Source organism: Mycobacterium asiaticum DSM 44297 (assembly GCF_000613245.1).
Taxonomy (GTDB): domain Bacteria; phylum Actinomycetota; class Actinomycetes; order Mycobacteriales; family Mycobacteriaceae; genus Mycobacterium; species Mycobacterium asiaticum.
Genome location: NZ_HG964939.1, coordinates 1 through 56994, shown reverse-complemented (window position 1 = coordinate 56994; position 56994 = coordinate 1). Strand labels below are relative to the sequence as shown.

General features: G+C 65.8%; 56 protein-coding genes and 1 tRNA gene. 30 read left to right on the top strand and 27 right to left on the bottom strand.

All coding sequences use genetic code 11. The features are described 5' to 3' along the window. Window positions 1–269: 269 nt before the first annotated feature. From BN972_RS24300 to BN972_RS24250, 12 genes are all read right to left on the bottom strand, one after another. Window positions 270–950: a response regulator gene (locus BN972_RS24300; protein ID WP_036364097.1), complete on the bottom strand. Its 681-nt coding sequence runs from the start codon at window positions 948–950 to the stop codon at window positions 270–272. Beyond that, window positions 947–3505, bottom strand: coding sequence for a sensor histidine kinase (locus tag BN972_RS24295; protein ID WP_036364095.1), 2559 nt, complete (start codon window positions 3503–3505; stop codon window positions 947–949). Before BN972_RS24295 ends, BN972_RS24300 begins: the two co-directional genes overlap by 4 nt. An 11-nt stretch (window positions 3506–3516) precedes the next feature. After that, window positions 3517–4440: a potassium-transporting ATPase subunit C gene (locus BN972_RS24290; protein WP_036364092.1), complete on the bottom strand. Its 924-nt coding sequence runs from the start codon at window positions 4438–4440 to the stop codon at window positions 3517–3519. A 1-nt stretch (window position 4441) separates the two neighbouring features. Beyond that, window positions 4442–6580: a potassium-transporting ATPase subunit KdpB gene (gene kdpB / locus BN972_RS24285; RefSeq protein ID WP_280531802.1), complete on the bottom strand. Its 2139-nt coding sequence runs from the start codon at window positions 6578–6580 to the stop codon at window positions 4442–4444. Between the two features lie 18 nt (window positions 6581–6598). Continuing rightward, window positions 6599–8269, bottom strand: coding sequence for a potassium-transporting ATPase subunit KdpA (gene kdpA / locus BN972_RS24280; protein ID WP_036364089.1), 1671 nt, complete (start codon window positions 8267–8269; stop codon window positions 6599–6601). Next, window positions 8269–8358, bottom strand: a complete 90-nt coding sequence (locus tag BN972_RS30630; RefSeq protein WP_142277131.1) for a potassium-transporting ATPase subunit F — start codon at window positions 8356–8358, stop codon at window positions 8269–8271. The genes kdpA and BN972_RS30630 overlap by 1 nt, the downstream gene beginning before the upstream one ends. Window positions 8359–8615: 257 nt before the next feature. Then, entirely contained in the window at window positions 8616–10127 is a 1512-nt protein-coding gene (locus BN972_RS24275) for a sensor histidine kinase (RefSeq protein ID WP_036364085.1), read from the bottom strand. An 8-nt stretch (window positions 10128–10135) separates the two neighbouring features. Further along, window positions 10136–10909 (bottom strand): response regulator transcription factor, encoded by a 774-nt coding sequence (locus BN972_RS24270; protein WP_036364084.1) that lies wholly within the window; start codon window positions 10907–10909, stop codon window positions 10136–10138. Between the two features lie 563 nt (window positions 10910–11472). Further along, window positions 11473–11757: a WXG100 family type VII secretion target gene (locus BN972_RS24265; protein WP_036360337.1), complete on the bottom strand. Its 285-nt coding sequence runs from the start codon at window positions 11755–11757 to the stop codon at window positions 11473–11475. A gap of 20 nt (window positions 11758–11777) precedes the next feature. Then, window positions 11778–12074 carry a WXG100 family type VII secretion target gene (locus BN972_RS24260; RefSeq protein WP_036364082.1) on the bottom strand — a complete coding sequence of 99 codons (297 nt, stop codon included), beginning with the start codon at window positions 12072–12074 and terminating at the stop codon, window positions 11778–11780. A gap of 44 nt (window positions 12075–12118) precedes the next feature. Beyond that, window positions 12119–13303 carry a PPE family protein gene (locus BN972_RS24255; RefSeq protein ID WP_036364079.1) on the bottom strand — a complete coding sequence of 395 codons (1185 nt, stop codon included), beginning with the start codon at window positions 13301–13303 and terminating at the stop codon, window positions 12119–12121. A gap of 63 nt (window positions 13304–13366) precedes the next feature. Then, a complete protein-coding gene (locus tag BN972_RS24250) occupies window positions 13367–14218 on the bottom strand; it encodes a PPE family protein, SVP subgroup (protein ID WP_036364078.1) in 852 nt (283 codons plus the stop codon). A gap of 347 nt (window positions 14219–14565) precedes the next feature. Between BN972_RS24250 and BN972_RS24245 the strand changes: the two genes are divergently transcribed. Further along, window positions 14566–14639: transfer RNA gene (locus BN972_RS24245), tRNA-Leu, on the top strand. Window positions 14640–14745: 106 nt separating this feature from the next. Here BN972_RS24245 and BN972_RS24240 read toward each other — a convergent pair. After that, complete coding sequence (locus BN972_RS24240; RefSeq protein ID WP_036364075.1) at window positions 14746–15186, bottom strand: hypothetical protein; 441 nt, start codon at window positions 15184–15186, stop codon at window positions 14746–14748. 228 nt (window positions 15187–15414) lie between these two features. On the opposite strand from BN972_RS24240, the gene BN972_RS24235 reads away from it, so the two are divergent. Next, on the top strand, window positions 15415–16140 hold the full coding sequence (locus BN972_RS24235; RefSeq protein WP_142277130.1) for a hypothetical protein: 726 nt from the start codon (window positions 15415–15417) through the stop codon (window positions 16138–16140). Between the two features lie 8 nt (window positions 16141–16148). On the opposite strand, the gene BN972_RS30905 is transcribed toward BN972_RS24235, so the two are convergent. Next, window positions 16149–16274 carry a hypothetical protein gene (locus BN972_RS30905; RefSeq protein WP_261785927.1) on the bottom strand — a complete coding sequence of 42 codons (126 nt, stop codon included), beginning with the start codon at window positions 16272–16274 and terminating at the stop codon, window positions 16149–16151. Between the two features lie 429 nt (window positions 16275–16703). Beyond that, complete coding sequence (locus BN972_RS24230) at window positions 16704–17444, bottom strand: hypothetical protein (protein WP_200869763.1); 741 nt, start codon at window positions 17442–17444, stop codon at window positions 16704–16706. 597 nt (window positions 17445–18041) lie between these two features. Between BN972_RS24230 and BN972_RS30620 the strand changes: the two genes are divergently transcribed. The 6 genes from BN972_RS30620 (at window position 18042) to BN972_RS24200 (ending at window position 23116) form a co-directional block, all read left to right on the top strand. Beyond that, window positions 18042–18434: a YchJ family protein gene (locus BN972_RS30620; protein ID WP_036364069.1), complete on the top strand. Its 393-nt coding sequence runs from the start codon at window positions 18042–18044 to the stop codon at window positions 18432–18434. Between the two features lie 26 nt (window positions 18435–18460). Beyond that, entirely contained in the window at window positions 18461–19606 is a 1146-nt protein-coding gene (locus tag BN972_RS24220) for a zinc-binding dehydrogenase (protein WP_036364065.1), read from the top strand. Between the two features lie 130 nt (window positions 19607–19736). Further along, complete coding sequence (locus BN972_RS24215) at window positions 19737–20081, top strand: MmpS family transport accessory protein (protein ID WP_051545786.1); 345 nt, start codon at window positions 19737–19739, stop codon at window positions 20079–20081. Between the two features lie 82 nt (window positions 20082–20163). After that, window positions 20164–20661 carry an MmpS family transport accessory protein gene (locus BN972_RS24210; protein WP_036364062.1) on the top strand — a complete coding sequence of 166 codons (498 nt, stop codon included), beginning with the start codon at window positions 20164–20166 and terminating at the stop codon, window positions 20659–20661. 22 nt (window positions 20662–20683) lie between these two features. Next, entirely contained in the window at window positions 20684–21466 is a 783-nt protein-coding gene (locus tag BN972_RS24205; protein ID WP_036364060.1) for a DUF3159 domain-containing protein, read from the top strand. Window positions 21467–21520: 54 nt separating this feature from the next. Further along, complete coding sequence (locus BN972_RS24200) at window positions 21521–23116, top strand: esterase-like activity of phytase family protein (RefSeq protein WP_099051230.1); 1596 nt, start codon at window positions 21521–21523, stop codon at window positions 23114–23116. A gap of 43 nt (window positions 23117–23159) precedes the next feature. On the opposite strand, the gene BN972_RS24195 is transcribed toward BN972_RS24200, so the two are convergent. Further along, entirely contained in the window at window positions 23160–23630 is a 471-nt protein-coding gene (locus tag BN972_RS24195) for a nitroreductase family deazaflavin-dependent oxidoreductase (protein WP_235192577.1), read from the bottom strand. A gap of 52 nt (window positions 23631–23682) precedes the next feature. On the opposite strand from BN972_RS24195, the gene BN972_RS24190 reads away from it, so the two are divergent. Continuing rightward, complete coding sequence (locus BN972_RS24190) at window positions 23683–24453, top strand: DUF427 domain-containing protein (RefSeq protein WP_036364055.1); 771 nt, start codon at window positions 23683–23685, stop codon at window positions 24451–24453. Window positions 24454–24462: 9 nt separating this feature from the next. Here BN972_RS24190 and BN972_RS24185 read toward each other — a convergent pair whose 3' ends face one another. Further along, window positions 24463–26397: a heavy metal translocating P-type ATPase gene (locus BN972_RS24185; RefSeq protein WP_036364052.1), complete on the bottom strand. Its 1935-nt coding sequence runs from the start codon at window positions 26395–26397 to the stop codon at window positions 24463–24465. A 90-nt stretch (window positions 26398–26487) separates the two neighbouring features. Between BN972_RS24185 and BN972_RS24180 the strand changes: the two genes are divergently transcribed. From BN972_RS24180 to BN972_RS24150, 7 genes are all read left to right on the top strand, one after another. Continuing rightward, entirely contained in the window at window positions 26488–26829 is a 342-nt protein-coding gene (locus BN972_RS24180; RefSeq protein WP_036365712.1) for an ArsR/SmtB family transcription factor, read from the top strand. 394 nt (window positions 26830–27223) lie between these two features. Continuing rightward, complete coding sequence (locus tag BN972_RS24175) at window positions 27224–28363, top strand: YncE family protein (RefSeq protein WP_036364049.1); 1140 nt, start codon at window positions 27224–27226, stop codon at window positions 28361–28363. 111 nt (window positions 28364–28474) lie between these two features. Beyond that, on the top strand, window positions 28475–30106 hold the full coding sequence (locus BN972_RS24170; protein ID WP_036364047.1) for a long-chain fatty acid--CoA ligase: 1632 nt from the start codon (window positions 28475–28477) through the stop codon (window positions 30104–30106). A 95-nt stretch (window positions 30107–30201) separates the two neighbouring features. Then, window positions 30202–31266: an NAD(P)H-dependent amine dehydrogenase family protein gene (locus tag BN972_RS24165; protein ID WP_099051215.1), complete on the top strand. Its 1065-nt coding sequence runs from the start codon at window positions 30202–30204 to the stop codon at window positions 31264–31266. Between the two features lie 38 nt (window positions 31267–31304). Then, window positions 31305–31778 (top strand): SRPBCC family protein, encoded by a 474-nt coding sequence (locus tag BN972_RS24160; RefSeq protein ID WP_036364044.1) that lies wholly within the window; start codon window positions 31305–31307, stop codon window positions 31776–31778. A 4-nt stretch (window positions 31779–31782) separates the two neighbouring features. Beyond that, window positions 31783–32664, top strand: coding sequence for a class II glutamine amidotransferase (locus BN972_RS24155; protein WP_036364042.1), 882 nt, complete (start codon window positions 31783–31785; stop codon window positions 32662–32664). A gap of 11 nt (window positions 32665–32675) precedes the next feature. After that, complete coding sequence (locus BN972_RS24150; protein ID WP_036364039.1) at window positions 32676–33542, top strand: patatin-like phospholipase family protein; 867 nt, start codon at window positions 32676–32678, stop codon at window positions 33540–33542. Between the two features lie 10 nt (window positions 33543–33552). Here the strand turns inward: BN972_RS24150 and BN972_RS24145 are convergent, their stop codons facing one another. Further along, a complete protein-coding gene (locus BN972_RS24145; RefSeq protein WP_036364036.1) occupies window positions 33553–34608 on the bottom strand; it encodes a patatin-like phospholipase family protein in 1056 nt (351 codons plus the stop codon). Window positions 34609–34701: 93 nt separating this feature from the next. Next, window positions 34702–35073: a lipoprotein LpqV gene (gene lpqV, locus BN972_RS24140; protein ID WP_036365707.1), complete on the bottom strand. Its 372-nt coding sequence runs from the start codon at window positions 35071–35073 to the stop codon at window positions 34702–34704. Between the two features lie 191 nt (window positions 35074–35264). On the opposite strand from lpqV, the gene BN972_RS24135 reads away from it, so the two are divergent. Together BN972_RS24135 and BN972_RS24130 are read left to right on the top strand one after the other, a co-directional pair. Next, on the top strand, window positions 35265–35843 hold the full coding sequence (locus BN972_RS24135) for a cysteine dioxygenase (protein WP_080697164.1): 579 nt from the start codon (window positions 35265–35267) through the stop codon (window positions 35841–35843). Continuing rightward, a complete protein-coding gene (locus tag BN972_RS24130; RefSeq protein ID WP_036364033.1) occupies window positions 35843–36235 on the top strand; it encodes a rhodanese-like domain-containing protein in 393 nt (130 codons plus the stop codon). The genes BN972_RS24135 and BN972_RS24130 overlap by 1 nt, the downstream gene beginning before the upstream one ends. Here BN972_RS24130 and BN972_RS24125 read toward each other — a convergent pair. Genes BN972_RS24125 through BN972_RS24115 form a run of 3 tightly spaced genes read right to left on the bottom strand, consistent with a single transcriptional unit; the run spans window position 36232 to window position 39834 of the window. Beyond that, entirely contained in the window at window positions 36232–37992 is a 1761-nt protein-coding gene (locus BN972_RS24125; protein ID WP_051545784.1) for an alpha/beta hydrolase, read from the bottom strand. The two genes, BN972_RS24130 and BN972_RS24125, sit on opposite strands and share 4 nt — an antisense overlap. Further along, entirely contained in the window at window positions 37989–38762 is a 774-nt protein-coding gene (locus tag BN972_RS24120; RefSeq protein WP_036364031.1) for an enoyl-CoA hydratase, read from the bottom strand. The genes BN972_RS24125 and BN972_RS24120 overlap by 4 nt, the downstream gene beginning before the upstream one ends. Before the next feature lie 22 nt (window positions 38763–38784). Beyond that, a complete protein-coding gene (locus tag BN972_RS24115; RefSeq protein WP_036364029.1) occupies window positions 38785–39834 on the bottom strand; it encodes an enoyl-CoA hydratase/isomerase family protein in 1050 nt (349 codons plus the stop codon). Window positions 39835–40083: 249 nt separating this feature from the next. On the opposite strand from BN972_RS24115, the gene BN972_RS24110 reads away from it, so the two are divergent. Next, window positions 40084–40914, top strand: a complete 831-nt coding sequence (locus BN972_RS24110; RefSeq protein ID WP_036364027.1) for a Bax inhibitor-1/YccA family protein — start codon at window positions 40084–40086, stop codon at window positions 40912–40914. 157 nt (window positions 40915–41071) lie between these two features. Next, window positions 41072–41926: an endonuclease domain-containing protein gene (locus BN972_RS24105; RefSeq protein ID WP_036364025.1), complete on the top strand. Its 855-nt coding sequence runs from the start codon at window positions 41072–41074 to the stop codon at window positions 41924–41926. A 69-nt stretch (window positions 41927–41995) separates the two neighbouring features. On the opposite strand, the gene BN972_RS24100 is transcribed toward BN972_RS24105, so the two are convergent. Both BN972_RS24100 and BN972_RS24095 read right to left on the bottom strand, forming a co-directional pair. Beyond that, window positions 41996–43213, bottom strand: a complete 1218-nt coding sequence (locus BN972_RS24100) for an acetyl-CoA C-acetyltransferase (RefSeq protein WP_036364022.1) — start codon at window positions 43211–43213, stop codon at window positions 41996–41998. A gap of 48 nt (window positions 43214–43261) precedes the next feature. Then, window positions 43262–44209, bottom strand: coding sequence for an SGNH/GDSL hydrolase family protein (locus BN972_RS24095; protein WP_099051229.1), 948 nt, complete (start codon window positions 44207–44209; stop codon window positions 43262–43264). 222 nt (window positions 44210–44431) lie between these two features. Here BN972_RS24095 and BN972_RS24090 point away from each other — a divergent pair, with 222 nt between their 5' ends. The 4 genes from BN972_RS24090 (at window position 44432) to BN972_RS24075 (ending at window position 48895) form a co-directional block, all read left to right on the top strand. Continuing rightward, window positions 44432–45499: an alpha/beta hydrolase gene (locus BN972_RS24090; RefSeq protein WP_036364019.1), complete on the top strand. Its 1068-nt coding sequence runs from the start codon at window positions 44432–44434 to the stop codon at window positions 45497–45499. A gap of 71 nt (window positions 45500–45570) precedes the next feature. After that, entirely contained in the window at window positions 45571–46965 is a 1395-nt protein-coding gene (locus BN972_RS24085; protein WP_036364017.1) for a cystathionine beta-synthase, read from the top strand. Window positions 46966–47041: 76 nt separating this feature from the next. Continuing rightward, entirely contained in the window at window positions 47042–47707 is a 666-nt protein-coding gene (locus tag BN972_RS24080) for an RDD family protein (protein ID WP_036364014.1), read from the top strand. Between the two features lie 33 nt (window positions 47708–47740). After that, on the top strand, window positions 47741–48895 hold the full coding sequence (locus BN972_RS24075; protein ID WP_036364011.1) for a cystathionine gamma-synthase: 1155 nt from the start codon (window positions 47741–47743) through the stop codon (window positions 48893–48895). Between the two features lie 79 nt (window positions 48896–48974). Here the strand turns inward: BN972_RS24075 and greA are convergent, their stop codons facing one another. Both greA and BN972_RS24065 read right to left on the bottom strand, forming a co-directional pair. Continuing rightward, a complete protein-coding gene (greA, locus tag BN972_RS24070; RefSeq protein ID WP_036364008.1) occupies window positions 48975–49469 on the bottom strand; it encodes a transcription elongation factor GreA in 495 nt (164 codons plus the stop codon). A gap of 210 nt (window positions 49470–49679) precedes the next feature. Continuing rightward, window positions 49680–50114 carry a DUF4307 domain-containing protein gene (locus BN972_RS24065; protein WP_036364005.1) on the bottom strand — a complete coding sequence of 145 codons (435 nt, stop codon included), beginning with the start codon at window positions 50112–50114 and terminating at the stop codon, window positions 49680–49682. A gap of 90 nt (window positions 50115–50204) precedes the next feature. Between BN972_RS24065 and mca the strand changes: the two genes are divergently transcribed. Genes mca through BN972_RS24045 form a run of 4 tightly spaced genes read left to right on the top strand, consistent with a single transcriptional unit; the run spans window position 50205 to window position 53763 of the window. Beyond that, the gene (mca, locus tag BN972_RS24060) at window positions 50205–51074 is read left to right on the top strand and encodes a mycothiol conjugate amidase Mca (protein WP_036364003.1); all 870 of its coding nucleotides are present in this window, start codon (window positions 50205–50207) and stop codon (window positions 51072–51074) included. Then, complete coding sequence (locus tag BN972_RS24055; RefSeq protein WP_036363999.1) at window positions 51071–51370, top strand: hypothetical protein; 300 nt, start codon at window positions 51071–51073, stop codon at window positions 51368–51370. The genes mca and BN972_RS24055 overlap by 4 nt, the downstream gene beginning before the upstream one ends. After that, window positions 51357–53366 (top strand): thioredoxin domain-containing protein, encoded by a 2010-nt coding sequence (locus tag BN972_RS24050; RefSeq protein ID WP_036363996.1) that lies wholly within the window; start codon window positions 51357–51359, stop codon window positions 53364–53366. The genes BN972_RS24055 and BN972_RS24050 overlap by 14 nt, the downstream gene beginning before the upstream one ends. 13 nt (window positions 53367–53379) lie before the next feature. Then, entirely contained in the window at window positions 53380–53763 is a 384-nt protein-coding gene (locus BN972_RS24045; protein ID WP_036365698.1) for a nuclear transport factor 2 family protein, read from the top strand. Here BN972_RS24045 and trhA read toward each other — a convergent pair whose 3' ends face one another. Next, window positions 53764–54516 carry a PAQR family membrane homeostasis protein TrhA gene (gene trhA, locus BN972_RS24040; protein WP_036363993.1) on the bottom strand — a complete coding sequence of 251 codons (753 nt, stop codon included), beginning with the start codon at window positions 54514–54516 and terminating at the stop codon, window positions 53764–53766. Window positions 54517–54663: 147 nt separating this feature from the next. Between trhA and BN972_RS24035 the strand changes: the two genes are divergently transcribed. Both BN972_RS24035 and BN972_RS24030 read left to right on the top strand, forming a co-directional pair. After that, entirely contained in the window at window positions 54664–55452 is a 789-nt protein-coding gene (locus BN972_RS24035) for a (2Z,6E)-farnesyl diphosphate synthase (RefSeq protein WP_036363990.1), read from the top strand. A gap of 510 nt (window positions 55453–55962) precedes the next feature. Then, a partial coding sequence (locus tag BN972_RS24030; protein ID WP_036363989.1) for a PE family protein occupies window positions 55963–56994 on the top strand: 1032 nt, incomplete at its 3' end.

The window sequence follows — 56994 nt, the reverse complement described above, 5'->3', positions numbered from 1 at the left end:
CGGGCATGGACACGCATACTCCCGGAAGGGCAGGGTGAAAACCGGTGCGTGAGAACGGTTCGATGCGGTGCCCGCCCTCGACCACGCCACCGACAATGTCGCTACAAGCCGGGCATGGACACGCATACTCCCGGAAAGGCAGGGTGAAAACCGGTGCGCGAGAACGGTTCGATGCGGCGGCCGGCCCCGACCACGCCACCGACAATGTCGCTACAAGCCGGGCATCAACACGCATGCTCCCCCAGCGGCGCAGGCGGGCCGTGGGCTGCTCACGCCTCGAAGCGGTAACCCATGCCTGATTCGGTCAACAGATGTTTGGGATGCGATGGGTCATCCTCGAGTTTGCGCCGCAATTGCGCCAAATATACCCGCAGATAATGTGTTTCGGTCGCGTAAGCGGGTCCCCAGACCTCTCTGAGCAACTCCTCGCGACCCACCAACTTGCCGCGGTTGCGCACCAGCATCTCCAGCATGCCCCACTCGGTCGGTGTCAGATGCACCTCAACACCACCCTTCACCACCTTCTTCGCCGCCAAATCAACGGTAAAAGAAGAAGTTTCGACGACCGGCTGCTCCACTTCCGACGCCGCGGCATTGCGGCGCACCGCGGCCCGCAACCTGGCGAGGAACTCGTCCATCCCGAATGGCTTCGTCACGTAGTCGTCGGCTCCAGCGTCCAACGCTTCGACCTTGTCGGAAGAATCGCTCCGCGCCGACAACACGATGACTGGCGCGGAAAGCCACCCCCGCAACCCGCCCAACACGTCGATACCCGAAATATCGGGCAGACCAAGATCCAGAATCACCACATCCGGCGGATGCTCGGCGGCGGCCCGCAGCGCTCCCGCACCGGTCGACGCGGTGATCACCTCATAACCGCGCACGCTCAGGTTGATCCGCAACGCACGCAGGATATGCGGCTCGTCATCGATTACCAGCACCCGCGTCATCGGTCACCGCTGTCCGGTGGCCCGGCCAGGTCCAACACGACTGTCAGCCCTCCACCCGGCGTATCACCGGCCTGAATCGTGCCGCCCATCGCCTCGACGAAGCCGCGCGCCACCGACATCCCCAGTCCGACACCGGTGGTGTTGTCATGGTCACCCAACCGCTGAAACGCCTCGAACAACTGATCCTCGGTCCCGTGCGGTATCCCGGGCCCCTCATCGATCACGTTGACCAGCACACGTCCGCCCACCCGTCCCGCGTTGACCCGGACCACACAATCGGGCGCGTAGCGCAGCGCGTTGTCGATCAGGTTGGCCAGGACCCGTTCCAGCAGTCCACCGTCGGCCAGCACCACGGCATCGCCGACGTCGACCTTGACGCGATCGATGGCGGATCGGTAGAAACCGGTGGCCCCCTTCCCGATGCTCACCAATGCGCGCTGCACCACCTCCTCGAGATACACCCGATGTAGCTCTGGCCGCACCACCCCCGCGGCCAACCGCGACGAGTCGAGCAGGTTACCCACCAAAGCGGTGAGCTGATCAATCGATTCCTCTGTGCTGGCCAGCAGTTCGGCGGTGTCCTCGGCGGAGAAGGCCACATCCCCAGCGCGCAGGCTGGATACTGCAACCTTGGCGGCCGCTAGTGGGGTGCGCAGGTCGTGGCTGACCGCCGAAAGCAGGGACCGCCGCAGCTCGTCGGCCCGCACTATCGCCTCGGCGCGGCTGGCTTCCTCGACGAGTTCACGCTGTCGGATCAGCCCCGCGGCTTGCCTGGCCACCGCGCCCAGGACCCGGCGATCCCGGGCCGACAGCTTGCGACCGGCCATCAGCATCCAAAACTCTTCGTCACCCACCTCGATGGCCGTGTCCGCCGAATCGACTGTGGTGCAAGGATCCTTGCCTACCGAAGCGACCACCTCGCGCGAGCCGTCCAAACCTTCCCGCAGCATGCTCACGGCACGCTGTGAATAGGTCTCGCGCACGCGTTCCAACAGGGTGGACAGGTCCGCCCCCCGCAGCACCGATCCGGCGAACAGCGTCAACAGCTCTGCTTCCTGGGAAGCCAACCGGGCTTCCCTGGCGCGCTTCGTGGTGCCGTCGACCAGCACGGCTACCGCCACGGCGATCAGCAGCAGCACCAGCTCGGTGACGGCACTGTCGGGTTCGGCGATGGTGAAACTGTGTCGCGGCGTGATCAAGTAGTAGTTCAACAGCGCACCGGACAGCACCGCTGAAAGTACCGCGGGCGCAACGCCTCCCAATAGGCCAACCAGTAGAACACCGACGAAGAACAGGGCGCTCTCGCCGCCGGTGTTCAAGAAGGAGTCCAGCACACTCACCGTCACCGCGCAGATCGCCGACGGGACCGCAATCGCAGCCAGCCACGATGCCACACGTCGTTGCCGGGGCGACGCGGCGACGGGCTTTGCGCCGCGCGGAGGTTCGTCATGGGTGACAATGTGGACGTCGATCTTGCCGGATCGCTGCACGACCGCGGCTCCGATGCCCTCGGAGAACAGGCGCGCCCACCGCGACCTGCGCGACGTCCCGATGACCAGCTGGGTGGCGTTGATCTCGCGCGCGAAGTCCAGCAGCGCGTCGGGCACGTCATCGCCGACCACCGTGTGCAGCGAGGCGTCCAAACTGTTTGCCAATTCGCGGATCTTGCTCATCCGCGCCTCTGAGAGACCGGCGAGCCCGTCACCGCGCAGCACATGGAGCACCATGAGCTCGGCACTCGACTTCGAGGCGATCCGGGACGCGCGTCGGACGAGTGTCTCAGACTCCGGGCCCCCGGTGACAGCGACCACGACCCGCTCACGGGCCTCCCACATATCGGTGATCTTGTTCTCCGCGCGGTACTTCGCGAGCGCGGTGTCAACCTGATCCGCCAGCCACAACAACGCCAACTCCCTTAACGCGGTGAGGTTCCCACGGCGGAAGTAGTTGGAGAGCGCGGCATCGATCTTCTCGGACGCGTAGACATTTCCGTGGGATAGCCTGCGCCGCAGCGCTTCCGGAGTGATGTCGATCAGCTCGACCTGGGCCGCCTGCCGCACGATCGAATCCGGGATTGTCTCCTTCTGTTCGATGCCGGTGATCTGGGCGACGACGTCGTTGAGGCTCTCCAGGTGCTGGATGTTGACGGTGGAGATCACCGTGATCCCCGCGTCGAGCAGTTCCTCGACGTCCTGCCAGCGCTTGACGTTCTTGCTGCCGGGTGTATTGGTATGAGCCAGTTCGTCGACCAACACCACTTGGGGGCGACGTGCCAGTACCGCCGGCACGTCGAGTTCAGCGAAGCTGCCGCCGCGGTACTCGATGTAGCGCGGCGCGACTACCTCGATTCCGTCCAGCAGCTCGGCGGTCTTTGCCCGCCCGTGGGTTTCGACCACGGCGGCCACCAAATCGGTGCCGCGCTCCAACCGCCGGTGTGCTTCGCCGAGCATCGCGTAGGTCTTGCCGACACCCGGTGCCGCACCGAGATAGATGCGCAGCTCGCCGCGTTTGGGACGGTGTTCTGTGACGCTGGAGACGTTCACGTCAACAATCATCCACCCATCCGCTAGCTTGCGACCGGATACCTGCTGTCCAATGCCAGGTTGAGCTGCAGCACGTCGACGGCTGGTTCGCCGAAAAAGCCGAGCATGCGGTCGGTGCGGTATTGCGCCACCACTTGGCGGATCTGATCCGGGCTCGCGTGACGGGCCCGAGCGACCCGGGCGATCTGAATGTCGGCATAGGCCGGCGAGATGTCCGGATCAAGGCCGCTGCCACTGGTGGTGACTGCGTCAGCCGGTACCTGTGGCTCGCTGGAAGCCGCGCCACGCACCGGCACGATCAAGCCGCTTGAGTAGTCCTCGCCGAACCTTGCGCATTCGACGCGGACACCGCGATAGCTGTCCACGAACGGCTGGCCGGTGGACGCGCACGGCTCGTTGACGCTGACCACCCGCGTCGGGTGGACCACGTCACCTCGCGCATCGCGTGGGCCCATCACTGAGAGCACCGCCCCGACCCCGCCGCCCGTGCAGAACGGCCGTGACCCGTTCACGCCTTCCAGTTTGCCGATCGCCGCGCTGCGAGAGCACACCAACGTCAGCAGGCTCGGCTTGAATCCGGCGTCGCTGGGACTGGCACCGGCAACCAACTTGGCCGGGTCGGCTGGGGTGTCGACGACGCTTTCCGGACCGAGGTTACTGCCGCCGCTCGACATCGGGTCATAACCGGCGCCAGCGGCCGACGGCCGAGCCTGAAAGTACTGCGGCAGTGGATCTCCCGCGGCGTCGGTGAAGTTTTGGCCGATCAACTTGCTCCCGACCGCCTTGCCGCCGGCGGTGATGATCGAGCCTTCCGCCTTGGCGTGCAATCCGGGTAACAGGGTGGCCAGCCAGATAAGCAGCGGGTAGCCCAAACCCAGTAGCACGGTGAAAACAAGCAGCGCGCGCAATGCAGCTCCGTAGCGGCGAATCATGTTGGTGACGTCCATTTCAGGCGATCCCGGGGAGTAGTTGAACCACCAAGTCGATGAGCTTGATGCCGATGAACGGAGCGACGATACCGCCCAATCCATAGCGATACAGGTTGCGGCTGAGCAACTTTGACGCACGGCTAGGGGTATACCGTACGCCGCGCAGTGCCAGCGGGATCAGCGCGACGATGACGACCGCGTTGAAGATGACCGCGGACAGGATCGCCGACTGCGGGCTGTGCAACCGCATGACGTTGAGCAGGTCCAACCCAGGGAAGAGCGCGACGAACATCGCCGGGATGATCGCGAAATACTTGGCGATGTCGTTGGCGATGGAGAACGTCGTCAAAGCGCCGCGGGTGATCAACAGCTGCTTACCGATCTCGACGATCTCGATGAGCTTGGTGGGGTCGGAGTCCAGATCGACCATGTTTCCGGCCTCTTTGGCCGCCGACGTGCCCGTGTTCATCGCCACGCCGACGTCGGCCTGGGCGAGAGCGGGGGCGTCATTGGTGCCGTCACCGGTCATCGCCACCAGGCGACCGCCCTGCTGCTCCTGCTTGATCAGCATCATCTTGTCCTCGGGCGTGGCCTCGGCCAGGAAGTCGTCGACGCCGGCCTCCTGCGCGATCGCCTTGGCCGTCAACGGGTTATCGCCGGTGATCATGACCGTGCGGATGCCCATCAGGCGCATGGCCTCGAACCGGTCGCGCATACCCTGCTTGACCACGTCTTTGAGATGAATGACGCCCAACACCTCAGCTTGTCCATTATCCCCGACGCGACCCACCACCAGGGGAGTCCCGCCGGCCGCGGAGATGCCGTCGACGATGTCACCGAGCTCGGCTGGCACCGTCCCGCCGTGGCTGCGGACCCACTCGGCGACCGAACTCGCCGCGCCCTTGCGCAGTTGCCAGCCGTCCAGGTCCACGCCCGACATCCGGGTCGTCGCACTGAAGGGCACCCAGGAGGCGGTGGTGAGCTCGCCGGGTGTCCGTGCCCGCAACCCGTGCGCAGCCTTGGCGTACACCACGATCGAACGGCCCTCGGGTGTCTCGTCGGCAAGGCTGGAAAGCTGTGCGGCGTCGGCTAACTCGTCGGTACTGATGCGGGCCACCGGGATGAACTCGGCGGCTTCCCGGTTGCCCAGCGTGATCGTTCCGGTCTTGTCCAGCAGCAGGGTGTTGACGTCACCGGCTGCTTCGACCGCGCGTCCGGACATGGCCAGGACGTTGCGTTGCACCAGCCGGTCCATGCCGGCGATGCCGATCGCGGACAACAGCGCCCCAATCGTGGTGGGAATCAAGCAGACCAGTAGCGCGACCAGGACGATGCCGCTGATGCCGTTGCCATTGAGACCGTCCGTGTCCGGAACCCCCGGGTTGTTGGCCTTCGAGTAGATCGCCAACGGCTGCAGTGTGGCGACGGCGAAGACGAAGATGATGGTCAACGCGGCCAGCAAGATATTGAGGGCGATCTCGTTGGGGGTCTTCTGCCGGTTCGCGCCTTCGACGAGCGCAATCATTCGGTCCACGAAGCTCTCGCCCGGCTTCTGGGTGATCTTGACGACGATGCGGTCCGACAGCACGGTGGTACCACCAGTCACCGCTGACCGGTCACCGCCGGATTCCCGGATGACCGGCGCGGATTCGCCGGTGATCGCCGACTCATCCACAGAAGCAATGCCTTCCACCACATCACCGTCGCCCGGGATAACCTGGCCGGCCGTCACCACCACGATGTCCCCCTGTTGCAACAGGGGCGCGGCGACTTCTTCGTAGGCACCCGGCGTACCGGGAATCCAGTTGCGCAGCCGGCGCGCAACGGTATCGGCCTTCGACTTGCGCAGCGTATCGGCTTGGGCCTTGCCGCGGCCCTCCGCGACGGCTTCGGCCAAGTTGGCGAAAAGCACTGTCAGCCAAAGCCAGAACACCGTCAGCCAGCTGAACCAGGTCTCGTCACCGAAGGCCAGCACCGTCGACCACACGGCGCCGATCTCGACGATGAACATTACTGGGTTACGCCATAAGGTGCGCGGGTCGAGTTTGCGCAGCGCATCGGGCAGCGACTTGAGCAGCAGCGCCGGATCGAGCAACCCACCCGGAAGCTTTTCGCCAGGTCCCGGGCCGCTGGGCCGTCGTGCGGCAGTGGTGGAAATCTGTATGGTCGACACTTCTTAATGAATCCCTTCGGCGAGCGGCCCGAGCGCCAGCGCGGGCAAGAAGGTGAGAGCAACGAGGATGACGGTGACCCCGACCACCAGGCCGACGAATTGCGGTCGGTGAGTGGGCAAGGTGCCACTGGACTCCGGGGTGGCGCCTTGTCGGGCGAGCGAGCCGGCCAGCGCAAGCACCAGGATGATCGGCAGGAATCGGCCAAAGAGCATCGCCAGGCCCAAAGCCGTGTTGTACCAGGCGGTGTTGACCGACAGCCCGGCGAACGCCGAGCCGTTGTTGTTGGCTGCCGAGGTGAACGCGTAGAGCACTTCGGACAGTCCGTGCGGCCCGGTGTTGGCCATGCCGGCGCGTTGACCCGGCAATGCGATCGCGAAGGCGGTGCCGACCAGCACGATCAGCGGGGTCACCAAGAAATAGCTTGCCGCCAACTTCATTTCGCGCGGCGTGATCTTCTTGCCCAGATACTCCGGCGTCCGGCCGACCATCAACCCGGCCACGAACACGGTGATCACGGCCAGAATCAGGATGCCGTACAGACCCGAACCCGTGCCGCCCGGCGCGACCTCACCGAGTTGCATGTTGAACATCGTCATCATGCCGCCCAGGCTGGTGTACGAGTCGTGCGTCGAATCGACCGCGCCGGTGGACGTCAGCGTGGTGGCATCGGCGAAGATCGCCGAGTCGGCAACGCCGAAGCGCTGTTCGACACCCTCGCTGGACGCACCCACCGCGGTCGGGACGGTGCCGTGATGCTGCAGTTGGAACAGCATCATCACCACGACGCTGAGCCCGGCCATCACTCCGACGATCGCGGCGATCGCGTAGCCCTGCCGCTTGCTGCCCACCATGCGACCGAAGGTGCGGGGCAGCGAAAAGCCGATTACCACCAACAGAAAGATCTCGATCCAGTTGGTCCACGAAGTCGGATTCTCGAAGGGATGCGCGGAGTTCGCGTTGTAGAAACCGCCGCCGTTGGTGCCGAGTTCCTTGATCGCTTCTTGGCTGGCGACCGGACCACCGGGGATGGCCTGCTGCGTGCCGGCCAGTGTGTGTACCACCTGGTCGTGCAGGTGGAAGTTCTGGATGACGCCCCCGGCGACCAGGACGACGGCGCCAATGATGGCGATCGGTAACAGGATTCGCACTGTGCCGCGGGTCAGATCCACCCAGAAATTGCCGAGTTCCTCGGTGCGATGCCGGGCGAATCCCCGCACCAAGGCCACCGCCACGGCCATACCCACGGCGGCCGATACGAAGTTCTGCACCGCCAAGCCGGCCATCTGCACCAGGTGCCCCTGGGTCGATTCGCCGGAGTAGGCCTGCCAGTTGGTGTTTGTGACGAAGCTGACTGCGGTGTTCCACGCGAGCGCAGGGGTCATGTGGGTGGCCGGGTCGGACAAATGCAACGGCAACCGGTTCTGCACCAGCTGCAAGAGAAACAGGAACATCACGCTGACCGCGGAGAACGCGAGCACGCTGCGGGCGTAAGTCCGCCACGTCTGCTCGGCGTCTGGGTCGGCGCCGATCAAACGGTAGAGGAAACGTTCTGTGCGCGAATGCTTCTCGGAGCTGTAGACGCGGTACATGTAGTCGCCCAGCGGTACGTGCACCGCCACGATCGCAGCGATGAGCGACGCCAGGAACAGCACACCGGCTGTGGTTTGGCTCATCAGAATTTCTCTGGGAAGAGCAGGGCCGCGACAAGCAGCAAGGCGACTGCAGTGGCCAGGATCAGACCCACCATGTTCGCGGTGCTCACAATTCCAACTTCAGCAATCCGCCGAGCGCGACGAAAACCGCCACGGTCAGCACCAGATATATGACGACGGACATGGATCCTCGATCGTTTCGCGGGCAACAACTAGCGCCCCTGCCAGGGCGACACTGCGACGCTAAGCGCGCGCGAAGGCGGGAGAGTGGCCCCTTGACGGTTTCTTTACGGCTTGGGCCGCGACCTTTACGGTCCCGCGCCAGCAGACTCGAAAGCCTCAACGCGGCGAGCTCGCCGGACCAGGGTTACTCCACGTCGGGCGGTGCCTCCAGCATCGGTAGTCGCACCCGAAACACCGTCAATCCGTTCCCGGATTCCGCCGAGACCGAGCCGTGGTGGGCCTTGACGATCGAGCTGACGATGGCCAGGCCCAAGCCGTGACCGGAACCGTTGGACCGTGCTTTGTCGGCACGCACGAACCGCTCGAACAGATGAGGCAGCACGTCGGGGTCGATGTCGGGCCCGTCGTCGGCGACCGTCAGTTCCACATATGGCGCGCGGGGGCCATATCGGTGGCTGGTGACGCCCGTGGTCACCGTTACGCCCGGGGGAGTGTGCACAAAGGCATTGGTGAGCAGGTTGCTCAACAACTGGTGCAACCGGGCGTGGTCGCCGTTGATCCACACCGGCTCGTCGGGCAATTCCTTGACCCACTGGTGCGTCGGCGCGGCCACCGCCGCGTCATTGACGGCGTTCGCCACCAGGTCGGTGAGCTCGAGGTTCTCAGTCTGCAGGTCTTCGCCTTCACCCAGGCGGGACAGCAACAGCAGCTCGTCGACCAATGACGCCATTCGCCGGGCTTCGGATTCGATGCGCGCCAGCGCGTATTCCGTGGTCGGGGGCAGGTCCGAACTGTCCTGGCGGGTCAGCTCGGCGTAACCCTGGATGGCGGCCAGCGGAGTGCGCAATTCGTGGCTGGCGTCGGTGATGAACTGCCGCATCCGCAGGTCGGACTCCACCCGATGCGCCAGCGCGCTGTCGACGTTGTCGAGCAAGCGGTTCAGGGTGTGTCCGACGATGCCGACCTCGTTGTCGGGGTCGGTGTCCTCGGGCCGGACTCGGACACTGATCTGGTGGTCGTCACCCACCAACGGCATCGCAGCGACCTCTGCCGCCGTCGCGGCGACGCGACTCAACGGCCGAAGCGCATAGCCCACCACCCACGCGGTCAAGAAGGCCGTGATCACCAGGGCGGTGGCGACCAGCACGGTGGTGGTGAGCTGTTTGCGAGAGATGATCTGGTCGGCGATGCTCAACGAAACTCCGACGACAAGGCGGTCGGATCCGACGGTGCGGCTCTCCACCTGATGGGGGCCCAGGCTGCCTAGGTTCTCGATACGCGAGTTGCCATCGATCCAGTCCTGTGCCTCGATGGCACGGACGACATCGGGTGGCGCCACCCGTGGTTCGTCTTCGGAGAAGACGGCCGAGGCCACCACCTTGCCATCACGCAGTACCGCGATCAGGTTGCCGGGCGTCTGTCCGGTGAATTCCAGCAGTGCCTGGGAGACCGGCGGGATGCCGGTGTGCACCGAGGTGTGTTCGCCGTTGCGGTACCTGGCATAGGAATGGCTGAAGGCGTGCATGGATTCGGTGACTTCGGCGTCGTTCATAGCCGTCACGTAGCCCCGCAGGCTCAGCACGGAGACGGCACCCACCGCCACCAGGACGAGGGTCACCACGGTCAATACGCCCAACAACAACTGCTTGCGCAGGGAACGGGGGAGCCACCGCGGAAGGTTGCGGTCCCCCGTCATTCAGGAACTCATTCCGGTGGTCGGAGCATGTATCCAATCCCACGTACCGTGTGGATCATCGGCTCTCTGTCGGCGTCGATCTTCTTCCTCAAATAGGAAATGTACAGGTCGACGATGCTGGTGCGGCCGGCGAAATCGTAGTTCCAGACCCGGTCCAGGATCTCGGTGCGGCTCAGCGCGCGCCGCGGGTTGCGCATCAGGAATCTCAGCAGCTCGAACTCGGTCGAGGACAGCGATATCGGGGTGCCCCCGCGGGTGACCTCGCGGCTGGCCGCGTCGAGCTTAAGGTCACCGACCTTAAGGGATTCGTCGGCGGGCGGGGCGAGATGGCTGGACCGCCGCAGCAGGCCGCGCAGCCGGGCGACGAGCTCCTCGAGGCTGAACGGCTTGGTCATGTAGTCGTCGGCGCCGGCGGTCAGGCCAGTGACGCGGTCCATCACCGAATCGCGGGCGGTGAGAAACAGGGTCGGCGTATAGGTCTCGGATTCGCGGACTCGCTGCAGGATCTGCAAGCCGTCCACGTCGGGCAGCATGATGTCCAGGACGAGCACGTCGGGATTGATCCGGTCGAACTTGGCGATGGCCTCGCGCCCGTTGTGCGCGATTTCGACATCCCAGCCCTCGTAATGCAGCGCCATCTTGACGAGGTTGGTCAGGGCGGGTTCGTCGTCGACCAGCAACACCCGGATCGGTGAACCGTCGGCCCGGTTGATCCGGGGAAGTTGCCCCAGAATGGCCTGGCGCGGACGTTGGCTGCGCGTATATCCCGACACTGCTGTCATAGTTGCTGATTGTTTCAAGCACATATGCGCTTGTCACCGAGTTCATATGGTTCTCAAATCAATTGTCGACGGGTACCCACTCGCGTGCCGCGCAACCTCACTGTGGCCCTTAGGTATTTCTCCGTGAGGCATGGCAGCAAAGGTGTGGCAATTGCCACAGCTTCGTGTCTCCGCCTGATTGACCCCCATCCGCGTGGCTGCGGTGTGGCCTGCTTCTTCTATGTCTTTCCTGTGGATGACATGTGAAGCGGGGGGTAGCGCTTCTGGTCATTGCGGGAGGACATCACCGCAGCGTGGGGCGGGGCGTGTCGCGGGACCGGTTGAAGCCGCTCGGGTCGTTGGTGCCGGCCGGTGAGCACGCGGGTGGCGCAGCTGCCGTCGCGGCGAGCGGCGCGAACCTACCGCGGTTGCCGCTGTCCGGGGTGGTCGGTCGCGGCGAGGCGCAAGCACGCGAATCGGCATGCGCGCCACGGTTATTCCGCTTCGCCGCTGGGCGGCTAACGGCCCCCGGACAGCGAAGTGGCCGCACACCCGGCGGTGCGCGGCCACTTCGTGAGTTGCTGTCAGGCCCAGCTGGAGCCGACGGCGCTGTCCGTCTGCGCCATGTTGCTGCCGGCGCTCTGAACCTTCTGGCCGTGCTGGTTGGCCTGCTCGTAGATCACCTGGAAGTTGCGGCCCAACTGGGCGATGAACTCCTGGCAAGCCACCGAACCGGCGCCGCCCCAGAAGTCACCGGCAGCCAGCACATCGCGAACGATGGCCTGGTGCTCGGCCTCCAAGTTGGCGGCCTGGGCGCGGATGAGCGCGCCGTGCGCGTCGACGTCGCCGAACTGGTAATTGATCGTCATTGTTGAGTCCTTTCTCGGGGCTAGCTGCTCAGGATCTGCTGGGAGGCCTGCTCTTGCTGCTCGTAGTTGTTCGCGTCGCGGATCAGTCCGTCACGCACCCCGTGCAGCATGTTCACAATGTTGCGGAAGGCCTGGTTCATCTGGCTCATGGTGTCCAGCGAGGTGGCCTGGGCCATACCGCTCCAGCCCGCACCGGCGATGTTCTGCGAGGACGCCCACATCCGACGGGCCTCGTCCTCGACGGTCTGGGCGTGGGTTTCGAAGCGGCCTGCCATGTCCCGCATCGCGTGCGGGTCGGTCATGAATCGTGTTGCCATATTTCTTCTCCTATCTAGGCGTTATCAGTTGGGTAGTAAAGATGTCAGACGACGACCTGCTTGGGCATGACCGTCGGCTTGAACCCGTACCGCGGCCCGGCGTACGCGCCGGCACCCTTGGCCGCCGATGCCATTCCGGGCATCCCGGCCATGACTCCCGGTGCCGCGCCCTCGGTGGGGACGGTCCAGCCGCTGCCGGCCAGCGCGGTGCCGGCTGCTGCCTCCGCCGCCGGCGCGGCGCTGGCCCAGCTGGCCGGCACCGACAGGCTTCCGACCAGAGAGGCCTCGCCGACGGCCGCGGCTGCGCCCGCCGACTCCACCTCGCCGGCCAGGCCCGCGGCCGCCGCGGCCGCGGGGGCCGCCGCCACCTCGGCAGCCGCCGCGGCAATGTTGCCGTCGATGGTGTGCGCGGCGAAGATCGCGTTCGGAATGGCGGCAAAGACGAACCACGACGCCGTAACACCGACCTGCTGGATGGCGTTGAAGATCAACGGGGTGCCCAGGAAGCCGTCCAGCGCGGTGAGCAGTTCCTGCACCGGAACCGGCAACGCGTTGAACAGGCCGGTGCCGATCGACGAAGTGCCCAGGGCGAGGTTTTCCAACTCGCTCTGCAGGCCGGTGACGATGTCGCCCAGCGACGCGGCGCTGGGACCCTCCGCGGCGGCAGCGGCGACGGCGGCACTTTGAATGCCCGCGGCGCCGGGGTTGGTGGTCTCTGAAGCCGGAGTCAGCGGCTCGAGGACCGCGGCGACGGCGGCGTTGGCCTGGTAGGTGGTCATCGCGAGGACGTCCTGCACCCACATCTCCATGTACTGCGCCTCGGTCGCCATGATCGCGGGCGTGTTGATACCGAGGAAGTTGGTGGCCACCAGCGCGGCCAGCAACGCCCGGTTCGCGGCGATCACCGGAGGCGGCACCGTGGCGGCGAAGGCGGCCTCATACGCGGCGGCCGAAGCCGACGCCTGCAGGGCAGCCTGCTCGGCGGCCGCCGAGGTGTTGGTCAGCCAGGCGACGTAAGGCTGGGCCGCGGCCGCAGCCGACGCCGAACCGGCACCGGTCCATTGCTCGGTGGTCAGCGAGGTGATGATCGACTCGTACTGGGCCGCAGTGGTGCTGAGCTCGGCGGCCAGGTTGCTCCATGCCGTCGCCGCGGCCATGAGCGGTCCCGCGCCCGCGCCGGAGTACATCAGCCCGGAGTTGATCTCGGGAGGGAAAGCTGCAAAAGACATTTTGTATCCGTTCCTTTGGCTTTATCTGGCTAGTGGTCGTTGATTGCGGGTTGCTAAGGGTGCCTAGACGCTCACCGGCTTCGGCATGACGATGGGCTTCACGCCGTACCGCGGCGCGCCGAAGCCCGCGCTGTTGCGGGCGGCCGAAGCCACACCCGGCATGCCGGGGTAGAACCCGCCGGTGGTGGCTGCCGGGGCCGCGGAGGTCCAGCCGGCGCCCGCCAGGGCGCTGGGCGCGGTGTTGGAGACCAGCGTGGCGCCTGCGGCCCAGCTCGGCGGGGCCGACATCGAGCCGACCAGCGTCGACGTGCCCAGCGCGGCCGCAACCGGCCCGCCGCTGACCGCGCTGACCGCACCGGCGGCCGTGGCACCCTCGGCGGCGGTGGCCGCTTCGGCTGCGGCGGCGAGGTCTTCCGGCACGCCGTAGCCGTCTGGGAACAGCCCACCGCCGGTCAGACCCAGCAGGTTCGAGGAGGCCGAAGCCCAGTTGCCGATCTCGAAGCTGGTGAAGTTGGCGAAGTTGCCCGAGAGGCTGAACGGCTGGCCACCGAAGCTGGTGACGGGCCCACCGAGCAGCGTGCTGATCTGGTTGATGAAGTCACCCGGGGCGGAAGCAGCGGTGGCCGCAGCCGCGTTGGCCGCCTCGGACTGCTCGTAGGTCCCGCTGCTCAGGCCGAGGGTCTGCACGAACTGCTCCTGGATCGCCTGCGCTTCGGCGGCAATCTGCTGGTACAGGGCTCCGTACGCGGTGAAGATCCCGGATTGCAGGATCGACACCTGGTCGGCGGCCGCCGGCGCGATCGCCGTGGTCGGAGCCGCAGCACCTGCGTTCTGCCCCGCCAGGGCCGCCCCAATTGCTCCCAGTTGAGCCGCTGCAGCGGCCAGTTCTTGCGGCACTGCTGTCAAAAAAGACATCTATTGCTCCTTGTGGGTGAAAATTGCCAGCCGCCCTCGCAGGGTCGGCCCTGTGTGTTTACGTAACGGCCCCTGTGCGTTGGCGTAACGCTAACTAGCTCCGGGTCCACAGTCCGACTCGAAAAGGGCAGGGTGACGGACGTTTACGGCTTGTTAACGGAGGCGCGGGCAGTTTTAACAAGTCCATTGCGCCTGATACGGCCGTGTCATCTGGAGGTGGGGGAGTCGCACCATACATGGGCGCGCGGCGCGCGATCCTACTAATAACTTCGCGTTCGCGCACGTCGGCAATCGGAGGGGGATGGGACGCCCTGGAGGCGGTGCTGGCACGCTAGATTCGCCGCCGGGCCCCCATAGCCCAATTGGCAGAGGCAGCGGACTTAAAATCCGTCAAGTGTCGGTTCGAGTCCGACTGGGGGCACTGAAGAAGGCACTGGTAGAGGCGTTTCTTGGGGCGGATGTGGGAACACGGCGACCCGAGAATACCGGCGAAATACCGGCGCACGAGCGACGGCAACGACCGCTAGCTAACTGGGCTTGTCTACATTCCGTACTTCGCGAACCATCAACACCGCGTTCCGTGTGATGTTCAAGACGGTGATGGCGCCAAGAAGGGCAAAGAGCTGCCCGACGCCACCAACGGCGGCCATGAAGAATCTAATGGCGTAAAGATGCGCGAGGGCCGAAGTGGACTGCGTCAACAAGAACATGGTGCCGCTGAGCACGCCGAACAGAGCGCCGATGTATGCGGCCCGGACGAGCGTCTCCAATAGGTAGACGTATAGTGCCGGTCGGTCCTTCGCGAATTGTTCTGCCTTCGCCTTGAATTGGGCATCTCGTTCAGACCGCTTGTCGGCGGAATCTTGGTTTCTCTTGTCAATCCACCGCAGGACGCGAGGCGAGACGATGTTGATAGCGAGCCCGACTGGGATGGAGAACGCTACGCCAAGCCATAGATCCGAAGACATTGCACAACTCCCGTCCCTGTGGGTCGACAGACTTTATCTAGGGTGAAAGGGGCGGTGAGCCGAGGCGCGCCGCGGTTCGCGCCGGTCATTCACTTGGTTGGTAAAGTTGGTGTCGAAGTGAGCAATGTGGCCGATGTGGCTTATACACCGAGTGTTCGCCGAGGGGCGTTGTAGCTCACCGGCGTGTCGCAGCCAATTTTGTCGGCCGTTCTCGTGACAATCAGACACATGGCCAACCCCGCAGTGCTGCTCTTTAATCACCTTGTGCAGTGGAACCCTCCCACCAACAACCAGGGCGCCTATTTGCAGCCACGGAAGCACCGGAACTTGACCTCCAACTTCGACCATGCGTTGAAGATGCATGAGGTCGCAATGAGCTATATCGGCCAAATTCGTGAACTGCTCGATACGTTGGAGCAGACGACCGACTACGACGTTGATGAGTACCGCAGCGAGTTGCCGAACTGGACCGCGATGGTGTTGTCGTACGACAACGGTTGGCAGAATGGGGTGCCGTTTGACGGGGCATCGCTTCGCTGGCTAAAGACGCTGGGCTCGCTTCTGGACAACCTCGTACCAAAGTACGACGACGAGGACGTGGCGGCGCTCTCCGAAGGCTTGAATGAACTGTTGCGGCTTGTCGCCAAGGAGAAGACCCTCAACCGGAGCCTTACCGTATACCTCTTGACGCTTATCAATCACGTTCGATACGTGCTGCACGATTACCACCTTCGTGGAGACTTCGAGCTTGCCCGCGCGACCACCCTGCTTCGCGAGACCATTAGGACGGCAGGCGACGCCAGCACCAACCAGGAACTCAAACCTTGGTACAAGAAGCTGCTCGGAGTCTTCTCGCAAAAGGAAGTCTTACCTAGCACCTTGCAGCTCGGAACCGCTGTCACGAAGGCCATCGAGGCATCGCAAGGGATTTTGCCGCCCGGCCATGGCGGGTAAGCGAAAAGCTACCGGCCGCGCTTCTTCTTGGGAGCGGCGCTGCTCTTCGCCCGGCGGCCAACCTTCGTTGCGCCCTTGGCGCGGGCCTGCTTGGCGAACTTCGCCCGCGCGGCGGCTTGCTTCTTGGTGGCCATCTCGGGCTCCTCTTGGTCAGGTACCGGGGCGGGCAAGTTCCGCAGCAACCCTGCCCCGGCGGCTCTAGGGGCGTGCCGCGCTGCGGCCTCGTTTGGCCGTAGCCACATGCGCGGCTTCACCGTGGACCCGGCTTACCGCGCGACGGGATCACCGGGGTAGCCGCGCGCCTCGCCACATGGACGGCGGTGCTGAGTAGGTCGCCCTACGCCACTGCGAGGCGGGTCCACGCGAGGGCACCGGGGCATGTAGACGCCGCCCTCGGATGGTGGCCGGCCGTTGAGGTGGGGCGCCACGAGCCCCGCCCCGAAACCCATTTCGGTGTCGGTGTGGCGTTGGTCGCGGGCAAGCAGAAAAGGGTCTTGCGAGCCACGCCGCCGAGGCGGCGGTTCCTGTGGCACTTCGCGCCATGGTTCGGGTGCGGTCATCGCTTAGGTCTCAATCGTCGGCGGGGTGTAGGAGCCGGTAGTGATTTGGCAGACGACCGCCGCGCCCCGGTGGCGGACGCCGGTCCCGAAACCGCGCGCGAAGAAGCTGTCCACGATGGGATACGGGCCATTGCCTGGAATGTGGCGCAGGCCCCGGTAACTCGGGTTGATGTGTTCGCGGAAGCCGACGGGGTTGGTGGTGTCGCTCGGCCCGCCGGTGGCGACCACAGCCACGTAGTAGCGCGGGATGTAGTTCGACTGGATCAACAGCGCGCCACCGTACGAGCCCCAAACCTGCAACCCGTTGTACTCGGACTTGGGGATGGGGCCGTGGATGGTTTCGTCCGAAATCCATGCAGGCATGAGCGCGCTGGGGATGAAGTCCCACTTCGCTTTAACACCTGTACGCACTTCGACGTTGGCGCGCCAGGCAGTGATGCCGGATGTTTCGACGTCGAGCGGGTGTGCCAGGATGAGGAGCTGAGCGCCTGGCCCGCCGTACCCGTGTTCGGTGACATGCCTGATCATGCCTTCGACGTCGGGTGGTTCCAGAAGGTTGTAACCCGTTGTGAGGTAATGGGTGTGGTCCCCGGCAAAGGTCGTACCAAGGTAGGGTGGTGGCGTCATACCGTCACCGGACCATAGCCCGTAACAGATGTGGCCCCAGGTATTTTGGCGCGGTTGGGGGTCGAAGAGACGGTTCATCATGGTGCCCGTTGTGAGCTTGTTGTCGGCTTCGAGCACGCGGGTCACCTGGGCCTGAACTTGTTCGGCGGTGGCTTCCCGTAGGAACTTCCACGACGCCCGCAGGGAAATGTCCCAATCTTTGAAAGCATTACGCGGGAGCGGTGGCAACGGCGGCAACGCGCAGCTGATCGGTAACGGCGGTAACGGGGGCAATGTCGGGGTGGGTTTCCTCGGAACAGGTGGAACGGTTGGGGCCGGCGGCACCGGAGGCCTGCTGTTCGGCTTCGCAGGGACGCCTGGCCACACGTAAATCGCATGTTCGGCCTTCGCGGCGCGTCTCCATGGCGAGAACGCCCCCAGGGGTACATGGATTGCCAGTGCCTATTTGACTTCACCAGAACAGGCCAGGCAGAAGCCTGGCTGAAGCGGAGCGAGTTGCAAGGCGGGGACTCCGATCGCGGCGTGCTGGATGACCAAAGCCGTACAGCCTTTAATGGGCCCGCTGCAGGAGAGGTGGGAGCGGCTATCCCGAGGCTGGCGAAGACACTGCCCTTGTGCGCAGTGCCGGTACCGACGCAGATAGGCGCATTGCTGACTAAGGCCGCTGCGGGCGTCATCGGAATTCCATATCCGTGCCGCTTGTTGAGGCCCGGTGTGGGTGAAGCACTCGGACCGCCGTGCCCATGCGGCAGCGCGGACGGTTACCGCGCGTGTTGCGGGCCGTTGCACGACGCCGAGCGTCAGGCCCGGTCCGCCGAGGAACTGATGCGATCGCGCTACTCGGCCTTCGCCCGCGGTGACGCCGACTATCTGTTTCGCACCAGGCACCCGCGCACCCGGCCGGCGGACGTGACGATCGACCCGGGTATCGCCTGGATCGGCCTGGAGGTCGTCGACACCGTTGCGGGCGGGCCCGACGACGACCTCGGCGAAGTGGAGTTCGTCGCGCACTTCGAGAGCGAGGGCCGTCGCGGTCGGCTGCACGAGCGCAGTCGCTTCCAGCGCCGCGCCGGTCGCTGGTTCTACGTCGACGGCCTGATCAGCTAAGAAAAGTGAAAAGAGAGGCAACGCTGATGACCACACAACTGCCCGACACCGCCCTCGAGCTTCGCTCGTTGGTGACGTCGCAAGGCACACTGGAACTCTCGCTGCACGACGTCCCGGTGCCCACCCCGTCCGGCAATCAGGTGCTGGTCAGGGTGGAAGCCGCCCCGATCAACCCCTCGGATCTCGGCCTGCTTGTCGCCAGCGCAGACATGGCCGCCGCGACGGTGTCCGGCACTCCGGACCATCCCGTGGTGACCGCGCCACTGCACACCGGCTCCCTGGGCGCACTGTCGGCGCGGGTCGGCAAATCGCTCCCCGTGGGCAACGAGGGTGCCGGCACGGTGGTAGCGGCGGGCTCATCCGAAGCGGCCCAGGCCCTCGTCGGGCGAAAGGTCGGTATCGCGGCCGGCGCGATGTACTCGCAATACCGCTTGGTCGATGCGGGCAGCTGCCTGGTGTTGCCCGAGGGGGCGACGGCCAGGGAGGGAGCATCGTCCTTCGTCAATCCGCTGACCGCGCTCGGAATGCTGGAAACGATGCGCCGCGAGGGACATTCGGCCCTGGTGCACACGGCCGCTGCGTCGAACTTGGGCCAGATGCTGGTCAAGCTGTGCCAGGCCGACGGGGTCCCGCTGGTCAACGTCGTGCGCAAGCCCGAGCAGGAGGAGTTGCTGCGCTCGCTCGGGGCCGTGCACGTCTGCAACTCGGAGTCGCCGTCGTTCGCGAGCGACCTGTTGGATGCGCTCAAGGCAACGTCGGCGACGCTGGCTTTCGACGCAGTCGGCGGGGGCACCTTGGCGAGCCGGATCCTTTCCGGCATGGAACAGGCGGCAAACGAGACCGCGCCCGAGTACTCCCGCTATGGGTCGACCGTCCACAAGCAGGTGTACATCTACGGGGTGCTCGACACGAGCCCGACGAAGCTCATCCGGGACTATGGGATGGCATGGGGTGTGGGCGGGTGGCTGCTGACCCCGTTCCTGCAAAGCATCGGGGCGGAGGGGGTTGCCCGCTTGCGGAACCGGGTCGCAGCGGAATTGACCACCACGTTCGCCAGCACCTACACGCAGGAAGTGTCACTGGCGGGAATGCTCCAACCCGACGCGTTCCAGCGGTATGTCAAACGGGCGACCGGGGAGAAATTTCTGGTCACCCCACAGGCGCTGCCGTGACGGTTTTCGGGCGTGAGGTTTAGTTTCTGCGGCGATCGGGTAACGGCGATCCAGAGAAACGCCCGCCCGTAAGGTTCCCGGTTCGAAAAGTGAGGCGATCCCCGTCGGCTCAATCTGAATTGAGGGTTCCATGCATACGAAGCGTTTCGCGCAGGCCGGGTTGGCGGCGCTGGCCATCACCGCGATGTCCGGAGTGTTTGCTCCGGCGGCTTACGCCGACAACAGCACCGTGACGTTCGAGGCGTTGGGTTCGGGCACTGCCCTGACCATCGACACCGATCCCGCCGTGGATCGCGTCTACAACGCACCGCTGCCCTGGAGCCGGACCGTCCAGGCCGGTCCCGACGTGACGCTGTTCCAGGTTGTCGTGGTCGGCAGCGGTACCAACAATCCTGGCTGCCGCATCTCGATCAATGGTCACGTGGTGGCCGAGCAGCCGGTCGGCGGTTCGGCACACTGCATTTACTCGCGCTAGTATTCGGCCGATCGCGAGTCAGCGTCCCGAAAGTTTGCTGTGATGGGCGCACAGCTGAACGCAAGCGATTCGGGGACGCGCCATGTACAACTACCCACCGCCACCGCCGCCGGGCTATCCGCCCTACGGTTACCCCCCGCAGGGCCCGAAGAAGCGGCTGTGGTGGCCGTGGGTGCTGGCGGTCTCGGTCGTCCTGGTCGGTGCCCTGGTGCTGGTCTTTTTCAATCTGTACAACCGGGACAACTGGGAGCGCGCGCATCACAAGCGCACGCTCACTTATCAGGTCGAGGGAACGGCCAATGCGTTGAGCATCAACTACACGGTGCCCGACGGCAGCGACGGGGAAGACAGAAACCCAACCCTGCCCTGGAGCAAGGACGTGACAAAGTTCGGCAGGAACGTCCTGATCGCGCGTGTCTGGGCCACTTCCTTCGAGTCCGGGGCCACCCTGACCTGCCGGATCCTGTCCGACGGCAAAAAAGTGACCGAGCAGACGTCCAGCGGCACAGTGGCCTCGGTCAACTGTGTGGCCGACACCGGCAACAAGTTGCAGATAGGGATGCCCGAAACCCGGGGGTGAGCCCCCCATAGACTGGCCCACCGTGGGCATGCTCTTTGGCTTTGCGCCGTGGATCGTCTATTGGGTACTGGTCGGCAACGTTCCATTCGGCACCGCCGTATCGGTCGCACTGTTGATGGCGGTCGCGGTGTTCGCCATCGGACGGGCCTCCGGCAAACCCGGACAAACGCTTGAAATCGGTGCAGTCGCAACGTTTGTCATCCTGGCCGTGCTGACGTTCGTATTCGACGACGCTTTCATGGCGCGGTGGATACAGCCGCTCAGCAACGCCGGAATCTTTTTGGTGGCGTTGGTCGGTGTGCTGATCGGGAAACCGTTCGTCCGTGAATACGCCGCCGCCGAGCAGCCCGCCGACATCATCAACACCGATTTGTTCAAGCGCGTCACGACGGTCTTGACCTGGATTTGGGTCGCCGCGTTCGCCGGAATGACGATCTCGTCGGCCATTCCGCCGCTCGTAGGAGGGAACGCCACAATCCTGGACACCAAAACCCCGTTGTCGTTCCTCGGTTACTGGGTCATTCCGTTCACTCTGCTCGGCGCTGCGGCAGTGGCGTCGCGCCTGCTGCCCGACCGGATGCTGGCCGGCATCGACGACCTCGAACGGGAGACGTCGTTCGTGGCCTACGACGAGGCCACCATCGACGAGCTGTACTTCCTGGCCCAGGAACACGCCAACCGGGAAGTGGGTCCCGGCAAGGAGGCTTACAACGTGAAGGTGGGCGGCATGGGAACCCCGCTGACCGGCGACGAATCGCGGAAATCCTGGCCTTCGACCTACAAAGTCAGAGACAAGAAGCATTAACGGCGCTCGTCTCGTGTACACCGAGGCTTCAACTTGGCTTGCTACGTAATGCGGATGGCATGCAAAGCGAGAACGCTGGCCGTGCTCGGCACGGTACTGATCACCGTGGTCGGCTGTGCGCAAAGCGCCTCCCCGGCACTGCCGACATCCACCGGCAAGGCGGACCTGAGTACCCCGGCCGGCAAGCCCCTGACCATTTCGCCGGACCGGATGCTGGTGGCCACGGGCGGCATCACAGCTACCGCGTTCGGTAAACCCGCGCACGGCAAGATCAGCTACGGCACGGACGGGGCGGTCATCTACACGCCCGACGCTGGATTCACCGGCACCGACGAACTGAGTGTCACGGTGAGCCGGGCCGTCAAGCTGTATGCCGAGGACCAGCTGCCGCTGGCGACCGTCGGCGGCGTCGTGATCAAGGCCGGCGCGCACGGGTCGGGCATCGCCGCAGTGCCGGGCAGCAGCGACGAGATCTACGGCCTCACCGACCGCGGCCCCAACGTCGCCGGACGCGCACCTAACGAGAAGGTGCTGCCCGTGCCCGACTACCACCCACAGATCGCCAAGCTCAAACTCGCCAACGGCGTCGCGACGGTGGAACGGACCATCACCCTGCAGGCGCCGGAGGGCACCCCACTGGTGGGTCTGGTCGACCCACACGCCAGCACCGGCGAGGCGATGGTCGACCTCAACGGCGCGCCGCTGCCGCCCTCGGACTACGGCATCGACCCCGAAGGGCTGGTCGCCAGCGCCGACAGCATGTTCTGGGTGTCCGACGAGTACGGCCCCTACATCATCCACTTCGACGCCAACGGCAAAGAGCTGGAACGGCTTTCGCCGTTCGATGGCACCTTGCCCCGGGAGCTTGCGCTGCGTGCGCCCAACCAGGGCATGGAAGGTCTGACGATCACCCCGGATGGCAACACGCTGGTCGGGGTCATGCAGTCGGCGTTGCAGACGCCCGGGTTGCAAGGTCCGGCCAAAGCAGTTCCGTTCGTTCGGATCGTGACGGTCAACCTCGTCGACCGCAGCATCGTGCACGAATACCTGTACCCGTTGGCTAACCCGCAAGAGTCGGGTGTCGCCGTATCCGATATCACCGCGCTCAGCGCCACCGAGTTCCTGATAGACGAGCGGGACGGCAAGGCACCGCCTAACGGCAACAAGAAGATCTATGTCGCCGATATCGCCGCGGCCACCGACGTCGGACCCCGTTCCACGGTTCCGGGTGCGGTCTATGAAGCCGACGGCGGTGGACTGCTCGTCAACCGGGTTCCCCTCGAGACATTGGTCGGCGCCAGCACCGACGCAGACGCCGTCGGCAAACTCAAGGCCGCGGGAATCTCGGTGGCGCGCAAGACACTCAAGCTCGACGTCGGCGAGCTGCTGCGCACCTTGTCGGCCAGCGGCGACTTCTTCGGCCACGACAAGATCGAAGGGGTCGCCACACCCGACGACGGCAACACCCTGATGTTGTCCAACGACAGCGATTTCGGGTTGGCCGGACTGGCATCGGACGCGCCACCGTTCCGGCTCAAGCCCAAGACGCTGCCTAACGGCAGTCAGGACAGTGGCGAGATCCTGGTCGTGGACACCAGCAAGCTGCCCGCCAAGACCGAGTCGCAGACCATCCGGATCAAGGTCGGCTGACCGGTCACGGCAGCGGCCGCAGTCGGAAGACCCGGATTTCCCTTCACGCGCAATTAATTCGGTAATTCTCGAACCCAGCGTAAAAATCTACGGCGCGGACCCAGGCCGCGGCGCGATCTTCGCCGGTGAGCAGCTCGGCCTTGTACCGTTTGGGTGGACTCCGGAATTCGACCGTGCACTCGGGGTGGGCCAGCAGGTTGGCGCTCCACGCCGGGTGGTTGGGCCGGCCGTAGTTGGAGCCGATAGCCAGCAGCGCATCGCCGTCCTCGAAGAGCGCCAAGGGATGTGTGCGCGGCTGCCCGGACTTGGCTCCGGTGCTGGTGACCAGTCCGACCTTGTCGATGCCGGCACTGCTCAGGCGTCCCTTGGTTCGAGGGATGACCGCCTTGTCGATCCGGGGTGCCCCGTGCAGCAGGAACTGATACCCGACCGGCGTCATCAACGCGTGCTCGATGAGTGCCTCATCGAGTCGCAGCCGCCGCCCACGCGTCGGGCTCTCCCGCCGGAATGCCACGGGTAGACAGTACTCGCGCGACGAGCAAGCCGGAACGTGCAATTGTGCATTGATGACCACCGAAACCGATTACCCCCAGCCCGCCGCAGCCCGCGGGCGGATCGAGCCGGCGCCGCGGCGGGTGCGCGGCTATCTGGGCAGCGAACTGATTTTCGACACCACCTCGGCGCGCTACGTATGGGAAATCCCTTACTACCCGCAGTATTACGTGCCACTGAGCGATGTACGCGCTGAGTACCTCAGCGACGAGAACCATGCGCAACGGGTCCAATTCGGCCCGTCGCGGTTGTTCTCCTTGAACTGCAATGGTCAGACGCACCCGTCGGCCGCGCGGGTATTCGACCCCGACGGCGACAGCCCCGTCGCCGGTTTCGTGCGCTTCAACTGGGACCCGTTGCGTTGGCTGGAGGAGGACGAGCAGATCTACGGGCACCCACGCAATCCCTACGCCCGGGTGGATGCACTGCGTTCGCACCGGCACGTCCGGGTGGCGCTGGACGGGGTCCAGCTCGCCGACACCCGATCGCCGGTTCTGCTGTTCGAAACCGGCCTGCCGACAAGGTATTACATCGACCCGTCGGACGTCGCCTTCGAACACCTGGAACCTACGTCGACCCAAACGCTGTGCCCCTACAAGGGTGTGACGTCGGGCTATTGGTCGGTGCGAATTGGCGAGACGGTGCACGCGGACCTGGCGTGGACCTACCACTACCCACTGACCGCCGTCGCCCCGATCGCGGGGCTGGTGGCCTTCTACAACGAGAAACTCGACATCGTGGTGGACGGTACCCCGTTGGCCCGGCCGCGCACCCAGTTCAGCTGAGGCCGGACACTACCCGCTCCAGGCACGGTCGCGCAGCAACCGTAAACCGTTGAGGCCCACCAGGATCGTGGACCCTTCATGACCCGCGACGCCGAGCGGTAGCGGCAGGTGCCCGAGCAGGTCCCAGCCGACGAGCACGACGATGAAGATCGCGGCGATCAGCAGGTTCGCGGTCACCACCCGCCGGGCCCGTCGTGCCAGGGCAACGATGGCCGGCAGCGCGCCCAACTCGTCCCGCGTTATGACGGCGTCGGCTGTCTGCAGCGTGAGATCCGACCCGGTGCGGCCCATCGCGATCGCCACCTGGGCGGCCGCCATCGCGGGAGCGTCGTTGACGCCGTCCCCGACGAATAGCACCGCGCTCCCGGCCGCTTCCAGGCTGCGCACAATAGCGACCTTGCCCTCCGGCAACAGGGCCGCGTGCACGTCGGTGATCCCCACGTCGGCCGCGAGCTGGGACGCGGCCCGCGGGTTGTCTCCCGTGACCAGCAATGGTGTTGTGCCGGTAAGTGATTCGAGTCGGGCGACGGCGCTGGCCGCTCCGTCGCGGGGATGGTCGGTCAGCTCGAGCACGCCGGTCGTCGCGCCGTTGACTCGCACGATCACCGCGGTCCGACCGGCCCGCTCGCTGGTGTGCACCAGCTGTTGGGCGAAGGCATCCTCACCGAGCATTCCCGGACTGCCGACCTCCACGGTGTCGTCACCGATGCGGGCCCGGACCCCGCGCCCGGGTGCAGAGGTGAACGCCGTAGCCGGCCGCAACGCAAGTCCTGCGTTCCGGGCGGCCGCGACAATGGCGCGGGCCAGGGGGTGTTCGGAGGGATGCTCGGCGGATGCGGCGAACGCCAGCAATTCGGTGCGACCGAAGCCGCTCCCCGGCAGGACCTGAATGTCGGTGAGTGCCGGTGCGCCCAGGGTTAGGGTGCCGGTCTTGTCCAGCGCAACCCGGCTGATGGTGGCCAGCTTTTCCAGCACCACCGCCGACTTGACGAGCACACCGTGGCGGCCCGCGTTGGCGATCGCCGCCAACAGCGGCGGCATGGTGGACAGCACCAGCGCGCAGGGGGACGCCACGATCATGAACGTCATCGCGCGCAGTAGCGCCGAGCGTAGGTCGGAGCCAAGTAACAGCGGGATCGTCAGCAGGGCGACGGTCGCGGCGACCATCAGTGCCGAGTAGCGCTGCTCAACCTTCTCGATGAACAGTTGGGTGCGGGCCTTGCTGGCGCTGGCCTCGGCCACCATGGCGGCGATACGGCTGATCACCGTATGGGCGCTGGGGCGCTGCACTCGGACCCACAGTGTTCCCGTTCCGTTGACGGTACCGGCGAAAACGTCGTCGCCGGTGGTCTTGTCGACCGGCAGGGGTTCGCCGGTGATGGTCGCCTGGTCGACCTCGCTGGCACCGTCGACCACCAGCCCGTCGCCGCCGATGCGTTCGCCGGGACGGACCAGCAGCAGGTCGCCGACCACCAATTCAGCGGTGTCGACGAGTTGTTCGCCGGAATCAGTGACCCGCGTGGCCGTTTCGGGGGTGAGGCCGAGCAAGCCCCGCACCGAGTCCTCGGTGCGCTTGGTGGCCACGGCCTCTAACGCCCCAGAGGTGGCGAAGATGACGATCAGCAACGCGCCGTCGAAGATCTGGCCGATGGCGGCGGCGCCGAGCGCCGCAACGACCATGAGCAGGTCGACGTCCAAAGTTCTGCGCCGCAACGCGACCAGCCCGTCCAGGCCCGGTTGCCACCCTCCCGCGACATAGCAGGCTAGATACAGGCCGCAGTACAGCCACGCTGGTCCGCCGAGGAGGTGGGCCACTGCGCCGCAGCCGAACAGCCCGCTGGCAGCTAGCGCCCATCGGACTTCTGGAAGCGACCATGCGCGTTCGCGCACCGGCCGGCCGGCGGTTGCCGGACGCGCATCTTCGAGCACCAGGTGGGACGTCATGCGATAACTATAGATGCGTATATGTGCAGCTATGCAATTGCGCTTACAGTTTGATTCTTGTATGCACAGGTCAGCGGTATGCTGGCTGGCGTGCACACGTCGATTGCCGACTTCTCGATGCCTTCCGAGGAGCAGGTGACCCGGGCCGCGGACACGTTTCGGATGCTGAGTGACCCCACCCGGGTCAAACTCCTCTGGGCGCTGCTGCAGGGTGAGACGTCGGTGGCGTGCCTGGCCGAACTGGCCCAGGTGGCGCCGACCGTGGTCAGCCAGCATCTGGCGAAGCTCCGACTGGCCGGGCTGGTGAAGACCCGCCGCGAAGGAACCTTCGTCTACTACTCGCCGGCCGATCAGGACATCCTGCGAGTGCTCAGCCAGGCGTTGACGGGCGCCGACACCGTTAGCTCGCAGCGCGCCGCGGGCAAAAGCTGAAGCGACACGCCAGCGGTCGAGTGTGATATACGCCTCTATTAAGCGGGAATTTTAAGAGTTTATTATTGGCGATTGTTGGCCGATCCGGCGGCGCCGTTAGCCAAGGAGGCATTAAAGCCTGCTGCTCGGGTTAAGCGACTTTGCCCAATCCGCCTGTGGCGCATTTTGATCGCGCAGTTCCTGAGTGCCAACTGAGTAACACTGGTGACGTAGGTAACATTGCCCAATTTGAAATCTTTTAGGCCTGAATTGTGCCGCTAAAATTGTTGCAAAACGCGGGTCGAAACAGCTGCAAGGTGCTTCAGGTGCTTTTTAAGGTGCTGTGGTGCGTTTTTCCCGGACACGGTGTGCACCGTTCCGACGACCCGCCGAAAACAGCAAAGGTGGTGCCAGTATGAGCCTCGAACGCGATGTGAACGGCCGGGATGTAGAGATCCTCGAGCACCCGGTCGCCGTCCAGATCTCGGTCGACCAGGGTCCCATCAGCGGCATCTCGGTGAGCCCCGACGGTCGTCGGCTCATGGTCACCAACTACGGCGGCGACAGCGTCTCGATCATCGACACCCGGGCCTGCCGCGAGGTCGACACCATCTTCGGATTGCACGAGCCATTCGCCATCGGCATCGACGGGGCCGCTAGGCGCGCCTATGTCACCACCGTGACGCCCGCCTACGACGTCATCCAGGCCGTCGACCTGACCACCAACACCGTCGTCGGCTCGCATCCGGTGGCGCTGAGCATCAGCGACCTTGCCGTGAGCGCGGACGGCAAGTACGTCTACGCCAGCCGCAACGGCGCTCGCAGCGCCGATGTCGCAGTCATGGACACCAGCACCGAGCAGTTCGAGATCATCGGTATCGCCGCCACCCCGGGTACCACCACCGAGTGCGTCCGGGTCAGCCCCGATGGAGGTCGGTTGTATGTCGGTGTGAACGGACCGGCCGGCGGCCAACTGGTGGTCATCGACACCGGCAAGGGGCCGGATGCGGATGCCGCACGCACACGTTGGCGGCGCAAGGCCAAGCAGCAGGCCACCCCGCACAACCCCAAGCCCAGGATCCTCAGCACGATCGACATCGGCCTGGCCGTCCGCGACGTCGCGGTGAGCCCGAACGGCGGGCTGGTGTACGTCGCCAGCTCCGGGCCGGACTTCGCCGCGGTCGACGTGGTGGACACCCGCACCGACAAGATCACCAGCACGCGCAAGATCGGCGAGATCACGGGCCTGCTCACCCGACTGACGATCGGCGCCGATGGCCGGCGGGCTTACCTGGTCAGCGACGACAGCGTCACCATGCTGTGCACGCTGACCCAGGACGTGATCGACTCGGTCAAGGTGGGCACTCAACCGTCGTGCGTCGTAGAGAGCAGCGATGGCAAGTACCTCTACATCGCCGACTACTCGGGTGCCATCACCGTGGCGCCGATCGCGGACAGCGTCGACTCCGGTTTCGAGCAGGCGGCGCTGGAAGGCAAGCGGTCCGCGGACCTGTTCGTGCCGGACCTGCTGCAGTACGACGCCGCCCTGGTCTAACGCCGCTGCTCGGGCCGGTCGGCCCGATGAACCCCATCGCGTGGTCCGGCGCTAACATTCGGCTCAGGGCCCAAAAGGTGCTGCGCCGAGACGCGTGAGGGCGGTTCACCGATGTACAGCACGATGCAGGAATATCCGCTGACGATCGCGGCGATTATGCGGCACGGCTGCCGTGTGCACGGTGCCCGTGAGGTCATCACCGCCACGGACGACGGCTACCGGCACACCACGTATCGGGAACTGGGTGCGCAAGCCGCGCAGTTGGCAAACGCGTTGCGCCGCCTCGGCATAACCGGCGATGAGCGGGTGGCCACTTTTATGTGGAACAACGCCGAGCACCTGGCGGCCTACCTGGCGGTGCCGTCGATGGGCGCGGTGCTGCATACGCTGAACATCCGGTTGTTCCCCGAGCAGATCGCTTACGTCGCGAACGAAGCCGAGGACCGGGTGGTGCTGGTCGACCTGTCGTTGACCAAGCAGCTGGCCCCGGTGCTGGCCGAGCTGGACACCGTGCACACCGTGATCGCGGTGGGCGCCGGTGACGTGGCGCCGCTGGAGGACGCCGGTAAGACCGTGGTGCGCTACAGCGAGATAATCGACGGCGAGTCAACCGAATTCGACTGGCCGCCCATCGACGAGAACTCCGCCGCGGCCATGTGCTACACCAGCGGGACCACCGGTAACCCCAAAGGCGTTGTCTACAGCCACCGTTCGAGTTTCCTGCACACAATGGCCGCTTGTACCACCAACGGTATCGGGGTGGGGTCCAGCGACCGGCTATTGCCGATCGTGCCGATGTTCCACGCCAATGGCTGGGGGTTGCCGTATGCGGCGCTGATGGCCGGCGCCGACCTGGTGCTGCCCGACCGCCACCTCGACGCCCCCTCGCTGATCCGTCTGGTCGAGACGTTGCGTCCCACGCTTGCCGGTGCGGTGCCCACGATTTGGAACGACGTGATGCATCACCTGGAGAAGGACCCGGGCCACGACATTTCGTCGTTGCGCATGGTCGCCTGTGGCGGATCCGCCGTCCCCGAGTCGCTGATGCGCACCTTCGAGGACAAGCACGACGTCCAGATCCGGCAGCTGTGGGGCATGACCGAGACGTCGCCGCTGGCCACCATGGCCTGGCCGCCGCCGGGCATCCCACAGGATCAGCATTGGGCGTTCCGGGTGACTCAGGGCCAACCGGTCTGCGGGGTGGAGACCCGCATCGTCGATGACGAGGGCAACGTGCTGCCCAACGACGGCAAAGCGGTGGGTGAGGTGGAGGTTCGCGGACCGTGGATCACCGGCTCGTACTACCGGGTGCGCGACGATTCCAAGTTCGACGCCGGGTGGCTGCGCACCGGCGACGTCGGCCGCATCGACGAGCGCGGCTTCATCACCCTGACCGACCGCGCCAAGGACGTCATCAAGTCAGGTGGCGAGTGGATCTCCTCCGTCGAGCTGGAGAACTGCCTGGTGGCGCACCCCGACGTGGTCGAGGCCGCGGTGGTGGGAGTTCCCGACGAGCGCTGGCAGGAACGCCCACTGGCCGTCGTCATTCCCCGGGAGGGAGCCGCGGTCAGCGCTGCGGATCTGCGAAAGTATCTGGCGGACAAAGTCGTTCGGTGGTGGCTGCCGGAACGCTGGGCTTTCGCCGACGAGATCCCGCGGACCAGCGTGGGCAAGTACGACAAGAAAGCCATTCGGTCTCGGTACGCCGAGGGGGCCTACGATGTCGCTCAGGCCCACGACTAACCGCGGGCGGGGGGCGCTGACCCCTCGCGAACAGACGCTGAATCCCCCGGTTTCGTGCCGAAACAGGGGCTATAGCGTCTGCTCGCGGTAGAAAGGTGACCATGACACTGCGGGTCGTGCAATGGGCAACCGGGTCCGTCGGGACAGCAGCGATCAAAGGGGTGTTGGAGCACCCGGAACTCGAGCTGGTCGGGTGCTGGGTGCATTCGGCGGCCAAGAGCGGCAGGGACGTCGGCGACATCATCGGCGGGCCGCCGCTGGGGGTGACCGCGACCGACAACATCGACGACATCCTCACGCTCGACGCCGACGCCGTGATCTACGCGCCGTTGCTGCCCAGCGTCGACGAGGTCGCCGCGCTGCTGCGCTCGGGCAAGAACGTCGTCACGCCGCTGGGCTGGTTCTATCCGACCGAGAAGGAGGCCGCGCCGCTCGAAGTCGCGGCCCAAGCCGCCAACGTCACCCTGCACGGCGCCGGCATCGGCCCCGGAGCTGCCACCGAACTGTTCCCGCTGCTGCTCTCAGTGATGTCGACCGGCGTGACTTTCGTTCGCGCCGAGGAGTTTTCGGATCTGCGGACGTACGGGGCCCCGGATGTGCTCCGTTATGTGATGGGCTTCGGAGGAACTCCGGACAGCGCCCTGACCGGGCCGATGCAGAAGCTGCTCAACGGCGGCTTCTTCCAATCGGTGCGGTTGATAGTCGACAGACTGGGTTTCGCCGCCGATCCCGAGATCCGCCCGTCTCAGGAGGTGGCGGTCGCAACCGCCCCGATCGACTCGCCGATCGGGGTGATCGAGCCCGGACAGGTCGCCGGGCGCCGCTTTACCTGGGAGGCCTTGGCCGGTGACGTCCCGGTCGTCCAGATCACCGTGAACTGGTTGATGGGATCGGAAAACCTCGACCCGCCTTGGTCTTTCGGGCCGACGGGGGAGCGGTATGAGATCGAAGTACGGGGAAACCCGGACACCTTCGTCACCGTCAAGGGATGGCAGCCCGAGACGGTCGAGGAAGGGCTCACCAGCAATCCGGGCATCGTCGCGACCGCCGCGCACTGTGTCAACGCCGTTGCGGCCACCTGTGCGGCACCGGCAGGCATCCAGAGCTTCTTCGACCTGCCGCTCATCACCGGCCGAGCCGCCCCGCACCTGTCACGGTAAGTCGCCAGAAATCAACCAACTCCAATGAGAAAGCAATCATGGCAAGGTCTGTCGTAGTTGAGCAGTGGCGGGCGATACCCGTTTCAGTCGAGGACGCGTTCGCCGGAACGCTGGCGATATCCCTGCCGGTGATTTGTTCGCAATGGTACGGAGTGATCCCACCGATCAAGGAGGTGCGCGACCAGCCCGGCGAGTGGGGTCCGGCCGGGCAGACCCGCACCCTGGTGATGGTCGGCGGCGGCCGTGTGAAGGAAACGCAGACCAGCTTCGACCCGCCGAGGTCGTTCGGCTACACGCTTTCCGACATCACCGGTCCGTTGGCGACGCTGGTGAGCACGGTCGACGGCAAGTGGTCCTTTGCGCCGGCCGGCACCGGGACCCGGGTGAACTGGCAGTGGACGCTGCACCCGAAGTCGGCGACCGCGGCGCCGCTGCTACCGGTGTTCGCCAAGATGTGGAAGGGCTACGCGCGGGTGGTGCTGGAGAAACTGTCCGCGCAGCTGGTCGACTGAAACCATGTGTCGCCTCTTCGGTCTGCACGCCGGTACGGAAGTCGTCGCCGCGACGTTCTGGTTGCTGGACGCTTCCGACAGCCTCACCCAGCAGAGCCGGAAGAACCCCGACGGCACCGGGCTTGGGGTGTTCGACGAACGCGGCCGCCCGCAGCTGTACAAGGAGCCGATCGCCGCCTGGCAGGACGCGAAGTTCTCCACCGAAGCGCACGAACTGACCGGCACCACGTTCATCGCGCATGTCCGATATGCGACCACGGGGTCGCTTGACGCGCGCAACACCCACCCGTTTCTGCAGGATGGCAGGATCTTCGCGCATAACGGCATGGTCGAGGGCCTCGACGTCGTCGACGAACGGCTCCGCGAACTCGGCACCTCCGACCTGGTATTGGGCCAAACCGATTCCGAACGGGTGTTCGCGCTGATCACCGCAGGCATTCGCGCTCAAAACGGTGATGTGTCAGCCGGTTTGGTGGACGCGATCGAATGGCTCGCCGACAATGTCCCCGTCTACGCCCTCAACATCCTGTTGTGCATGGGCACCCAGATGTGGGCGTTGCGGTACCCGCAGACCCACCAGTTGTTCATGCTGGATCGACGTCATGACGGCGATCCGGGTTTCGACCTGTCCACCAGCAGGATCCACGCGCAAAGCGAGTTGCTGACCGAGCGGTCGTCGGTGGTGTTCGCCACCGAACCGATGGACGACGACCCACGCTGGTGCCTGCTCGATCCGGGCGAACTCGTTTATGTCGACGCCACCCTGAACATCAGCCGCAGTGTCGCGCTTGCCGACCCGCCCCGGACGCTGATACGCAGGGATGATCTGAGCCAGCCGGTCTTTCGCGCGCAGCACGCGATGCCCGGCACGCGGCACCTCCCGTAACGTAGGCAGGCGTGACAACCAGACGAGCACTTGTGCTGGCCGGTGGTGGGGTAGCGGGAATTGCCTGGGAGACAGGTGTTTTGCGGGGCATCGCGGATGAAATCCCGCAGGCCGCCCAGTTGCTGGTGGACTCCGATGTGCTGGTGGGCACCTCGGCCGGGTCGACCGTCGCGGCGCAGCTCGGTAGCGGCTGGACGCTGGACGCGCTTTACGAGCGGCAGATCGCCGAGACATCGGCGGAGATCGACCCGAATGTCGACATCGAGCGCATTACCGAGTTGTTCCTGAATGCGTTGCGCGGGCCGGACGACTTGCCGGGCCGGCTGCAACGCATCGGGTCGGTGGCGCTGGCCACCGACACCGTTCCAGAGCCCGTGCGGCGCGAGGTGATCGCTGCGCGCCTGCCGTCCCACGACTGGCCCGACCGCGTGCTTCGGGTCACCGCAATCGATACCGGCACGGGCGAATTCGTGGTCTTCGACCGGGAATCCGGGGTTGGCCTGGTGGATGCGGTCGCGGCCAGTTGTGCGGTGCCAGGAGCGTGGCCGCCGGTCACCATCGGCGATCGGCGCTTCATGGATGGCGGCGTCAAGAGCACTGTCAACGTCGATGTCGCGGCCGACTGCGACGACGCGGTGGTGTTGGTGCCCGCCGGCGCGGATGCCCCGTCGCCGTTCGGCCCGGGCCCGGCCGCCGAGATCACCGCCTTCCAAACCAGCCGCGCCGGCCGGGCGTTGACGGTGTTCGCTGACGACGACTCATTGGCGGCCTTCGGCACCAACCCGCTGGATCCGCGCTGCCGGATCGGCTCGGCGAGAGCGGGACGCGCGCAGGGTCGCCGGGAAGCCGAGTCCGTCGCGCGGTTCCTAGGACTCTGATGGCCTCTGATCAGCCTTCGATCGCAGGCTGCGGCTCGTCGTCGAACTCGGCGCTTTCGAACGCATCCAGGGCACGGGCGGCCAGCGTTCGGCCGGTCCCGATGACCTCTACCGCCCGATGGAACTCCAGGCTGCGGCAGGTGGTGCGGGGCACCTCGATCAGCAGGTCGGGGGGATAGGCGGCCAGGATGTGCCGCGCCAGCGCGGACTGAGCGATGTCGATGGTCCGGTTCATCACATCGAAACTGCCGAGTCGCGGCAGCTCCGGCACATCGATGACGTCATCGCGTCCGTCCGTCGGATCCGGGTCTTCCTCCAGGTCCGGGATGGTCGCACCGAATCGACCGAGAACCGCTCGGGCCGTGGGCCGATCGAGCAGAGCCTTGGCCGCGCTTGTGTCGAACAATGCCGTCGTGCTGCGCAGCATCCGGTTCAGCCATTCGGCGGTGACACCGGGTTCCGCGTCGCGGGTGGCACCCGGCTCGCTGCCGTTGAGGCTCACCGCGATGGTCAGGTCGGCGTTGATGGCCGCGATCGGCGCCATCGGTAGCGGGTCGAGGATGCCGCCGTCGGCGAGCAACCGCCCGTCGACTTCGTGTGGGGCAATGACGCCGGGGATCGCGATGGATGCGCGGATGGCTGCGTCGAGCGGACCACGCTGAAACCACACCGACTTGCCGGTCAGCAGGTCGGTGGCCACCGCCGTGTATGGGATGTTCAGCTGCTCGATGGTCACCGGGCCCAGGATGTCTCGCACCGCGTCCAGGATCTTCTCCGCCCGCAGCACGCCCGCCGCGGTCAACGACGGGTCGAGCAACCGCAGGATGGTGCGCTGGGTCAGCGACTTCGCCCAGTCGGCCAGTTCGTCGAGTCGTCCGGCGGCCTCCACCCCGCCCACCACCGCGCCCATCGACGAGCCGGCGATCCCGACGATGTCGTAGCCGCGCGCCTGCAGTTCCTGGATCACGCCGATATGCGCGTAACCACGGGCGCCCCCGCTACCCAGAGCCAGCGCGACACGAGTTCCCGCGGAGCCGCGGGGGCGAAGCGGGGTCGGTCCGGACATCCGTTCATTCTCCCTTGACGTTCCGGCGCGGGGGTTTCCGGCCGACACTTTCTTGCACCCCTGATCGGAATTGCGCGGCGGCGAGGCTGGACGTCAGCCGCACTGTTGGTTGGCGGCCGCCTGGGCCGCGACGATCACGGCCGCCTGGCGCGCCGGCGACAGGTCCGCCCACCGCTGATTCCAACTGCCGGCAACGCCCGTTCCGGCGGCCTGAACCATCTTCAAATAGGGCTCGATCAACGCCTCACCGGCGCTGCCCTGACCGTCCATCCACTCCTTGGCGGCGTGGCAGGCCTGGAAATACTCCTCCTCGGTCGATTCCGCGGGTACGTCGACGCGGGTGGTGACGCCGCCGGCGGAGACGCCGATGGCGCCCGCCGGCAGCGAACCACTGGCGCCGGACGGACGCGCTGAGGAGGAGGTGGCACTGCCGCTTTTCCCGCCGTCCGAGCACCCGGCGACCATCCACGAACTCAGTGGGACCAGTAGTAGCCACGACAGCACCGTCGCTCGCTGGAAGGATCGCCGCTGCCCGCGCATGGTCCCCAATCTATGCAACACTTCTTTCATGCAGGAGTGGTTCGGATTTTGCGAGTGTTGTCGGCGCTGACGCGCCGCCGTTCGCCCTGTCCGCTTCACACTCCGGAGTTCTCTGTATGGCTGTCTCCCTCGCCACGCCTCTATACGCACCGACCGTCCCGTATTCGGGTCCGACCCGGTTACGCGTGCCCGATTTGCTGCACGCCACCGATCAAGCCGCCGACGATTTCCTCAGCGGACGCTGTGACCACCTGCTGCCTCAGGGCGGCGTGCCGGCCACCGAACGCTGGTTCACCCGCATCCACGGCGATGAAGAACTCGACATTTGGCTGATCAGTTGGGTTCCCGGCCATCCGACGGAACTGCACGACCACGGCGGGTCGCTGGGCGCGCTGACCGTGCTGTCCGGATCGCTCAACGAATTCCGCTGGGACGGAAGGAAACTGCGGCGACGGCGGCTCGATGCCGGCGATCAGGCCGGGTTCCCGCTGGGCTGGGTGCATGACGTGGTGTGGGCGCCTCGGCCCGTCGACGCCCCCGTCCGGGTGACGGCGCCCGCGCCCGCGCTGGAGCCCACCTTGAGCGTGCACGCCTACTCGCCGCCCCTGACCGCCATGTCGTACTACGAGGTGACCGGCCGCAACACATTGCGTCGCCAGCGCACCGAGCTGACCGACCAACCCGAAGGGCCGTGATGAGCCGTATCGACCGAGTGCTCGACGAGGCCCGGCGGTGCTACCGCCGCCTGCCCGCAGACCAGGTGCCGGCGGCGCTGCGACGCGGGGCGGTGTTGGTGGACATCCGGCCGCAGGCGCAGCGGACCCGCGAGGGCGAGGTGCCGGGTGCGCTGGTGATCGAACGCAACGTGCTGGAGTGGCGTTGCGACCCGACCAGCGAGGCCCGCCTGCCGGAGGCGGTAAACGACGACGTCGAGTGGGTGATCCTCTGCTCGGAGGGCTACACGTCGAGCCTGGCGGCGGCGGCGCTGCTGGATCTGGGCCTGCACCGCGCCACCGACGTGATTGGGGGATACCACGCGCTGGCCGCCGCCGGTGTGCTGCCCGAGCTCGAGCCGGTGGGGCGCTAGCGTCCGGCCGAGCTGTCGCCGGAGGAGCCTTCCAGCGTCACGTTGGCGTGCAGCAATGGGCGCAGCCGCTCGGTCTTCTCCCGCGTCCAGCCCGGGGGCGACATCACAGCCGCCCAGGCGTCGGCCACGTTGGCGACGTAGCGGTGCCCGTGGCCGTCCGGCACGTCGACGGCCACGGCCATGTCGGCGGACACCTGCAGGAACGTGACCAGCGGAATCCAGCGCATCTGCGGCAGCACGTCGTAGCCGCGCTTCTCCCGCAACCAGTCCGGCTGACTGAACAGCAGGTCGGGCGTCCACCACGCGATCGGGTCGGACGCATGCTGCAGGTAGACCACCCGGGGTTTGCCCCACTCCGCTTTCGGGCGGTCCAGGTTTTCCGGCTGCGCGACGAACCGGACATTGTGGCCGTCGTCGTAGATCGGCAGCCACTCCGGTGAACCGCTGTCGCGGGTCCTGGTCAGCTGGGTCCAGATGGTGTTCTGGAAGGTTGGCCCGCTGAACAGGGCACCATCGGTGCGGGCCAGAACGTTGTTGAGGCTCATGAACGGCGCCTCACCACCGAACGACCCGAGGCTTTCGCCGAACACCACGAGTTTGGGGCGCTTGAACTCCGGCATCTGCCGGATCATCTTGTCGACCGCCTCGAACAAAGCCTGGCCGGCATGCCGCGCGTTCTCCTTGTCGACCAGGAAGGACAACCAGCTCGGCAGAAATGAGTACTGCATGCTGACGATCGCGGTGTTGCCGTTGTACATATATTCCAGCGCAGAGGCTTCCGCCTCGTTGATCCATCCAGTGCCAGTGGTGGTGGCCACCGCGACGACGGCGCGCTGCAGCCCGCCGGTACGCATCAGTTCACGTGCGGCCAGGTCGGCCGCCGCGTCGATGCCGGTCGCGGAATCCAGCCCGGCGTAGGCCCGGATGGGCTCCATGGCCGGGGCCCCGTTGAAGTCGGTGAGCCGTTTCATCGACGGCCCGCCGGCCACAAAGATGCGGCCCTGATGGCCCAGCGACTGCCATGACACCACCGACTCCGGACCGCCCGAGCGGAGCTTGGTCTTCGGCGGCGCGATGTCGGGGTCCATCTCGTTGTTGACCGAAGCGAAGGTGTTGTTCATGGACCGCATCGCGAACTTGAGCACCACGCCGTTGAGCAGGCTGACGGTCAGCACCATCAGCCCGATGACCACGATGGCCGCCGAGAGGCGAAACGGCGCAATCCGGTCCACTTGTGCCACAAGAAGATTGACGAGCCAACGGACGAACTTGCCGATTTCGACCAGGGTGAACAGCACGATCATCGAAAGCGCAGCGGTGTAGGGGTACTCGTACCACTTCAGGTGTTCGACGCCCATCATGTCGCGGACGTCGTCCTGCCAGACGTGGAACCGGATCGCCATCACCCCGACCCCGATCGCCCCGACCACGATCAGCGGCGGCCACGCCCAGCCGGGCGCCGGGGGAGTGGAATCGCGCGAGCGCAACCACCGGATCAGCCAGACGGTGAACACTCCCAGCCCGTAGCCGATCGCCCCCGAACAACCGCTGACGACCCCCTGGAACAGCGGGCCGCGGGGCAACAGCGACGGCGTCAGCGACAGCCAGACGAAGATCAGGCCGAGCAGTGTCCCGGTGTAGGTGTAGTTCCGGACCCACCATCGAGCCGGGACCAGGCGGGTCCGGGCCTTCTGTGGTGCGGCCGACTGGTCGTCTGCCGCTTCTTCGCCCGTGGCGATGGTGGTGGAACCCCTCATCGGTGGCTGAAATCGGGCGGCCGCTTCTCGATGAAGGCCGCCATTCCTTCGGACTGGTCGTCGGTGGCAAAGGTCGAGTGGAAGAGCCGACGTTCGTACAGCAGCCCTTCGGCCAGCGTCGACTCGAATGCCCGGTTGACGGCCTCCTTGGCCATCTGCGCCGACGGCAGCGACATCTGCGCGATCGTGCTCGCAACCGCTTTGGCCTCGGTCAGCAGATCGTCGGCGGGCACCACCCGCGAAACCAGGCCGCTGCGTTCGGCTTCGGTGGCATCGATGGTGCGTCCGGTCAGGATCAGGTCCATCGCCTTGGCTTTGCCGATGGCCCGGGTCAACCGCTGCGAACCGCCCATGCCGGGAATCACGCCGAGCTTGATTTCGGGCTGGCCGAACTTCGCGGTGTCGGCGGCGATCAGGAGGTCACACATCATCGCCAGCTCGCATCCGCCGCCCAGCGCGTATCCGGCGACGGCCGCGATCGTCGGGGTGCGCACGGCGGCCAGCTTGCCCCAGGGCGCGAAGAAATCGGCTCCGAACGCTTCGGCGAAGGTCAGCTGGGACATCTCCTTGATGTCGGCGCCGGCGGCGAACGCCTTCGCCGAACCGGTGATGATGATTGCGCCGATATCTGGGTCCGTGTCCAGTTCGGTTGCGGCGCTGGTGACTTCGTTCATCACCTGGCTGTTGAGTGCGTTCAGTGCCTTTGGCCGGTTCAGGGTGATGATGCCGACGCGGTCCTCGCGTTCGACGAGGATGGTTTCGTATGCCATTGGTTATCTCTCCGATGCGTCTTTAGAACGTCAGGTCGTCTTCGACCGGTTCGAAGTAGGAGGCCACGTCCGCCACGGTGACCTCGGACAGATCCGCCGGTGACCACTTCGGGTTGCGGTCCTTGTCGACCAGTTGGGCGCGAATGCCTTCCACGAAGTCGTGCGAGCGTACTGATGCCGAAGACGTCCGATAGTCCTGCACCAGAACATCTTCCAGCGTCTCGAGCTCGGCGGCACGCCGGACCGCCTCGAATGTCACCGAAAGGGAGATGGGGGAGCGGGTGGCGATCAGTTTGGCGGCCTCGTTTGCCGGTTCGGCGTCGTGGCCCTTTAGCGCCTCGACGATGTCGATGACGCTGTCCTTAAAATAGCACTCGTCGATCCACTCGCGTTGCGCCGCAAGCTCACTCGGTGGCGGCTCGGTGGCATAGCGGGCCAAGGCGCCCTCGACGCCGTCGGTGGCGACCGCCGCGGCGAACGCGTCGAGGTCACTGTGCGGCACGTAGTGGTCGGCGAATCCGAGGGCGATGGCGTCGGCGCCGTTGAACGGCGCGCCGGTCAGCGCGGCATGCAGGCCCAACTTGCCCGGCGCCCTGGAGAGCAGATACGTGCCTCCCACATCGGGGACGAAACCGATGCCCACCTCGGGCATCGCGACCTTTGCGGTGTCCGTCACCACCCGGGTGTTGGCGTGCGCGCTGACGCCGACGCCGCCGCCCATCACGATACCGTCCATCAGTGCCACGTACGGCTTGGCGAACCGGCCGACCAGACCGTTGAGCAGATACTCGTCGCGCCAGAACCGGCGGGCGTCGACCCCGTCCTTACGGGCGCTGTGGTAGAGGGCGACGACGTCGCCGCCGGCGCACAATCCTCGTTCACCGGCTCCCGAAAGCACCACCGAGCGGATCGACTCGTCGCGCTCCCACCGGATCAGTACCGCGCTGAGCAGGTCGACCATCGTCTGATTCAGGGAGTTGATGGCCTTGGGGCGATTCAGGGTGATGTAACCGGTGTTGCCTTCGACCCTGGTCAGGACATCGTCGGATTCCCCTGTTACGGCCCCAGTCACGCCTCGTCTCCCCTCGCCGGAATCCGTCCCATGGGTTCGGTGAAAGCTGCCCATGAGTTTGACGTGCAATCTAGATCGTGACTCGCTCGGCGGTGCCCGCGGGGCTAAGGTTTATGTTCATCCAGACGAGGTAGAAAGGTGCTGGACCACCAGAAAACAGCAGCTCCGCTGGGAACTCGGGCGGACCACTGATCGTTGAGCAGTTGTTCGCACAGCTCGAAGCCACAGCATCTAAGAGAGGATCCGACGGTGCGGGAGACAAGTAACCCCGTATTTCGCTCGCTGCCCAAGCAGGCGGGCGGATATGCGCAATTCGGCACAGGAGTGCAGCCCGGTTACCCAGCTGACCCTTATGCCCCCTACCAGCAGGGCAGGGTCTCGCGGCCGCTGACCATCGACGACGTCGTCACCAAGACCGGCTTGACGCTGGCCATGCTGTCGGTGACCGCCGTCGTCTCCTACTTCCTGGTTGCCACGAACCTCAGCCTCGCTATGCCGCTCACCCTGGTGGGTGCGTTCGGCGGTCTGGCGTTGGTGCTGATCGCGACCTTCGGCGGCAAGCAAGACAACCCGGCGATCGTGTTGAGCTACGCCGCGCTCGAGGGCTTATTCCTGGGTGCCGTCTCGTTCGTGCTGGCCAACTTCTCGGTGGGCTCCGCCAACGCGGGTGTGCTGATCGGCGAGGCGGTACTGGGCACCCTAGGTGTGTTCTTCGGGATGTTGGTGGTCTACAAGACCGGCGCCATCCGCGTTACGCCGAAGTTCACCCGGATGCTGGTCGCCGCGATGTTCGGCGTGCTGGTTCTGATGCTCGGCAACTTCGTGCTGGCGATGTTCCACGTCGGCGGCGGCGAAGGCCTGGGCCTGCGCAGCGCCGGCCCGATCGGGATCATTTTCTCGCTGGTGTGCATCGGCATCGCCGCGTTCAGCTTCCTCATCGACTTCGACGCGGCCGACCAGATGATCCGCGCCGGCGCACCGGAGAAGGCCGCCTGGGGTATCGCCCTGGGGCTGACCGTGACGCTGGTCTGGTTGTACCTGGAGATTCTGCGACTGCTCAGCTATCTGCAGAACGATTAATTCCTTACGGGCAAAGCCGGCACGCAACTTGCGTGCCGGCTTTTTCTTTGCCCAATTCTGGCGTTGATTCTGCGCTGACGGCGCAGCGCACTCGCACTTTTGCGCCCTGAGCGCAGGGTCAAGCGTGGGTGTCGGTAGGCGCTGCCAACATGCCGCCATGGACTACGAGCGCGAGCCGTTTATCGGCAGTGAAGCCGTGGCCGCCGGCGACCTGAGCAGGCATGAGCTGCGCAGGTACTACCGGGCGATCATGCCGAATATCTACCTGGACAAGCGGGTCCAACCAACGCTGTATCAACGCACCGTGGCGGCCTGGCTGTGGTCACACCGGCAGTCGGTGATCGCCGGCGCCGCCGCGTCGGCTTTGCACGGCTCGAAATGGGTCGATCAGGCATCGCCGATCGAATTGATCTGGCGAAACGCGCGAACACCCCCGCTCGTCGTGACTCGCGACGAGTTGTTGCTGGACGGCGAAGTCCAGCAACTGAACGGCCTTACAGTGACCACTCCCGAGCGCACCGCTTTCGACCTGGGTCGGCGCGGAAGGCTCGGGCGCGCTGTCGCGAACCTCGATGCGCTCGCCGCCGCCACCGACTTCAAGGTTTCGGACGTCGAAGAGATGGCCGCCCGCCATCGGCACACTCGCGGCCTGCGCCATCTGCACGCGGCACTGGAGCTCGTCGACGGCGGGGCTCAATCACCGAAGGAGACCTGGCTGCGGCTGCTCTTGATCGGCGCCGGCTTTCCCAAGCCGCAGACGCAGATCCCGGTGCTCGGTGCCGACGGCTTTCCCCGATATTTCCTCGACTTGGGTTGGCAAGACATGATGCTGGCCGCCGAGTACGACGGCAACCAGCATTGGACCGACCCGTCGCAGTACGCCTGGGACGTCGACCGCAAGGAGTACATCGACCGCGTCGGCTGGACCGTGATCAGGGTGGTCTCCCGCCACCGGCCCGCCGACGTGATTGAACGCGTCAGACGTGCCTGGGACGCCTCAGCGAAGCGTTGACTCTGCGCTGGTGGCGCGCGGTACTCGTTATTTGCCGCCACCAACGCAGAGTCAACGCGCCGCAAAGACTTAGTTCAGCCGCTCGATCACCATCGCCATGCCCTGCCCACCGCCGACGCACATGGTCTCCAGACCGAACGTCTTGTCGTGTGTCGTCAGGTTGTTCAGCAGCGTGGCGGTGATCCGCGCGCCCGTCATCCCAAACGGGTGGCCGAGCGCGATCGCACCCCCGGAGACATTCAGCTTGTCCTCATCGATCCCCAATTCGCGGGCGGAGCCAAGCACCTGCACCGCGAAGGCCTCGTTGATCTCGAACAGGTCGATGTCATTGACCGACATGCCGGCGCGGGCCAGCGCCTGCTTGGACGCCTCGATCGGGCCCAGACCCATGATCTCCGGCGACAGGCCACTGACACCTGTGGAGACGATGCGCGCCAGCGGCTTGAGGCCAAGTTCCTTGGCCTTGGTATCGCTGGTGATGATCACCGCGGCGGCGCCGTCGTTGAGCGGGCAGGCGTTGCCCGCCGTCACCGTGCCGTTGGGCCGGAACACCGGCTTCAGCTCGCTGATCTTCTCGTACGTCGTCCCGGCCCTTGGTCCGTCGTCGGTGGTGACCGTCGTTCCATCGGGCAGGGTGACCGGGGCGATCTCGCGCTCGAAGAACCCGCTCTTGATCGCCTCCTCGGCCCGGTTCTGGCTGCGCACACCCCAGTGGTCCTGGTCTTCGCGACTGATGCCGGTCAGCAGGGCAACGTTTTCAGCGGTCTGGCCCATCGCGATGTAGATGTCGGGCAGGTTTCCGTCGGCGCGCGGGTCATGCCATTCCTCGGCACCCGCCGATGCGGCGGTCGTGCGTTCCTGCGCCGAGTCGTACAACGGATTCTTGGTGTCTGGCCAGCCGTCGGCGTTGCCCTTGCCGAACCGCGATACCGTCTCCACCCCCGCCGAGATGAAGGCGTCGCCCTCACCCGCCTTGATCGCGTGGAAGGCCATCCGGGTGGTCTGCAGGGACGACGAGCAGTACCGGTTGACGGTGGTGCCGGGCAGGAAGTCGTAGCCCAGTGCCACCGCGACGACGCGGGCGATGTTGAACCCTGATTCGCCGCCAGGCTGTCCGCAACCCATGATCAGGTCGTCGATCTGGTGCGGGTTGAGCGCGGGCACCTTGTCCAGGGCGGCGCGGACCATCTGTGCGGCCAGATCGTCGGGCCGGATGTTGATCAGCGAGCCTTTCATGGCGCGCCCGATCGGTGAGCGGGCAGTTGAAACGATGACGGCTTCCGGCATGACGGCTCCTCCATGTGAATGCGGCGAAGCCGAGCCTAGTCCGAGGGTTTAAGTCAACGCAGCGGCGGCCGCCGCGCCCGTCGCCACCGGCCGCCGCCACAGCTTCGCGGCCAACGCGCGACGGCTGCTTCGGGCGCTCGTCACCGGGACGGCATCGGGCAGTTCCGGCAGGCCAATGCCGATCTTCTCGGGCAGCGCTTCGTACAGCGCCCGCAGCAGTTGGTCGGCGGCTTCGGCGTACCCGGCGGCCGAGGGGTGATAGCGGTCGTCAGAGAACATCAAGTCGGGCATCTGCCGGAACTTCGGGGCCAGCAGATGCGCCAACGGCACCGGCACCCCACCGGCCGCTCGGACGGCCGCCGCCTGCGCTCGAGCCAGCTGCAGTCCACGCGTGCGCGCCACGGAGCGCAGGGGCTGGGGTATCGCGGTGATCAGCCCGAAATCCGGGCAGGTCCCCACCACCACCACCGCACCGCGATTGCGCAGTTTGCGCACCGAAAGGCCCAAGCGTTGCGCCGACGGACCGATTCCGTTGAGCGCGGTGATGTCGTTGGCGCCGATCAAGATGACGGCGACATCCGGCGGGGGGCCCGCCACGAACATGGCATCGACCTGACCCAAGACGCCCTTGGACGTCGCGCCGACGATCGCTTTGGTGCTCAGCCTGATTCGTAGGCCGGTCTGCTCGGCGAGTCGGCGGGAGAGAACCACACCCGGCACCTCCTCGGCCGTGGCGCAGCCGTACCCGGTGGCCGTCGAGTCCCCGAAGATCATCAAGTGCAGATCGAACGGAGTTCCGCTGCGCCACCGCTCCACCGGCCCGCCGCCAGGGCTGTACACGCCGTCGGCGCGCGGCGGCGCCTCCCACTTCTTCGGAATCACGGTGCGCACATGGATCGCTTGACCAACCAGCAGGTTGCGTGCGCCCAGATAGGCCGAGCCTGTCGAGGCGAGTGCACCCGCTGTGGCCAAAGCGATCGTTGAACGCCGCGGCACGTGCATGCCCACGGGCACCAGTTTAGGACGGTTGTGCTGATTTCGGGGGTAGCTGAAGAACAAAGCGGTTACGGTGTGAAACAGATGCGGTATCGAAAGCGAATAAAAGAATGTTGAGTGGGTAAAGGACTGTCAAGCTAAGTTTGCGAGGGCGCTGAACCAACTGCTCAGCTTCTTCGTCACATGCTGTATCGGACTACAACGGCGTAGGAAGTGTTGAGCATGACTGCACCAAGTGAGGTATCTGGCGCACCCAGAGTCGCCATTCGCCCGCGCGACGCGCTGAAGGCTCGTAGACTTGAGGCCCGCAGGTTCGCCATCAGCGACGGCGCCCCAGTCGAGGTTCTCGAGTCTGGACCAACGGTCGCTGGGCGATTAGCTACGCTTGCATCGCGCGTGACGATCAGGCCATTTTTGGCAGTCGGCAGCTACGTCCCTCATCTACCGTGGCCGTGGGCCCTGATAGACCATGCCGCCCGCGTGTTGCTCCCAGCGACCAATACCGTCAGGGCCGAGGTATCGCTGCCCAACGCGTGCGCACAGCTGGTCCGTGCGGCCGGCGTCTTGCCGGCGGATGGCACCCGTCGGGTGGTTCTCTATCTGCACGGCGGTGCGTTCCTGACTTGCGGAGCAAACTCGCATGGCCGACTGGTCGAGGCTCTGTCCAAGTTTGCTGACGCGCCGATTCTGGTGGTCAACTATCGCCTGATGCCCAAGCATTCCATTGGCATGGCCCTCGACGACTGCTACGACGGATACCGCTGGCTACGGCTGCTCGGCTACGACCCCGACCAGATCGTGCTGGCTGGTGACTCAGCCGGCGGGTACCTCGCGCTGTCCCTCGCACAGCGGTTGCAACGCGAAGGCGAAGAGCCGGCGGCCCTGGTGGCCATCTCGCCACTGCTGCAGCTGGCAAAGGAACAAAAGCAATCGCATCCGAACATCAAAACGGACGCGATGTTCCCCTCAAAGGCTTTTGATGCCCTCGGCCAATTAGTTGCTAGCTGTGCCGCTAAAAATAAGGTGGACGGTAAGCCAGAGGAAATTTATGAGCCCTTGGATCACATCGAGCCGGGGCTGCCGCGGACGCTGATTCACGTGTCTGGCTCCGAGGTGCTGCTGCACGACGCGCAGTTGGCGGCGACACGGTTGGCCGCGGCCGGCGTACCCGCCGAGGTTCGGGTCTGGCCGGGGCAGGTGCATGACTTCCAGGTGGCCGCGCCGCTTCTGCCCGAGGCGATCCGCTCGCTGCGCCAGATCGGCGAGTACATCCGCGAGGCCACCGGCTAGCAAAAGCGGTGGACCGGCCCGCACGGGTTGGCCCAAATGCACCGGCCGCAAGCGCCTGAGACCATAGGCGCATGCGAATCGCCCAGCACCTCAGTGACCTCATCGGCGGCACGCCGCTGGTTCGGCTGAACTCCGTCGTCCCCGAAGGGGCCGGCACCGTGGCCGCGAAGGTCGAATACCTCAACCCGGGCGGCAGCTCCAAGGACCGGATCGCGGTCAAGATGATCGACGCCGCGGAGGCCAGCGGAGCGCTCAAGCCTGGCGGCACCATCGTCGAACCGACTTCGGGCAACACCGGTGTCGGGCTCGCGCTCGTCGCGCAGCGCCGCGGATACAAGTGCGTGTTCGTGTGCCCCGACAAGGTGGGTGAGGACAAGCGAAATGTGTTGCGCGCCTACGGTGCTGAGGTCGTAGTGTGCCCGACGGCGGTCCCGCCCGAGGATCCAGACAGCTACTACAGCGTCTCCGACCGGCTGGTCCGAGAGATCGACGGTGCGTGGAAGCCGGACCAGTACTCCAACCCCGAAGGCCCGGCCAGCCACTATGCGAGCACCGGCCCGGAGATCTGGGCGGACACCAACGGCAAGGTCACTCACTTCGTCGCCGGCATCGGCACCGGCGGCACGATCACCGGCGCCGGCCGCTACCTCAAAGAGGTCTCCGACGGGCGGGTGCGGGTCATCGGCGCCGACCCCGAGGGCTCGGTGTACTCCGGCGGCACCGGCCGGCCCTATCTCGTCGAGGGGGTGGGCGAGGACTTCTGGCCGGCGGCATACGACCCGTCGATACCCGACGAGATCATTGCGGTATCGGACTCGGACTCGTTTGACATGACCAGGCGCCTGGCCCGAGAAGAAGCGATGCTGGTCGGCGGCTCGTGCGGGATGGCCGTCGTCGCCGCGCTGAAGGTGGCCGAGCAGGCCGGGCCCGACGCGCTGGTCGTCGTGTTGTTGCCCGACGGTGGCCGCGGCTATATGGCCAAGATCTTCAACGATGCGTGGATGTCGTCCTACGGATTCCTGCGCAGCCCGTTGGACGGTTCGACCGCGGAGTCCACCGTCGGTGATGTGTTGCGGCGCAAGTCCGGCGCTTTGCCCGACCTGGTGCATACCCACCCGTCGGAAACCGTCCGTGACGCCATCGGGATTTTGCGCGAGTACGGGGTGTCGCAAATGCCGGTAGTTGGTGCCGAGCCGCCGGTGATGGCCGGTGAAGTTGCCGGCAGCGTCTCCGAACGCGAGCTGTTGTCGGCGGTCTTCGAGGGCCGGGCCAAGCTGGCCGACGCGGTGTCCCAACACATGAGCCCCCCGCTGCGGCTGATCGGGGCGGGCGAATCGGTCAGCGCGGCCGGCAAGGCGCTGCGCGACTGGGACGCGCTGATGGTCGTGGAAGAGGGCAAGCCCGTCGGCGTGATCACCCGTTACGACCTGCTGGGCTTCCTGTCGGAGGGAACGCGGCGACGCTGATCGCTGTGACCTGCGTCTCGGTGCTCGGGTACTGTATGCGCCTTAGTTCAGCTAGTCCGTTCTGGAAGGTTGCCCCATGACCGATCAGCCGCCCGGCGGGTCGTACCCGCCCCCGCCTCCGCCGCCAGGCTCGTCCGGTGGATTCCCTCCGTCGGCGGGCGGCTCGAGTCCGCCTCCTCCTCCGCCGCCGGAAGGGGGCTACCCGCCGCCGCCCCCGTCGGCCGGCGGATACGCGCCACCACCGCCGGGACCGGCGATCAAGGAATTGCCCACCGAGTCTTACACGCCGTGGCTGACCCGCGTGCTGGCGTTCCTCATCGATTACGCGCCGGTGGTCGTCGTTTACGGCATCGCGTGGGTGATCGCCATGGTGACCCAACAGGAGTCGTGCACGACCAGCATCAATCAGTACGACGTTGCTCAGTACTGCTACACCCAGGACTCCGTCATCGGGTTCCTGGCTCAAGGGCTGGCATCGCTGGTGATCCTGGCCTATGTGGTCTGGAACTACGGCTACAAGCAGGGCACGACCGGGTCGAGCATCGGCAAGTCGATCATGAAGTTCAAGGTGGTCAGCGAGGTCAGCGGGCAGCCGCTGGGCTTCGGCATGTCGTTGGTGCGCCAGATCGCGCACTTCGTCGACGCAATCATCTGCTACGTGGGCTTCCTGTTCCCGTTGTGGGACAAGAAGCGCCAGACGCTGGCCGACAAGATCATGACGACGGTCTGCTTGCCGCTCTGACGGGAAGGGGCCATCCGACTAGGCTGACCGTCGATGACTGAAGACTTCACCCGCACCGGACTGGCCACCAGAGCTATCCACGCGGGCTACCGTCCAGACCCGGCCACGGGGGTGGTGAACACCCCGATCTACGCCAGCAGCACCTTCGCCCAGGACGGGGTCGGCGGCTTGCGCGGCGGGTTCGAATACGCGCGTACCGGCAACCCGACCCGCTCGGCGCTGGAGGCGTCGCTGGCGGCAATGGAGGAGGGCGCCTTCGGGCGCGCCTTCAGTTCCGGCATGGCGGCCACCGACTGTGTGCTGCGCTCCGTCTTGCGGCCGGGCGACCACGTGGTGATCCCCGACGACGCCTATGGTGGCACGTTCCGTCTGATCGACAAGGTTTTCTCCCAGTGGGGCGTGGAGTACACGCCGGTGGCGCTGTCGGATCTGGACGCGGTGCGCACGGCGATCACACCGCGCACCCGGTTGATCTGGGTGGAGACGCCCACCAACCCACTGCTGTCCATCGCCGACATCGCCGGCATCGCCCAGCTGGGTGCGGACAGTGCCGCAAAAGTGTTGGTGGACAACACGTTTGCTTCGCCTGCGCTGCAGCAGCCGCTCAGCCTCGGCGCCGACATCGTGCTGCACTCGACCACCAAGTACATCGGCGGGCACTCCGACGTCGTCGGCGGCGCCCTCGTCACGAACGACGAAGAACTGGATCAAGCGTTCGCTTTCCTGCAAAACGGGGCGGGGGCGGTGCCCGGACCGTTCGACGCCTATCTGACCATCCGGGGGCTGAAGACACTGGTGCTGAGGATGCAGCGGCACAGTGAAAACGCGGCCGCCGTCGCCCGGTACCTGTCCGAACAGTCGTCGGTGAGCGCCGTGCTGTATCCCGGTTTGCCCGGGCACCCCGGCCACCAGGTGGCCGCCCGGCAGATGAGCGGGTTCGGTGGCATGGTTTCGGTGCGGATGCGCGGCGGCCGAGCGGCAGCCGAGAAGCTGTGCGCCAAGACCGAGATCTTTATCCTGGCCGAGTCCCTGGGTGGAGTGGAGTCGCTCATCGAACATCCCAGCGCGATGACCCACGCCTCGACGGCCGGCTCACAGCTTGAGGTACCCGACGACCTGGTCAGGCTGTCCGTCGGCATCGAGGACGTCGCCGACCTACTCGCCGACCTCGAGCAGGCGCTCGCCTAACCTCCGCGAGCAGCAGACGTCAAAGCCCCCGACACGCCGTGCGTGCGGGGGCTTTAACTACTGCTCGCGGGAAACCCGCTCAGGAGTGGTACGGCTCCGCGCTGACCAGGGTGACCTCGACGGTGTTGCCGCTGGGCACTTTGTAGCTGCGAGTCTCGCCGACCTTGGCGTCGATCAGCGCGCCGCCCAGCGGCGAGTTGGGCGAGTAGACCTCGAGCTTGCCGTCGTTCACGCCTTCCTGGCGGGTGGCGATCAGGAAGGTCTCGCTGTCCGACTTGTCGCCGTTGTAGTAGACCTTCACCACCGAACCGGGCAGCGCCACGCCGGACTGCTTGGGCGCCTCGCCCACCTTCGCGTTGTTCAGCAGGTCCTGCAGCTGGCGGATGCGGGCCTCCTGCTGACCCTGCTCTTCGCGGGCGGCGTGGTAGCCGCCGTTCTCACGCAGGTCGCCTTCTTCGCGGCGGTCGTTGATTTCGGCGGCAATCACCGGACGATTCGCGATCAGCTGGTCGAGTTCGGCCTTGAGTCGGTCATGTGACTCCTGGGTCAACCAGGTCACCTGAGTGTCCGTCATCTCGTGGCGCTCCTTGTGTGTCGTTCCGCGTGTTCGCGCAAGTATCGGATCCCGTTAACGGGCGTAGTTGCGGGTCCCCAACCCGGCTGCTGCCACTCCGTTCTTCCCACGGGCCATTAATGCAGCAATACACGGTCCCCGCAGGACCGTGCATTCATCTATGTTACCACCGCGCAAACAGTTAATGACTGACATATCCGCAGTTCGCGGTCAGGACGGCCGCAGATATCCGGGCACGTCTGTGCCACAGCCGTATACGTCAGCCACCACCGGCGGCTTGGTGGATTTCACGGTTGTCGTCACCTGCACCGTGCCCTGGTCGGCCGGGGGGACCAGCACCTCACGACGACCCGTTTCGCTGCCGTCCTTGGCGCGCACCCGAACGATGCAGTCCACCGGTCGAGACGGGTCCTTTCGGGTGACGCTGATCGTTACCGATGCGGTCTCGTCGTCGATCAGTTGATAGCCGGCCAGCGTGCCGGACACCGGGCTGGTGCCGATTCGCTGGTAACCCACAATCGCGATGCCGATGCCCGCGACGAGCACCACCGCGGTCAGTCCGAGGGCGATGCGGCGGCGGTCTCTGCGGGACAGGCCGGTGCGGCCGTACCGCGCTTCTGGACGCGAGATCGAATCTTCTGTCATGCCCTCGGGATTTGTGGGGTATTGGAGAACTGGAATTATAGGGAACAGTCACAGGGTCGGTGGGCGGCCAACGGACGGACGAGGGAGAACGTGAGCAAACTGCGATTGATGGCGGTGCATGCCCACCCCGACGACGAGTCCAGCAAGGGTGCCGCGACGCTGGCCAAGTACGCCGACGAGGGCCACCGCGTCATGGTGGTGACCCTGACCGGCGGGGAGCGCGGCGAGATCCTCAACCCCGCGATGGACCTGCCTGACGTGCGCGGACACATCCACGAGATCCGCCGCGACGAGATGGCCAAGGCGGCAGAGATCCTCGGCGTGGAGCACACCTGGCTGGGCTTCGTCGACTCCGGACTACCCAAGGGCGACCCGCCGCCGCCGTTACCCGAAGGCTGCTTCGCCCTCGAGCCGCTGGAGCGCTGCACCGAGGCTCTGGTGCGCGTGGTGCGGGACTTCCGGCCGCACGTGATGATCACCTACGACGAGAACGGCGGCTACCCACACCCGGACCACATTCGCTGCCACGAGGTGTCCGTCGCGGCTTACGAGGCGGCCGGTGACTACTACCGGTTCCCGGATGCGGGCGAGCCCTGGAACGTGTTGAAGCTGTACTACGTGCACGGTTTCCTGCGTGCCCGGATGCAACTGCTGCAGGACGAGTTCGCCAAGCACGGGCAGGAAGGCCCGTTCGACAAGTGGCTCAAGCACTGGCTCCCCGAACACGACCATTTCGAGAAGCGGGTGACAACCCGAGTCGAGTGTTCGGCGTATTTCGGCCAGCGTGACGATGCGCTGCTCGCCCACGCCACCCAGATCGACCCGAACGCCGAGTTCTTCGCCGCCCCGATCTCGTGGCAGGAGCGGCTATGGCCAACCGAGGAATTCGAGCTGGCCCGCTCGCGCGTTCCGGCCACCCCGCCTGAGAAGGATTTGTTCGAAGGGATCGAGCAAGGGTGAATAGCTTTCTGATCACCGTGATTGCTGAGGGCCCGCCCAAGAACAACGGCCCGGACTTCGGGAAGGCGAGTCCCATCGGGCTGGTCGTGGTGGTGTTGCTGATCGTGGCAACGTTCTTCCTGGTGCGGTCGATGAACAAGCAACTGAAGAAGGTTCCCGAATCGTTCGACCGTCAGCACCCCGAACCGGACCAGGCCGCCGACGACGGGACCGACGCGCTGGACGGCATCGATCGCGAAATCCCGGGCGGCAACGGATCAACCCGACCACCTGGGTCGACGCATGAGTCCGGCTGACCCGGCCGGAACCAATACCCTCGGGCTGGCCACCAGCCCATACCTGCGTCAGCACGCTGACAACCCGGTGCACTGGCGGCAGTGGACGCCAGCGGCGCTCGACGAAGCGGCGACCCGCGACCTGCCGATCCTGCTGTCCATCGGCTACGCCGCCTGCCACTGGTGTCATGTCATGGCCCACGAATCGTTCGAGGACGACGAGGTGGCCGCCGCCATGAATGCCGGATTCGTCTGCATCAAGGTGGATCGCGAGGAGCGCCCCGACATCGACGCGGTTTACATGAACGCCACGGTGGCGTTGACCGGTCAGGGCGGTTGGCCGATGACCTGCTTCCTCACCCCGGACGGCAGGCCGTTCTTCTGCGGCACTTACTACCCCAAAGACAGCTTTCTGCAGTTGCTCTCGGCCATCACCGAGACGTGGCGGGACCGCCGTGGCGAGGTCGAGCAGGCGTCGGACCAGATAGCGGGTGAACTGCGCTCCATGGCATTGGGCCTGCCCGGTGGTGGTCCCGACATCGCACCAGAATTGTGCGATCACGCCGTCGCCGCCGTGCTGCGCGACCAGGACACCGTCCACGGCGGCTTCGGCGGGCCCCCCAAGTTCCCGCCGTCGGCGCTGCTGGAGGCGTTGCTGCGCCACTACGAACGCACCGGGTCGGCCGCGGCCCTGCAGGCGGTCACCCGCGCCGGCAACGCGATGGCCCGCGGCGGCATGTATGACCAACTGGCCGGCGGCTTCGCCCGCTACAGCGTGGACGCGCAGTGGGTGGTGCCGCACTTCGAGAAGATGCTCTACGACAACGCCCTTTTGCTGCGTGCCTACGCGCACTGGGCCCGTCGAACCGGGGATCCGGTGGGCCGCCGGGTCACCGCACAGACCGCCCGGTTTCTGCTCGACGACCTCGCCGACGGCGACGTGTTCACCTCGTCGCTGGACGCCGACGCCGACGGCCGCGAGGGGTCCACCTATGTGTGGACGCCGGCGCAACTGACCGACATCCTGGGGCCCGAAGACGGCCGCTGGGCCATGCAGGTCTTCGGGGTCACGGAGTCGGGCACCTTCGAGCACGGCAGTTCGGTGCTCCAGTTGCGCGACGAACCCGACGACCCGCAGCGACTGGACCGCATCCGCGCCCGACTGTTGAGCGTCCGGGGTGACCGAGCCCAGCCCGGCCGCGACGACAAGGTGGTGACGGCCTGGAACGGGCTGGCGATTACGGCGCTCGCCGAAGCCAGTGTCGCGTTGGACGATGCCGAGCTGGCCGACGCCGCCCGGCGCTGCGCGAGCACGCTGCTGGACCGGCATCTCGTCGACGGGCGGTTACGGCGCGCGAGTCTGGGCGAGGTGGTGGGCGACAGCGCGGCGATCCTGGAGGACTACGCGATGCTAGCTACCGGTTTGCTGGCGCTGTATCAACTAAGGCCGGAGGACTCCTGGCTCGCGACTGCCGCTGACCTGCTGGATACCGCCGTGCGCCATTTCCGCGATCCGCAGCGTCCCGGCCGGTGGTACGACACCGCCGATGACGCCGAACAGCTGGTGCTGCGGCCCTCCGACCCGCTAGACGGGGCGACGCCCTCGGGGGCATCCTCGATCGCCGAGGCGCTGCTGACGGCCGCGCACCTGCTCGACGGCGTGCGCGCCGAGCGGTACCTGCAGCTGGTCGGGTTGACGATGAAAGCGCACTCGGTGCTGTTGGCACGCGCGCCGCGATCGGCGGGGCATTGGCTCGCCGTGGCCGAAGCCGTGGTGCGGGGACCGCTTCAGATCGCGGTGTCCTGCGCCGGACCGTCGGCACTGCTGACCGACGCGCGACGGCTGGCCCCGGGCGGGGCGATCGTCGTCGGCGGTGCCGCGGATTCTTTGCCGCTACTTGCCGGACGGCCCCGGGTGGACGGGGCCGACGCCGCCTATGTGTGCCGCGGTCGGACCTGCGACTTGCCGGTCACCAGCGCGGACCGACTCGCGGCCGCCTTGGGAGTGCCCGGGTAGTAGCGTGCGTTTCATGCCGAACGCCGCCGACCGGGTGCAGACGATCACCGACACGGTTCACCGCTACATCGCGACGGTTGTCGACGGCAGCGCCGACGATCTCGCGGCCTTCTACGCCGATGACGCCACGCTGGAAGACCCGGTGGGCGGCGAGGTGCACATCGGTGTCCAGGCCATCCGCGGCTTTTATGCGGCAGTGACCGGCTTGGAACGCCAATGCGAGCTGGTGACGCTGCGGGTCTCGGGCAACGAGGCGGCTTTTCACTTCCGGCTGACCATCGGCACCGGCGACAGCAAAATGCGCATCGAGCCGATCGAGACGATGGCGTTCGACGACCGCGGCAAGGTCACCGCGATGAAGGCCTACTGGTCCGCCGCGGACGTGACGCAGCTGTAGTTAAAAGACCACGAACCACATGGCGATGTAGTGGCAGATCGCCGCTATCGCCGTGCACGCGTGAAAGAACTCGTGGAAGCCGAACGTCCTGGGCCACGGGTCGGGCCAGCGCAGCCCGTACAGAACGCCGCCGATGCTGTACAGCGCCCCGCCGACAATCAGCAGCACCAGCGCCGTCACGCCGGCGTTGTGCAGGATCGGGCCTATGTACCACACCGCGACCCAGCCGAGCAGGATGTACAGCGGTACGCCGACCCAGCGCGGCGCCGCCGGCCAGAGCATTTTCAGCGTCACCCCGGCCAGCGCCCCGCCCCATACGATCGCGAGCACCACGTGCCCGTCGTGGCCTGGCAGGGCCAGCAGGGCGAACGGGGTGTAGCTGCCCGCGATGAAGATGAAGATCATCGAGTGGTCCGCACGCTTCATCCACTTGCGGGCCGTCTCGGATTTCCAGTTGACCCGGTGGTAGGTGGCGCTGACCGAGAACATGATGATGGTGGCGAACGTGTAAAGCATCGTCGCCAGTCCGGCCTTAGTGGAATCCACCGCCCAGGACACCGCGACCAGGGACGCGCCCGCGAAGACCGCGGCGGCCGCGGAATAGACGTGAATCCAGCCGCGGAAGCGGGGCTTGTTCAGGACCTTGCTGACGCCCTCGACGATCTGGTGGGCGGCGTGCTGCGCCGTCTCGCCGGGCGAAGTGCCATGCGATTCGGGTTCTGTGCTGGTGAGCGTGCTGGTCTGGCTGCTCATCTGTGTCTTGGCCCCATCTTGTGAATACCGGTGGCTTGTCTGAATTTAGGTTAGCGGGATTGTCTGAAAGTGGGCTGAGCGACGTGACGTGAGATTGCCCAGAATCCGGCCGGGTAATCGGTCTCGGTCACAGTAGGGTTGATCCTCGTGGAGATCATCCCGCCGCGGCTCAAAGAGCCGTTGTACCGGCTTTACGAGCTGCGTCTCCGGCAGGGATTGGCCGCCTCCCGATCCGAACTGCCACGCCACATTGCGGTCCTGTGCGACGGTAACCGGCGCTGGGCGCGCAGCCTCGGATATGAGGACGTGAGTGTCGGCTACCGGATGGGCGCGGTCAAGATCGCCGAGATGCTGCGCTGGTGCCAGGAAGCCGGCATCGAGATGACGACCGTCTATCTGTTGTCCACCGAAAACCTGCAACGCGACCCAGACGAGTTGTCCGCATTGATCGAGATCATCACGGATGTGGTCGAAGAGATCTGCGCACCGGCCAACCAGTGGAGCGTCCGAACGGTTGGAGATCTGGCTTTGCTGGGCGAGGAACCCGCCCGCCGGTTGCGGGGCGCGGTCGACTCGACGCCGGCCAACGCCACCTTCCACGTCAACGTCGCGGTGGGCTATGGCGGGCGGCAGGAGATCGTCGGTGCGGTGCGGGCGCTGTTGGGCAAGCATCTCGCCGACGGCGCGACGGCCGAGGAACTCATCGAAGCCGTGACCGTGGAGGGGATTTCCGAGAACCTCTACACATCCGGTCAGCCCGATCCGGACCTGGTGATCCGGACGTCGGGGGAGCAGCGGCTGTCCGGGTTTCTGCTCTGGCAAAGCGCTTATTCGGAGATGTGGTTCACCGAGGCGCACTGGCCCGCGTTCCGCCGCGTCGACTTCCTCCGGGCGCTGCGCGACTACAGCATGCGCAATCGCCGATACGGGCGATAGCGGGCCCCCAAAGCCTGGCGCCGTCGCGACACGATCGCCGTGACACTCCGACCGAGAAGTGTCACTTCCACTATGACAAAACTTGCGTCTTTGGTCTGGCCGTGATGGTAGACAGCAAACTTGGAGCTGCCGTTCCTTCTTCGTAATCTGACCTTAGTTAGCCGACTTAACTCAAAGAAAACTCCTATCCTACTGACAATGTGTCAGTAGGGAGCAAGCGCTCCATACCTAAGCGTATGGATGCTAATTCCGTTGGGGAACAGACGGATACAAAAAACACGAGCACTATTGTATAAATGTCAACAGCGCTAGTCTGACCTTTTTTCGTATTCCTTTGTGCCAGTCACGAACTGGCAAACTTCGTCTGGCGTCTCAACAACTAGGCGCCCCGACGGGCTCCCAGAAAAATTAAGAAATTTCTGTTCTCAGATCTGGCGGTTCTTTCCGAGCGGCATGTACATTCCCCAATCGAGTGACCCCCATCGGCCATGAACCACAGGAGTTTCAGCGATGTCGTATTTGGTGGCTGCCCCGGACTTGCTCGCTGCTGCGGCGGCGAACCTGGAGACTCTGGGCACGTCGATCAGCACCGCCAACGGGGCGTGGGCCGGCCCGATAGCGACGCTGGTGCCAGCGGCTCGTGACGAGGTTTCGGCCGCCATCGCTGCCCTGTTCGGTACGCACGCGCAGAACTACCAGGCGCTGACCCAGGAGGCGGAGGCCTTCCATCAGCGGTTCATCCAGGCCCTGACATCAGCGGGCAACGCCTATGCGACGGCCGAAGCGTTCAACGCCTCGCCGCTGCAAGCGGTAGCGGATCTGATCAACGCCCCCGCGGAGGCGGTGTTCCAGCGTCCGCTGTTCGGCAATGGAGTCGACGGGGCTCCGGGGACCGGAGCTAACGGCGGTGACGGCGGTTTGCTGTGGGGCAACGGTGGTGCCGGCGGATCGGGCGCAGCGGGCAAGGTCGGCGGTAACGGCGGGGCCGCTGGGCTCTTCGGTAACGGCGGTATTGGTGGGGCCGGTGGCGCCGGCGCGACCGGTGGTAACGGCGGTTCCGGCGGGATGCTGTTCGGTAACGGCGGCATGGGCGGCGCTGGCGGTATCGGCGCTGGCCCGGGTCTGACCGGTGGTGCGGGCGGTATCGGCGGAAACGCCGGAATGTTCGGGGCCGGCGGCGTAGGTGGAACCGGCGGCGCCGGTGGCGCCGGCGACCAAGTGCTGGGCATACACGGCGGTGAAGGTGGCGTAGGCGGTAGGGGCGGCAACGGCGGTGCGATGTTCAGCACCGCCGGGGCCGGTGGCGTGGGCGGCGCCGGTGGCGCTGGCTACACCGGAGCGAATGGCGCGGCCGCAGGCGACATAGGCGGCACCGGAGGCAACGGCGGTAACGGCGGCGCCGGTGGCGCCGCCGGTGGCACCGGCATGTTCGGCGCCGGCGCCGCGGGTGGCCAAGGTGGTGCGGCAGGACTCGGCGGCGATGGCGGTGTGGGCGGAGCAGGTGTTAGCGGAAACATCCACGGCGGCGCCGGCGGGCAGGGC

What these genes read in the sequence shown, in the direction of transcription:
- BN972_RS24300 (WP_036364097.1), bottom strand. Translation starts at nt 950, where the DNA reads ATGACGCGGGTGCTGGTAATCGATGACGAGCCGCATATCCTGCGTGCG.
- BN972_RS24295 (WP_036364095.1), bottom strand. Translation starts at nt 3,505, where the DNA reads ATGATTGTTGACGTGAACGTCTCCAGCGTCACAGAACACCGTCCCAAA.
- BN972_RS24290 (WP_036364092.1), bottom strand. Translation starts at nt 4,440, where the DNA reads ATGGACGTCACCAACATGATTCGCCGCTACGGAGCTGCATTGCGCGCG.
- kdpA (WP_036364089.1), bottom strand. Translation starts at nt 8,269, where the DNA reads ATGAGCCAAACCACAGCCGGTGTGCTGTTCCTGGCGTCGCTCATCGCT.
- BN972_RS24275 (WP_036364085.1), bottom strand. Translation starts at nt 10,127, where the DNA reads ATGACGGGGGACCGCAACCTTCCGCGGTGGCTCCCCCGTTCCCTGCGC.
- BN972_RS24270 (WP_036364084.1), bottom strand. Translation starts at nt 10,909, where the DNA reads ATGACAGCAGTGTCGGGATATACGCGCAGCCAACGTCCGCGCCAGGCC.
- BN972_RS24265 (WP_036360337.1), bottom strand. Translation starts at nt 11,757, where the DNA reads ATGACGATCAATTACCAGTTCGGCGACGTCGACGCGCACGGCGCGCTC.
- BN972_RS24260 (WP_036364082.1), bottom strand. Translation starts at nt 12,074, where the DNA reads ATGGCAACACGATTCATGACCGACCCGCACGCGATGCGGGACATGGCA.
- BN972_RS24255 (WP_036364079.1), bottom strand. Translation starts at nt 13,303, where the DNA reads ATGTCTTTTGCAGCTTTCCCTCCCGAGATCAACTCCGGGCTGATGTAC.
- BN972_RS24250 (WP_036364078.1), bottom strand. Translation starts at nt 14,218, where the DNA reads ATGTCTTTTTTGACAGCAGTGCCGCAAGAACTGGCCGCTGCAGCGGCT.
- BN972_RS24240 (WP_036364075.1), bottom strand. Translation starts at nt 15,186, where the DNA reads ATGTCTTCGGATCTATGGCTTGGCGTAGCGTTCTCCATCCCAGTCGGG.
- BN972_RS24235 (WP_142277130.1), top strand. Translation starts at nt 15,415, where the DNA reads ATGGCCAACCCCGCAGTGCTGCTCTTTAATCACCTTGTGCAGTGGAAC.
- BN972_RS30905 (WP_261785927.1), bottom strand. Translation starts at nt 16,274, where the DNA reads ATGGCCACCAAGAAGCAAGCCGCCGCGCGGGCGAAGTTCGCCAAGCAG.
- BN972_RS24220 (WP_036364065.1), top strand. Translation starts at nt 18,461, where the DNA reads ATGACCACACAACTGCCCGACACCGCCCTCGAGCTTCGCTCGTTGGTG.
- BN972_RS24215 (WP_051545786.1), top strand. Translation starts at nt 19,737, where the DNA reads ATGCATACGAAGCGTTTCGCGCAGGCCGGGTTGGCGGCGCTGGCCATC.
- BN972_RS24210 (WP_036364062.1), top strand. Translation starts at nt 20,164, where the DNA reads ATGTACAACTACCCACCGCCACCGCCGCCGGGCTATCCGCCCTACGGT.
- BN972_RS24200 (WP_099051230.1), top strand. Translation starts at nt 21,521, where the DNA reads ATGGCATGCAAAGCGAGAACGCTGGCCGTGCTCGGCACGGTACTGATC.
- BN972_RS24190 (WP_036364055.1), top strand. Translation starts at nt 23,683, where the DNA reads ATGACCACCGAAACCGATTACCCCCAGCCCGCCGCAGCCCGCGGGCGG.
- BN972_RS24185 (WP_036364052.1), bottom strand. Translation starts at nt 26,397, where the DNA reads ATGACGTCCCACCTGGTGCTCGAAGATGCGCGTCCGGCAACCGCCGGC.
- BN972_RS24175 (WP_036364049.1), top strand. Translation starts at nt 27,224, where the DNA reads ATGAGCCTCGAACGCGATGTGAACGGCCGGGATGTAGAGATCCTCGAG.
- BN972_RS24170 (WP_036364047.1), top strand. Translation starts at nt 28,475, where the DNA reads ATGTACAGCACGATGCAGGAATATCCGCTGACGATCGCGGCGATTATG.
- BN972_RS24160 (WP_036364044.1), top strand. Translation starts at nt 31,305, where the DNA reads ATGGCAAGGTCTGTCGTAGTTGAGCAGTGGCGGGCGATACCCGTTTCA.
- BN972_RS24155 (WP_036364042.1), top strand. Translation starts at nt 31,783, where the DNA reads ATGTGTCGCCTCTTCGGTCTGCACGCCGGTACGGAAGTCGTCGCCGCG.
- BN972_RS24145 (WP_036364036.1), bottom strand. Translation starts at nt 34,608, where the DNA reads ATGTCCGGACCGACCCCGCTTCGCCCCCGCGGCTCCGCGGGAACTCGT.
- lpqV (WP_036365707.1), bottom strand. Translation starts at nt 35,073, where the DNA reads ATGGTCGCCGGGTGCTCGGACGGCGGGAAAAGCGGCAGTGCCACCTCC.
- BN972_RS24135 (WP_080697164.1), top strand. Translation starts at nt 35,265, where the DNA reads ATGGCTGTCTCCCTCGCCACGCCTCTATACGCACCGACCGTCCCGTAT.
- BN972_RS24130 (WP_036364033.1), top strand. Translation starts at nt 35,843, where the DNA reads ATGAGCCGTATCGACCGAGTGCTCGACGAGGCCCGGCGGTGCTACCGC.
- BN972_RS24125 (WP_051545784.1), bottom strand. Translation starts at nt 37,992, where the DNA reads ATGAGGGGTTCCACCACCATCGCCACGGGCGAAGAAGCGGCAGACGAC.
- BN972_RS24120 (WP_036364031.1), bottom strand. Translation starts at nt 38,762, where the DNA reads ATGGCATACGAAACCATCCTCGTCGAACGCGAGGACCGCGTCGGCATC.
- BN972_RS24105 (WP_036364025.1), top strand. Translation starts at nt 41,072, where the DNA reads ATGGACTACGAGCGCGAGCCGTTTATCGGCAGTGAAGCCGTGGCCGCC.
- BN972_RS24100 (WP_036364022.1), bottom strand. Translation starts at nt 43,213, where the DNA reads ATGCCGGAAGCCGTCATCGTTTCAACTGCCCGCTCACCGATCGGGCGC.
- BN972_RS24090 (WP_036364019.1), top strand. Translation starts at nt 44,432, where the DNA reads ATGACTGCACCAAGTGAGGTATCTGGCGCACCCAGAGTCGCCATTCGC.
- BN972_RS24085 (WP_036364017.1), top strand. Translation starts at nt 45,571, where the DNA reads ATGCGAATCGCCCAGCACCTCAGTGACCTCATCGGCGGCACGCCGCTG.
- BN972_RS24080 (WP_036364014.1), top strand. Translation starts at nt 47,042, where the DNA reads ATGACCGATCAGCCGCCCGGCGGGTCGTACCCGCCCCCGCCTCCGCCG.
- BN972_RS24075 (WP_036364011.1), top strand. Translation starts at nt 47,741, where the DNA reads ATGACTGAAGACTTCACCCGCACCGGACTGGCCACCAGAGCTATCCAC.
- greA (WP_036364008.1), bottom strand. Translation starts at nt 49,469, where the DNA reads ATGACGGACACTCAGGTGACCTGGTTGACCCAGGAGTCACATGACCGA.
- BN972_RS24065 (WP_036364005.1), bottom strand. Translation starts at nt 50,114, where the DNA reads ATGACAGAAGATTCGATCTCGCGTCCAGAAGCGCGGTACGGCCGCACC.
- BN972_RS24050 (WP_036363996.1), top strand. Translation starts at nt 51,357, where the DNA reads ATGAGTCCGGCTGACCCGGCCGGAACCAATACCCTCGGGCTGGCCACC.
- BN972_RS24045 (WP_036365698.1), top strand. Translation starts at nt 53,380, where the DNA reads ATGCCGAACGCCGCCGACCGGGTGCAGACGATCACCGACACGGTTCAC.
- trhA (WP_036363993.1), bottom strand. Translation starts at nt 54,516, where the DNA reads ATGAGCAGCCAGACCAGCACGCTCACCAGCACAGAACCCGAATCGCAT.